Origin of the sequence: Anaerobiospirillum sp. NML120511, from assembly GCF_023050955.1 — a bacterium.
In the GTDB taxonomy this organism is placed as follows: Bacteria; Pseudomonadota; Gammaproteobacteria; order Enterobacterales; family Succinivibrionaceae; genus Anaerobiospirillum.
This window is the reverse complement of sequence record NZ_JALKIK010000017.1, coordinates 1-57,671: the sequence shown is the minus strand read 5'-3', so window position 1 is coordinate 57,671 and position 57,671 is coordinate 1. Positions and strand designations below refer to the sequence as shown.

At 50.1% G+C, this 57,671-nt stretch carries 24 protein-coding genes; 12 read left to right on the top strand and 12 right to left on the bottom strand.

What is annotated here, in order from left to right; translation table 11 throughout:
* Window positions 1-586: 586 nt before the first annotated feature.
* The gene (locus tag MXE39_RS06370; RefSeq protein ID WP_246977861.1) at window positions 587-1,573 is read right to left on the bottom strand and encodes a hypothetical protein; all 987 of its coding nucleotides are present in this window, start codon (window positions 1,571-1,573) and stop codon (window positions 587-589) included.
* Window positions 1,574-5,139: 3,566 nt separating this feature from the next.
* On the opposite strand from MXE39_RS06370, the gene MXE39_RS06365 reads away from it, so the two are divergent.
* Window positions 5,140-6,963 carry a toxin-antitoxin system YwqK family antitoxin gene (locus MXE39_RS06365; protein WP_246977862.1) on the top strand — a complete coding sequence of 608 codons (1,824 nt, stop codon included), beginning with the start codon at window positions 5,140-5,142 and terminating at the stop codon, window positions 6,961-6,963.
* Window positions 6,964-7,277: 314 nt separating this feature from the next.
* Here MXE39_RS06365 and MXE39_RS06360 read toward each other — a convergent pair whose 3' ends face one another.
* The 8 genes from MXE39_RS06360 to MXE39_RS06325 all read right to left on the bottom strand — a co-directional run bounded on the left by MXE39_RS06360 (window position 7,278) and on the right by MXE39_RS06325 (window position 22,664).
* Entirely contained in the window at window positions 7,278-7,913 is a 636-nt protein-coding gene (locus MXE39_RS06360) for a hypothetical protein (protein WP_246977863.1), read from the bottom strand.
* 1,719 nt (window positions 7,914-9,632) lie between these two features.
* Window positions 9,633-11,261, bottom strand: a complete 1,629-nt coding sequence (locus tag MXE39_RS06355) for an NAD(P)-binding protein (RefSeq protein ID WP_246977864.1) — start codon at window positions 11,259-11,261, stop codon at window positions 9,633-9,635.
* 14 nt (window positions 11,262-11,275) lie between these two features.
* Window positions 11,276-12,334 carry a thiamine pyrophosphate-dependent enzyme gene (locus tag MXE39_RS06350; RefSeq protein WP_246977865.1) on the bottom strand — a complete coding sequence of 353 codons (1,059 nt, stop codon included), beginning with the start codon at window positions 12,332-12,334 and terminating at the stop codon, window positions 11,276-11,278.
* Between the two features lie 14 nt (window positions 12,335-12,348).
* Window positions 12,349-13,605, bottom strand: coding sequence for a transketolase C-terminal domain-containing protein (locus tag MXE39_RS06345; RefSeq protein ID WP_246977866.1), 1,257 nt, complete (start codon window positions 13,603-13,605; stop codon window positions 12,349-12,351).
* A complete protein-coding gene (locus MXE39_RS06340; protein WP_246977867.1) occupies window positions 13,598-14,176 on the bottom strand; it encodes a 2-oxoacid:acceptor oxidoreductase family protein in 579 nt (192 codons plus the stop codon). Before MXE39_RS06340 ends, MXE39_RS06345 begins: the two co-directional genes overlap by 8 nt.
* 1,911 nt (window positions 14,177-16,087) lie before the next feature.
* Window positions 16,088-17,452: a GIY-YIG nuclease family protein gene (locus tag MXE39_RS06335; protein WP_246977868.1), complete on the bottom strand. Its 1,365-nt coding sequence runs from the start codon at window positions 17,450-17,452 to the stop codon at window positions 16,088-16,090.
* A gap of 29 nt (window positions 17,453-17,481) precedes the next feature.
* Entirely contained in the window at window positions 17,482-19,662 is a 2,181-nt protein-coding gene (locus MXE39_RS06330) for a DEAD/DEAH box helicase (protein WP_246977869.1), read from the bottom strand.
* Window positions 19,663-19,838: 176 nt separating this feature from the next.
* Window positions 19,839-22,664, bottom strand: a complete 2,826-nt coding sequence (locus tag MXE39_RS06325; protein ID WP_246977870.1) for a DNA methyltransferase — start codon at window positions 22,662-22,664, stop codon at window positions 19,839-19,841.
* 897 nt (window positions 22,665-23,561) lie between these two features.
* Here MXE39_RS06325 and MXE39_RS06320 point away from each other — a divergent pair.
* From MXE39_RS06320 to MXE39_RS06270, 11 genes are all read left to right on the top strand, one after another.
* Window positions 23,562-24,575, top strand: a complete 1,014-nt coding sequence (locus tag MXE39_RS06320; protein WP_246977871.1) for an ROK family protein — start codon at window positions 23,562-23,564, stop codon at window positions 24,573-24,575.
* A gap of 1,926 nt (window positions 24,576-26,501) precedes the next feature.
* Complete coding sequence (locus MXE39_RS06315; RefSeq protein ID WP_246977872.1) at window positions 26,502-27,518, top strand: WYL domain-containing protein; 1,017 nt, start codon at window positions 26,502-26,504, stop codon at window positions 27,516-27,518.
* Between the two features lie 610 nt (window positions 27,519-28,128).
* Window positions 28,129-28,731 carry a hypothetical protein gene (locus tag MXE39_RS06310; protein WP_246977873.1) on the top strand — a complete coding sequence of 201 codons (603 nt, stop codon included), beginning with the start codon at window positions 28,129-28,131 and terminating at the stop codon, window positions 28,729-28,731.
* Window positions 28,732-29,044: 313 nt separating this feature from the next.
* Window positions 29,045-30,634: a DUF4357 domain-containing protein gene (locus MXE39_RS06305; RefSeq protein ID WP_246977874.1), complete on the top strand. Its 1,590-nt coding sequence runs from the start codon at window positions 29,045-29,047 to the stop codon at window positions 30,632-30,634.
* A gap of 274 nt (window positions 30,635-30,908) precedes the next feature.
* Window positions 30,909-32,198 (top strand): hypothetical protein, encoded by a 1,290-nt coding sequence (locus tag MXE39_RS06300; protein ID WP_246977875.1) that lies wholly within the window; start codon window positions 30,909-30,911, stop codon window positions 32,196-32,198.
* Window positions 32,199-33,207: 1,009 nt separating this feature from the next.
* Window positions 33,208-34,719: a hypothetical protein gene (locus MXE39_RS06295; RefSeq protein WP_246977876.1), complete on the top strand. Its 1,512-nt coding sequence runs from the start codon at window positions 33,208-33,210 to the stop codon at window positions 34,717-34,719.
* A 326-nt stretch (window positions 34,720-35,045) separates the two neighbouring features.
* Entirely contained in the window at window positions 35,046-36,482 is a 1,437-nt protein-coding gene (locus MXE39_RS06290; RefSeq protein ID WP_246977877.1) for a hypothetical protein, read from the top strand.
* Window positions 36,483-37,356: 874 nt separating this feature from the next.
* A complete protein-coding gene (locus tag MXE39_RS06285; RefSeq protein ID WP_247073873.1) occupies window positions 37,357-37,602 on the top strand; it encodes a hypothetical protein in 246 nt (81 codons plus the stop codon).
* Window positions 37,603-37,927: 325 nt separating this feature from the next.
* Window positions 37,928-39,976: a hypothetical protein gene (locus MXE39_RS06280; RefSeq protein ID WP_246977879.1), complete on the top strand. Its 2,049-nt coding sequence runs from the start codon at window positions 37,928-37,930 to the stop codon at window positions 39,974-39,976.
* A gap of 379 nt (window positions 39,977-40,355) precedes the next feature.
* The gene (locus tag MXE39_RS06275) at window positions 40,356-41,537 is read left to right on the top strand and encodes a DUF4357 domain-containing protein (protein ID WP_246977880.1); all 1,182 of its coding nucleotides are present in this window, start codon (window positions 40,356-40,358) and stop codon (window positions 41,535-41,537) included.
* A gap of 1,497 nt (window positions 41,538-43,034) precedes the next feature.
* On the top strand, window positions 43,035-43,928 hold the full coding sequence (locus tag MXE39_RS06270; protein WP_246977881.1) for an aldose-1-epimerase: 894 nt from the start codon (window positions 43,035-43,037) through the stop codon (window positions 43,926-43,928).
* 546 nt (window positions 43,929-44,474) lie between these two features.
* Here the strand turns inward: MXE39_RS06270 and MXE39_RS06265 are convergent.
* The 3 genes from MXE39_RS06265 to MXE39_RS06255 all read right to left on the bottom strand — a co-directional run.
* The gene (locus tag MXE39_RS06265) at window positions 44,475-45,932 is read right to left on the bottom strand and encodes a glycoside hydrolase family 32 protein (protein WP_246977882.1); all 1,458 of its coding nucleotides are present in this window, start codon (window positions 45,930-45,932) and stop codon (window positions 44,475-44,477) included.
* A 913-nt stretch (window positions 45,933-46,845) separates the two neighbouring features.
* Window positions 46,846-48,114, bottom strand: coding sequence for an oligosaccharide MFS transporter (locus tag MXE39_RS06260; RefSeq protein ID WP_246977883.1), 1,269 nt, complete (start codon window positions 48,112-48,114; stop codon window positions 46,846-46,848).
* A 9,297-nt stretch (window positions 48,115-57,411) separates the two neighbouring features.
* The coding region (locus MXE39_RS06255; protein WP_246977884.1) for a hypothetical protein at window positions 57,412-57,671 on the bottom strand (260 nt) is incomplete at its 5' end.

Genomic DNA, 57,671 nt, shown 5'->3' with positions numbered 1-57,671 from the left:
ACAGATATTTACACCTGTGTGAGCACAAAGTTACAACATTCGGCTTTTTGCAGGTATCTTTCGCAAAAAAAAGCAGATCAGAGCACTCATCAGAATTTGCACCTGACTGCATGTTTTAGGAAGCATCCTGCATCATCACATTGACCAATTCGGGCATGCGATAGTTCCTTAAAGTCCTGCACTCTGAAAGTCATCTGCTGCACGGCTGACCCCATGGGATGAGCGTTCCGGCTATGACTTTGGCAGTCATCAGATGAGGAACTCAAGGCAACCGCCTGTTGCAGGCAGGACTGGGGGGTAACCGTAGCTGTAGCTGTAGACAGTAAGGAGCGGTCCTTGCGACCAGGGAGCAGCAGGAGTCAGGCAGACGGAGAATGAAGCTGCGACAGGCCTGGGGGGCAGCGGGAGACATGCCATAGACTGCCAGGTATGCAGGTGGATGTGAAAGCATCAGGCCCGCAGCAAACTGTTGCTTGCAGGCGGCCTGAGTCGAGTATTTGGGGCCTTATTGCCTGAGGGCAGGTGTCAGCTGGGCCTGGTTGCCTGAGGGCTGGTGTCAGCGGGGCCCGGTTGCCTGGGGACGCTGTCAGCGGGCGTCATTGGCTGGACGGGCGGCTGCCAGAGGTTCAATCAGAGGGCGGAGCACGTCAGGGGCATAGCACTCGGTGATAAAGTTCTGGTCGCGCAAGGCAATACGGCAGTAATTAATCATGGTGTTGAGGGTGAATTCAATTTCATGGCCGGAAATGTCGGCTGTCACTCCGCGAACAGCTGCATGGTGAGCAAGGGCATCAGCGGCGGCTGTATCCGTCCCTGTTGCTGAGGCCGTTCGCTTGCTGCAGATATGGTCCGGACAATCAAAGACCATGCGCAGGCACTGCGAGCGCTCAAGGAAAACCTGCAGCAAAGTGAGGCTGTGAGCAAGTTCGGTGCTCAGCTGAGCATCGGCACAGTCAGCAAAGAGAGTGGCTCCGATATGGTCACAGATAATATTGACAATGTCGTCGCTGTGATTGAGGAAGTGATTGGCTCGGGCCATGGTGTCTGAGTTGAGGCGGTCATCCTCACCGGCCCACAGATGAAGCTCAAAGCGGCGCTCATTTGCGGTAATCGTGGTCAGATAGCTGTGGTTGAGCGGATTGAGGTGCAAAGAGCCTGGGTTAAGACGGACACGAGGTATGCTGGCAGCGGCATTGTGCTCCTTCCGCAGGGCAGGTAAGTCAGGCATATGATCATATATTCCTGTCAGATACCACATGCCACCTTTCCAGTGCTCATAGTCACGGGCATAAAACGAGCGGTTGAGGCGTCGGGCCTTGCAGTAGATGTTCTGACCATGAACAAAGCGCTCCATGCCCATAGGGCCACTGGCTTCGTCTTTAGGCACACGCCAGCTCAGCTGACCAGGCTCAACCAGCAGCTCATCACTGCCGGCAATCAGAGTGGTACTGGTAGAGGCCTTAAGCTCGGTAAAGTGTTCAAACTCCTCACATGAGAGTATCTGATCGATTACCAGCACAAGGTCGAAATCCTCCGGCTCCAGAAGTCCGGGACTGAGTTTGGAGTACCTCATAAGCGCCTCACAGCATAATGAAAGACAGGATAAACATTGGACTTAAGCCATTTTCAGGACGCCTGATAAGCCCATCAGCTCCAGCTTTTACCGATGGCTGTCTGATGGCTTTGGGATGGCTGTGGGATGTTTTTCTGTTGACCAGTCTGTTGACCTTACAGCCTGGCATCAGGACAGCACACCATTGCAGCTGTTCCAGAGCATAAATCAGCAGCAGACCTGGGGGACACATCAGGTCTGTTCTGGTTCGCTGAGTGCCTCACTGAAGGGCACTGCACTCCACTGGACTGCACTGCATTACTTTGCTGAGTGCCTGAACAGGCTTACTGCGCGTCGGCACAGCTGTACAGTGCCCTTATTGCGTAAAGATTACATCCTGCCTGTGGGCATTTTGCCCTGCGTAGATAAATTGAATGCGCGGCCTCAAAACCGTGAAACTCAGGTCAATGCTCTGCTCTCAACAGCTTTTTGTGCTGGTACAGCGCACTTTGTCAAAAGGTATGCGCTGGACAGTATTTGCTGCAGTAACTTTCATGGCAGTAACCCTCTGGCTATGCTGTCTGATCCACTGAAACTGACAGAAGCAATTGTCAGGAGGTACTGCCTGTGCTCAGGAGTTTTTTCTCCCGATGGAGCAGGTATCAGTGCTTAGTTATTGCCTGCATCTGACCTTTTGGAATGTCTGTGCTTTAAGCCAGATTCCGGTCCGAAGAGCAGCCTGAGAAATATCAGGGATTCAGTGCCCGGGCCTGATTCATATCTGAAAGAAAACCTTCTGATGCCATGGTAATTGAGCATTACCTGTACCAGTGAAGCGAGTATCTGACAGCTCCGGGCGTTGTGCCCTCTGGCTGCAGGGATGAAATCAGCGTTACCTGGAGATAAGTCCGGGTAATAAACCGATCCAGTTGCAATACCTGGGGCTTACGAACACCTTTGCGCTCACGACCTTCTTGGCCTGTTATGGCCAGGTTTTAAGGTTATGGTACGAGAGTTTTGTAAGTGATAAAAGTGTATCAAGAAGATATTGTTAATAATCTGTGATCTCTGCACGAAAGGCTTTCTTTTGCTGTTATATCTAGTGTGTACACTCACGGCAATTTTGAAACAAAGGCAAAATTTTTACGGAGGCCATAGCAGCGCGATTTTCCGTTTCTACTATTTATATTTATAGATGTAAACGTTCTACTGAAAGCACATTTTGGCATGATTTTATGTAAGATTTCTGGATACAACGTTCTGCGCATGAGCAGCTGACAAAAGATAGGGCATAAAAGTGTGTCTGACTTAATATCAGGTGCAAAATCAAAGTTACGCCCAAAATTGTAAACTGACATCAGCCCCGCCATATGAGCTCAAGAGTCATAAACGCATTAGGACGGCCTGACAGTAAGCGGCAGGGAGGGCGAAGGCAGACATACCATGGGGAGTGCATAAGCAGGTTTCACCTTGAGGCAGAGTCCCATTCTTAACAGGCTGTCCTGACAGCCTCTGTCAGCCTGTTCATGTGCCGTTGCCATATCCAGTATGAGATGGCAGCATTCGCTGGAGGGGCTGAGCAATTAACAGCTGAACTGTAGCCGGCAGCCTGCGGCCCTCAGCCTGCATATGCATGGATCATGGTGCTATGGCATTGGGTTTTGCACACAGGGCTTTTGCGGGCTTCGGACGGCATCGGCTGCAAGTTGGTACTTAAATCCTGTGCAGTTTAGCCTGGGAGTAGCGTTGCCTGCTGTAGCCCTTGCATAAGCTGTTGGCCATAGCTGGTTGCAGATATGGGTTTGAGATTACAGCTTAAAGGGATGGCGCTAAAGTATGGCCTGAAGGGACAGTTTGAATGAATGGCCTGAGTTTATGGCTGTAGGGGAGAGCATCCATGCTGCGTAATGTCAGAGGACGGTCTTGAGGTCAGAGTGTTTCACGATTCATTGGGCAGTTCTGTTATGCCATGTTCCTGCTGACCGGGATGCTACTGGCCGTGTGGCTAATTGATTAGCAAGTGTCGGGAAGATCGAGCTGTTTGACATGATGCATTGTCGTTGACTGGTGCAGCGGGTACAGCTTGTGAGTATCCGGGATGTGAGGGCCGGAATGTACTTTCGAGCTGATTGCAGTTAAGGCAAGGGGCTGTGTGGTAACACCGTTGCAAGTGGTGTTTGACAAAAATTATGTAATACTTGCTTCATTTTATAGACGAATGCCAAAGTTTGATCTTGTTTTTTCTAATAGAATCTTCAGTAATCTGTGCCTGAAATCTGCGTCATGAAACAGCATGATTAACCTGCTTGTGTGGTCCCGATTCAGCCGGCACGGCTGGCTGCGCTTATCCTGTAAAGATACGCAGTCTGCCTGTCTTATGCGCCTGTGTCAGACAGACAGTTCCTGGAGGTCAGGCCAGGCTATGCATGGCATGCATGCATGGCATGAATGCCTTGCGGGCCATGAATGCCTTGTGGCCATCGGACCTGGGCTCATCCTCAGCTGTGGCTGAGATACTGGTCAATGAGTTGCTGCATGGTCGGCAGGGGACTTCACTCTGGCCGTTATCGCGCCCTTATGCTGTCATGCATTCGGGGGCATGGCCTGTCAAGGGCATGGCCTGTGACCTTTGGGTAACTGAGCTTACTTGAGTCAGGGCTGTATGCAGGATATCTGTCTGCCTGCGGTGCAACGGCTTGCTGTGCGCTTAAGAGGCTGCATGGATCAGATATGGAGCAGCTGGAAATGCATACGATGGTTCCCCTGCTGACCAGGTAAGCTGTGACGATACTGGCTGGTTCACATGACTGACTGGCTGATCGAAAAACTTTCTTAGTCTGTTCTGATTTGCAGGCTGGATTTCTGCCAGTGCTTAAATGACTGGCTGCCAGGCAAAATTATGTTGATTTTGATTTTTGAAAACCCTGCCGAAACTGCATATGACTTTGGGCTTTCTGCCTGGCCTGAAATATGCTGAAGTACGATTTATACACTGATTTACCGGTTTTCAAAATGTTGCGGCGGAGTATCTGCAACAGACTCATATGGTGCAGGTGCGCCTTTCATATACATTATTATCTGTTTACCCGGTGCGTGCTTTTGGTAAAATATGAGAGTTACCGACTCTGTGCATCGCAGCAAGCGCTGTAAAAGCCGGGTCAGGTACTGTCTGTAAACCAGGTCATACCGCCAGCAGCCGCATAAAATGGCTGTCAGCGTACACTACGCGTTAATCAGGCATAAGGAATGACCGCCCAGATGGGCACGGCTTCATGCCAGACCCACCAGGCAATGCTGCATACGCACTGCTGGAGTACATCAGCTATGCTCCACTATCAGTGCAGTAGCGCGACCGGCAGCTTAACCGGTCACCCCAGTACTACGGTTCCCCCTCCGGAATTACGCAACTAAACTGTAACGCTCGCACAGTCGGGCGCATGCAGTATTACCTGTTGCCTCAATTTCACCGGAGACGGCTGACTGCAGTCAGCTGCCGTTAAGGCTTTGAGCAGGTATGATTCTTAGGTGCTGCTTTGACATGATTCACACATTGACCAGCAGCAACAAAGGTATGGTAAGGAAACACTATGGCTAGAAAAGAGAAGGAAAATAAAGATGCCAAGCTGATGCTGGCAGCGGGACCAAAACTTACCCTTGTTCCGACTCAGGGCGAAGGCCAAAATAAGCCGGCCAAACGTCAGCACAGGCAGCCACAGATGAGCACCTGGCAGGCACTGGCCAGTGTTTTCATGCCTGACAATCCTCAACCGGCCCCACAGCAGGGCCAGCGCCGTCCTCAGCAAAGTCTGAACGCTGATATGGATCAGCTCGATCAGCCGATGCCTAAGAAGTACACCACCGAGCGTTCATACTTTGACAATGGTGCTATCCGTTCCGAAACTCCTTACGTCAATGGCATCCGCCACGGCAAGGAGCGTCTTTATTTCCCTGATGGCCGCCTTGAGGCCGAGGTACAGTGGATGGACGGTCACAAGGACGGACTTGAGAAGCACTTCTTTGAGAGCGGTGATGTAAAGTCAGAGACCAATTTCCGTCTGGACAAGCGTCAGGGCTCCAATACCGAATTCTACCCTGAAAACCGTGCTATCCGTCATGAGTCCTACTATCAGGATGACATCATTGACGGTACCGAGCGTGAGTTCTATGCCAATGGCATGATTAAGACTGTAACCCAGTGGGCTCACGGCCAGCGTCACGGTATTTCCTCATCTTTCACTTCCGATGGTCACATCGTTGCCGAAGTCCCATACAACAACAATGTTGTAGACGGAGTAGTACGTAACTACTTTGATAATCAGCAGCTCAATCATGAGACCCCTTACAAGAACGGCGTCAAGCACGGTGTAGAGCGCTGCTATTTCGACAATGGTAATCTCCAGCGTATCGCCACCTACAAGGAAGGCGAACTCAACGGTACCCGTATGATCTTCTTCCGCAGCGGTTACCTTGAAAGTGAGACCTCATACTCTGATGGCCGCAAGAACGGCTTTGATCGTGAGTATCACAATATCGATGTAGCTCTGGCCCCTGACAGTCCTGCTGCCCGTGCCACAGCCATTGCCCGTGCCAGCTCCGGTGCCTCTATTACCCGTGCAGCTGATGAAAACGGCCGTCGTGAGGTGATATTCCTGGCTGACGAGTACAAGCGTGGTCTGTTAAAGCATGAGGCTTTCTTCAGCCATGGTGTTGCTGAGGGTATTGAGCGTACCTTCTATGAAAATGGCAATATCGAACAGGAGTGGACCTTAAAGGATGGTTTCTGGCATGGCCGTGCCCGTAAGTACTATGAAAGCGGTGAGGTCTATTGCCAGTCAATGTATGTTAATGGCCATCGTGAAGGCGAAGAGAAGTACTATCACCTGACTGGTGGTCTGAAGTTCTCCATTGTTTATGATGAGATTTCCCGCCCGATATCAGGACGCTGCGTCTGCGGTCGTGACTTTACTGAAGAAGAGCTTGAGGCTTTCTACACACGTAATCAGGAGCCTGAGTGCGATCATAAGAATGCTGTGACCTCCAGGGCCCGTTTTGGTGAGAACATAAATGATGAGCCTGCCTCAGCAGACTCTGCTCAGCCAAGTGTTGCTCAGGCTGCCGCTCTGGCTGCTGCACGTCACTCCATGAGTGTTCAGAGCGAAATGCAAGGCCTTTCAGCTGAAAGCGAACGCGATGAAGTTGGTGCCCGCTCTAATGCTCACAGCAGTCTTACCCCTGAGCAGGTAAAGGCAGTTATAAAGTCCCTGCCAAGCAAGAACAATGCTTCCCCAGGCTTTGCTCCTGGCGCTCAGGTAGAGCCGGTTATTCCGTTCATCATTCAGAAGCCTCTGTCACCAAGTGCCCGTCAGGCCCGTGACCGCCGCATGAATCCTGACCAGGGATACGGCGAATAAGACAAAGCCCCGCAGTGCTCAGCACGCGGGGCATTTTTTCGCCCGCAGCCCCACAGCGGCTGCAGCGCATTCCGGCGCCCAGGCGGCCCGGCTGGCCTGTCGGCTCAGCAGGCCGCGCCGACGCAGCTGCAGCCGCAGGTGCGGTATGCCTTGCAATCTGGCCAGCCATGCATCAGTGCAGCGCGCGCTCTGAGCGCGCTGTCAGCGCGGTAAGCGTAGACTCTGCCCGGCGGCGCCGCCGCCGTGGTGCGGCCTGCTGCGCAGGTGTGCTCATGCTCAGTGCACGGCTGGTGCTCACGTCCCTTTGGCCGGCATCAGCCGTCCGTCAGGGCATGGCTCTGGACCGATGCAGCCTCAGATGGTGCGGCAGCAGCAGGCTGGCCTGATGTGCCTGAGGCTAAGGCCGGTTCTGGGGCCGTGGCATCTAATGGGATGGTGTCGTCTTTGATGAGGCCTTCGGCCTGCATCCTGATGATATAGAAGGCACGTACAAAGCTCAGTTCCTGCTCCATGGTGTCTTTAAGGGCCAGAAGGCGGCGCCTGCCAAGGCGGCGGTCGAGCAGAGCAAAAATGCGCACTATGGGATGGTCGCTGGCAAGGCTCAGCTCCAGACTCTGGTTGTCATAGATCCAAAAGGCCTCATAGAAAACCTCCTGGTCAAAAGTGCCTTCATCAAGAGCATGGGCATGAGCAAGGTTCAGAGCCTCTGTGGTCTGTTTGTGGTCTCGGTGACTTGTGGCTCTCAGGCTGTTATAGCGGGACCATACCTTTTCAAAGTAACACTGACAGCTGCTGCGCAGTATCTCCCGGCCATCGAGGCGTATGGCCGCACGCCCCACATGGTCAGCACTTTTGCTGTACGTGGTGGCAAAGTACTGAATCCGTCCCCTCAGTGCCGGACACAGGCACTCATTTTCAAGCTTGCTTCTGATACCGCTCCATGTGGCCATAGCTCTCTCTCCCAACTGCTCTGACAAATAACAGGCTCATTATGCATCAACTCCGGGCCCGTGTCCTGACCCCACAGCTCTGAACTCCAAAAATGCCTGTTTGCGCTGATGCCGCTGCACTAAGCCGGCACCCCGTCATGAGTACTTTCACAGACGCTGCTTCGCCTGAGCCTCAGTTTATGCAGTTGAGGGCAGAGAGTCCGCCATATCCTCTCAAACAGAATCACCTTAAAAGTGGCACCGCCTCTCAGCAGCATCGCTCTCTTGCTGGTCATTGAGGGGCTGCATGAATGAGCAGCCAGACCAGCATTCAGGTCTATTCAGCCCCGGCATCGGCCAGCGGGTGGCTGCAGCTGCAACTTCTTGCTGTGGCCACAAGACCATATGTCTGGTAACAGAGAATGCGATGTCTTGCCTCATGGCCAGTCCGTCTCCTTTGAGGCAGGTTCTATACAGTCTTACTCTGCGCTGCTCGTCTTTGTGGCGCCTGGCTACGGTACTTCTTGTTAAGCCGGCCAGTCAAGAGCTGACCTTTCGGTGTTGCTGGCAGATATGAGCTCAACTGGTTGAGCAGGATGATCCGTATGAACGGGTGGGCATGGTGAGCATAGCAAGTATGGGCGAGCATGGATAGCAGTGCAGACTGGCGCGCTCTATGAGTCGAGGTGAAATAATCCGAAATGCTCAGAACCATCATCAAATAACAGATCTTATCCCATCCCCCAATCAGGAAGACGAAGCTGACATGTTTTAACAGTCCATCCAGCAGCGCATGGATGATCCTGATACAAGGCACTGCAGTGCAGTGCAGTGCGCAGTACAGCAAAGCAGAGCCGGGCAATTAACAGATCATACAGACGCATACCTGCTCATACCGATACCATGATGAATCAGGCTGCAGCAGCTGGCATGGCAAACGTTTGCAGCTGCCTGAATGCTCAAAATGTGCCCGTTTGAGCATCATTTCAACGAATTTGTGACCTGAAACAGCTCAAGTAAGCTTTTGGGAGACCCTGTTACACCGTGGATGATGACAAACGATTGCAATGGCTTATAAACGGCATAGGTGAGCAGGGCAGGTGATTTTGGGGTTGGGGTTGTGGCTGATTAGGGCTGGTGCGCTGCAGGTGCGTCAGCGGCTGCGATGGTTGCCGGTGCCGGGGCATCTGCATTGGCAGAAACAATTGGCTCTGCTGCGGCATTGTTTGCCGATGGAGCTGCATATGCTCAGATGCTCTTCAGGCATTGGCATAGGCATAGGCATAGGCATGGGTATGCAGCCGTGCTTTGCAGGACGTGCTCTGGTGAGCAGGAAATGCTTTAAGGGCTGAGACGGGATATATGTTGAAGCCTGGAGCCAGGCTGGAACCATGAGCGGCGGAACTGGTTACGGGGTACAGTTCAGGAAAGGAGGGCTCTGAAGTCCGGATGGCCTGATGGGCCTGGCTTTGCTTTAGAGGGCTGAGAAAGGTCGGAATTGCAGATTTGCATGTATCGATGCGCAGGTTGAGTGGAGGGGAGAGCCGAGGATGGGATTTTGGGAATGAAAAAAGCGGGCGCAGGCCCGCTTGTGTGGAAGGGCTTGAAGCCCTCGCTCTCAGATTAGAATCTGGTATGGTTCCGCTGCAGCCGGGCCTTAAGGCCCGGCTGAGGCAGCGGCAACAGCCGGGGCTGCTGCCGCGCTGCCTGAATCAGGCAGCTGCCATGGCGGAAAGAAGATTAGATCTTCTCTGGGACCATGTCGATGTGACCGCAAGGGCACTCCTGAGCACAGACACCGCAACCCTTGCAGTAGTCGTAGTTGAACTCATAGTGCTTGCCTGGGCCCAGCTTGATGATAGCGTTGTCTGGGCATACGCCGTAGCAGTTGTCACACTCCATGCAGTTACCGCAGGACAGGCAACGACGTGCTTCGAATACGGCGTTCTCCTCGGTAAGACCGTGCTGAACTTCGTCGAAGGTGGAGGTACGACGGGCCAGCTCGAGCTGAGGACGAACCTTCTTAGGAGCGTCGGTGTAGTAGTATGGGTGCATGTCCTCGAAGCGGGCGTCAGCATGCTTCTCAGGACGGGTGTAGGCGCGGCCGTTTAACCAGCCGTTGATGCCACGGGCAGCGTGCTTGCCCATACCGATAGCGGCAGTTACGGTACGATCACCTGGAACCATATCGCCGGCGGCGAACAGACCCTCGTAGGTGGTCATGAAGGTGTTGTTATCAACGGTAACAGCGTCCTTCTGTAACTCGAGGCCTGGTACATTCTTGAGGATGGAGAGGTCAACGTTCTGACCGATAGCCAGAACTACGGAATCGGCAGCCAGTTCCTCGTACTCGCCGGATGGCTGTGGGTAGCCATTCTCGTCGAGCTTCATCTTCTCGATCTTCAGACCTTCCTTGGAGGCGGAATCAATGGTGGATAACCACTTAACATTAATACCTTCCTCGATAGCGCCATCCATTTCTTCCTCGTTGGCTGGCATCTTGTCACGGTTACGACGGTAAACGATGATTGGCTCAGCACCTAAACGACGGAGGGAACGGGCTACGTCAACAGCGGTGTTACCACCACCGTATACGGCTACCTTACGGCCGATCTGGATGTCACCCTCGCTGGAAACCTTCTCCAGAACGTCCAGAGCGGTCATGATGTGGGTGGTGTCACCAGATGGGATGTCTACGTTGGTGGACAGGGAAGCACCCATGCCCATTACAACTGCATCGTACTTGCCGTTGGCCTTCTCAGCCAGAACGTCGGTAACCTTCTTCTCGTACTCGATGGTTACGCCCATGTCGAGAATACGCTGTACTTCAGCGTCGAGAATGTCACGTGGCAGACGGTATACAGGGATACCGTAGCGCATCATACCACCGGCCTTCTTGGCCATTTCCATGATGTGAACGGTGTGGCCGAAGCGACGGAGGTGGTAAGCGGCGGACAGGCCGGCTGGGCCGGAACCGATAACCAGAACACGCTTGCCGGTCTCACGGGCTGGCTTCTTGAAAGCCAGGTTGTGGGACAGAGCGTAGTCGCCCAGGAAGCGCTCAACAGAGTTGATACCTACGGTCTCGTCGAGGAAGCCACGGTTACACTTGCCTTCACAGGTGTGGTAACAGACACGGCCCATACATGCTGGAAGAGGATTGTCCTCAACCAGAACGCGCCATGCGTGCTCGTAGTCACCCTCAGATGCGTAGTAGAGCCACTGCTGGATGTTCTCACCGGCTGGGCACTGCTTGTTGCAAGGTGGCAGCTTGAATACGTTAACTGGACGCAGGGTACGCCAGGAACCGGTCTCGTTGCTTAAGGAAGAGGCTGGATCAAGGGTAGTAGCGAAAGGTTTCTTCATCATTTCTCAAAAACTCCTTATAACAGCTCTTTACGCTCGTAAGCCTGGATGGCAGTTGGTACGGTCTCTGGGATAGAGTCGCCGAGCATGTCGTACTGACGGATGTTCTCTTCGCACAACATCTCGAGACGCTCGAGGATCTTAGGATCGGCCTTCTTGCCGCTTAAGTGAGCGTAACGGCGCTGGAGCTTCAGGAAGTTGATGATTGGCTGCTTCTCCTTGATCTTGTGTACGGAGGTAACCTTGCCGTACTCAGCTTCGAATACAGGGTAGAAGCCAGTCTCAACAGCCAGACGGGCAACGGTAACGGTGCTTGAGGAAGCAGAACCCCAGCCAAGTGGGCATGGAACGAAGATCTGCAGGTAACGGGCACCGTGGTAGCTCATGGCCTTCTCAACCTTGTACTCAAGGTCGCGCAGGTCGGCAACAGTAGCAGTAGCTACGTAAGGAATACCGTGAGCCATGGCAATTAATGGAACGTTCTTACCAGTACCCCAGTCGGAACCTGGCTCGGCACCAACCAGCTGAGTGGTGGCGGTACGGGCAGATGGAGGGGTAGCGGAGGAACGCTGTACACCGGTGTTCATGTAGGCCTGGTTGTCGTAGCAGATGTACAGAACGTCATCGTTACGCTCAAACATACCGGATAATGGACCAAAGCCGATATCGGTGGTACCACCGTCACCGCCCTGGGCGATAACGCGTACTTCCTTACCGCCGTACTTCTTGGCACGGACCTTGGCAGCAGCGGCCAGACCGGTACCTACAGCAGCGGCATTACCGAACAGGGAGTGGATCCATGGCAGACGCCAGGCTGACTCCGGATATGGAGTGGAGAATACTTCCAGACAGCCGGTAGCATTACATACCATCAGCTGGCCATTGGTTACGCGCATGGCGGCGTCAATGGCGGTACGGGCACCCAGAGCTTCACCACAGCCCTGGCAGGCACGGTGACCGGAGGTCAGGGAGTTTGGACGATCCATGGCAGCCTGAGTGGCACGCATGGAAGGGTTTAAGAGACGGTTACCTACAGTGTTGGAACCAGTCTGATAAAAGTGAATCTTGTCAATCATTGCGATCTCCCAAACTATGCCTTTTCGGCCTTGACGGAGCTGATAATGTCGCTGTCGGAAATTGGCTTGCCATCAGCGAAGGATACACCCTCAACATCCTTTAAGTAGTTGTTGAGAACCTTAGGCTCTACGTCAACCCAGGTAACTTCATCCTTGAGCTCGTGAGCCAGAGCGAGGTCAGCGATGCGCTTGACGGTTGAGCCTAATACGGCACGGCCGCCCAGACCGCAGATTACGGAGTGAACCTCTGCACCGGTACCCTTTACGGAACGCTCAACCTCAGGGCCGATAATGCCACGGGCACCGAAGGAGAAGGCACGCTCGACAACTACAACGTTCTTGCAGTCACCGATAGCCTCACGCATTGCATCGTAAGGGAATGGACGGTAGGCCTTTAAGGAGATGATGCCAACCTTGTAGCCCTGCTCCTTGAGACGATCGATCTCGTCCTTGGCGGTACCTACGGAGGAACCGGCCATAACGATCTTTACGTCAGCGCCTTCGCAGTTGTAGCACTCAACCAGACCACCGGAGTTGCGGCCGGTCAGAGCGCGGTATTCCTTGGTTACACGCTCGATAACTGGCAGAGCCTTGTACATCTTGCGCTGCTGGAGGAGACGAACCTCAGTGAAGGCCTCTGGGCCTACCATGGCGCCCATGGAGATAGGCTCCTTAGGATCGAGGTACTCGGTAGGCTGGTACTCAGGCAGGAAGGAGTCAATCTGCTCCTGAGTAGGCATGTCCAGACGCTCGAAAGCGTGGGTTAATACGTAACCGTCCATTAATACCATTACTGGCAGGCCAACTTCTTCAGCAATCTTGAATGCCATGATGTGGGTATCAACGGCGTCCTGGTTGGACTCGCAGAATAACTGCAGCCAGCCGGAGTCACGCTGGGACAGGGAGTCGGAGTGGTCGTTCCAGATGTTAATTGGGGCACCGATAGCACGGGATGCTACGGTCATAACGATTGGCAGACCCAGACCGGAGGCATTGTAAACACCTTCAGCCATGAACAGCAGACCCTGGGAAGCGGTAGCAGTGTAGGTACGGACACCACCGGCAGAAGCACCGATGGAGATGGACATGGCGGAGAACTCGGATTCACAGTTGATGAACTCACAGTCCTGCAGCTTGCCTTCCTTAACCAGCTTACCTACGTTCTCTACGATGTGGGTCTGTGGGGAAATTGGGTAGGCACATACGGCGCCTGGACGGCACAGAGCAACGGCCTCAGCGATACCAAGGGAACCTTCGATTTGCTTAAGCATTTGTGCCTCCGTTCTTTACATTCATAATAAATTCGTAAGCTAAAGCTGCAGTCTCGGCGTTGGCATCACCAACCTTGCCAGGATAGCGGGTCTGGAAAGACTTCTGTACAGACTCTAACTTGAAGATGCCAGTTACAGCAGCCAGGGCAGCAAGAATAGGGGCACCTGGTAATGGCTTGCCGATCTTCTGCATGGCGAAGTCGGTAGCTGGAACAGTGTAAACGTGACCGGCTGGCAGACGCTTTACGAGCTCTGGAACGATGTCCTCAGGAGCTTCCTTGGTGTTGATGATGGCGTAGCCATCGTCATCAAGGCCGGCGAATACGTCTAAGGCGGTTAATAAAGTACGGTCCTGAACCAGAACGGCATTTGGGCACAGAATTGGCTCGTGGGTTCTGATTTCCTTGTCGTCGATACGGGCATAGGCAACAACCGGAGCGCCGGTTCTCTCAGAACCGAAGCTTGGGAATGCCTGAGCGTGAGCGCCCTCAAAGAATGCAGACAGAGACAGCATTTCAGCTGCGGTGACTACGCCCTGACCGCCACGGCCATGTAATCTAATCTGAAGCAAAGTAGGCTCCTTTAAAAATGCATCAAATCTTATTTTTCTTAGCCTTAGCTAACTGTTTATGACTCGTGCATAAGAAAAGACCTTTTCCGAACCATCTGATGCATTGGGGCTCCGGTGACGCCGTGTGGCAGACAGCCGGGCTGTAATGGCCGGTGCAGATGACCACTCCTGACAGTAAACAGGCCCTGCAGGGCCCTGTACTGCTGCAGCCGGCCTTTCAGGCCCCTTCCCTGAGACCTGCTGCTGACCTGTGGTCAGCTGCCGTAACTGCAGTATGTGATATCAGTTGCGATGACAGTGTGACAAAGACTGTCGGGTCTTCTCCCAAAACTTAAGGACATGCCAGCTTGACAGACAATCCTAACGTTCAAGTTAACTAATGGGAAAGATCCAAAAGAAATCCCGTTTTCAGTCCTGATCTGAGTTGCTGCTGTGCAGCAGGTCAGGTTAAGAGAGCGGGCAGCATGGTGATGGCGGGGCAGGTCAGTACAAAAGCCTCCGGCTCGACACGGTCCGGGGCGCAGTGAATGGTCATCATCTCTGTTATGAGGATGCATTCAATTGCACGTTGATCTGCAGCCAGCAGCCTGTGCTGCGGCCTCAAGTACTCCATTACTGCAGTCAAGGGAAAGACAGGCAACGTATGTCCATAATCAGATTGCTGTGTATTAAGACATCGTTTTATTTGCCCGTTGCGTTCACTGAACAGTAAAACTCAAGGCGTGTTTCTTTGTGGATTCATAGTAGACAAAGAACTTGTAAAAAGCCATGAATCGGAAAGTGAAAATGGCGTAGCAGTCGTTCATAAAGTGTGATGCAGGTCACAAATCTACCAGGGATTTGATATCTAGAATCCGAAAAATCGTTCCTGAAAATGCGGCTAATATTTCTACAGGTACAAAATATATCACTGCAAAAGGGCATTTATCAGCGATGTATGTGAGTTAGTTGGGGCTAACTAATAGCCTTAGCTAACACGAAAAGCGTGCCCAGATCACATTTCGATTAAGACGGTATTAATATTAAATACTATTATTAAAACAATTTTATAAAATGCTAAAACCGCATTTAAATGCGAAAATCCCCTTTATATCAAAACTTAATCCCATCTTTATTACTGTAATGTGATGTGACCTGCAAATTACTATTAGTTTTTCTTATGCTTTCTTTTATCAGCAGTACGCATATTCATGGACAACAATGTACGCTCAAAATGTTGCAACAAGCCCGCAAATACGGCAAACATAAACACAAATCTCCGTAAAAAGCCCTCTTCTTTGGCAGAAAAAATTTTTTCATGCTCAGCTGCAAAACATGGAATAAATAACCAGATTTGCCCTCAAAGTCATAATTGTGAATCCATGGCACCGTTTACACAGGCCAGGCGCACCATATAAGTGAAAAATCAGCCACACTTTTAAAAGCTCATCAACCACTGCCCCCAAATGATGCCAGTGCACCACCGCAGCTATCACAACAGCTGCCAGCTGCTACGCCCCGCAAGACCAGCAACCACGCCTCGTACCAGCCCACCGCAAGCTCACCGCCAGCACATCATTGCACAAAAGCGATTCAATCCAGCGCCAATCCCGTGAGTACATTCCGACTGACGGTCTTGGGATTAAACCGCTCACCATTACATCCCAACAAGCTCAATGAGCTGCAGCTACTATTTAATGAGGTAGGCCAGCCGTGTTCCTGTGCTCAGCCCAGTTCTGTCAAACAGCCGCTTTCCAGAGCTTCAAAGACAGAAAGGCCGCTGTCGAGAGGACAGCGGCCTTTCATAATGGGCAGATGCAGGACTGACATACAGTCAGATAAAAGCATTACCTCGGGTCTGGACGTGCTCCAGTATGCGCACAGAAGCAATAGTTTCACTGAGCACGCGTGGGTACAGGGATAAGCTGTGACCTATTTTTTGAGCTTGAGCTTGCCCTGCAGCCTGTCTATGTAGAACTTGTGAAGGTCATTTGCCATGATGTGTTCAACCACCTTGCAGGCAGTGTCCACACTGACGGTAAACCACTCTTTTGGACGGTAGGTTTTACCTTTACTGTCCTTGAGGGTTATATCCGGTCTCATGGGGGCCAGCACTGTATGCAGGGCCTGCTCAAGGGCATGGGCATCAAAGTTCTTACAGGCAATGGTGCACATCACCTTTACAGGTGCATACAGGTAGGTGCTTTCATTTTCTGCGTTGGCGATACGATCCTCAACTGTCGTGCTGGTGTAGCCAATTTTGATCAGATGACTGTGAGTCTTGAAATTCACAATGACAGGGTCAGTGCTCAGGGTATCAAGAATGTAGACATAGCCATCCGGCTTATTACTGTTCTCAAGCTCATTGAACAGAGGGTCAACTTCGTTAACCAGCCTCTGTAAAAACTCACGTCCGACATCATCAGTCGGGACCAGTCTCAGGCTCGGTGTGAGTCCAGTATAGAAAGAGGTCTTGATAGAGGTGCTGAAAGGGCGGCTTTCCATACCATTATCGAAGATCTGTCTTACGCGGTACCTCCTCTTGTTTGAGGAGTTGTCTGTGGACTTCATGCCATCGGGACTGCCCTCTACAATCAGGCTCATGATGCCATCGATGATAAAGAACTCGCCCGGTTCAATGTTGATGTCATTACCGCCGCCAACAATTTTTCTGCCCTGGTAGTGTCCCTCTTTGAGCAGACGCTTGACCTCATCGAAGTAAGGAGCAAAGCGCTGGAACTCTGAACACTGTGTAGCACGGGCTGCTTCTTCCTTGATGTTGAGCTTTCTTGCCTTGTAATGCTCAGTATCACGCCAGTACTCGTGCTCAACAACGTATGTATCATCAGCACCATCGTCATTGAGCAGTCCCAGCGGATCTGCATCTGCAAGAGAGCTAATATCATTAAAGAGCCGCGAGTGAAGTTGCTCGACCTCCTTTTTAATGAGTTCGTCTCTGGTAAGGGTGCTTCTTGTCTGCCACTCCTTTCTAACCGAGCGCAGCTCTTCAGGAAGAAGCGCTTCGCACTCATCCTGAGCTGCGGCGTATACGGAAATCAAACTCATGTAGCTTGAATAGAGGAGCTGCTCATCAAAATCATCGCTGTTCTCATCTGGAAGACGCTGTTTTTCAATGATGAACTGCTTGATTTTTTCCAGCTCAGCAGAGAGCTTCTCACCCACTGTCATGGAGATTTTGGCCTTTCCTGCATCTTCAAGCAGGCCGTTAGGATCATTGCTGAAAAGCTCCTGGAGCGATGCAGGCCTTTTGACTGGTAGCTTGTTTCTCAGCTTCATACAGGGAAATATCCTTTCAGTATCAGAGCCTATTGGCCGACTGTATCTGCATTACTGCGTGAGGCAGCTTTTGCGTTTTCCTGACGTTTTTTCTTCAGGATATAGTCCAAAGCCACAGCAAGGCGACGCTCAAAATCGTTGCTTGATTTAATATCAGGCTTACGTTTGTGCTTTACGTAAAAATCATTGATATGAGGCCATAGTTGACAAGCAACCTCTTCAGTCATCTTTTCTCTCATGCTCAGCACTTCTGATTGCATGGCTTTCAGAAGTTTAGGGTCAAGAGACTTGGAGATGAACATATAAGCACCCTGAAAAGGATTGATAGCTCCAATCATGTTGAAGTCAAGATCATCAAGGTCGATCATCTTGTCTTTAATCTTTACAAAAGCCATATTGTCATCCTTTTTGATGATTATCTGCGGTTTGTTACCAGGGCCTGGATCTTTACCTGGATCCGGCTCAGGATCAGGGCATGGGCCAGGCTCTGGTGCCTGATTGTCAGGCACGTTCTTAATAAATATAGGAAGTGTCTTAAGGATCATCTCAGAAACTATTGCTTCAGACATGGCATAAATGTCTTCATCACAAAAGTCAAGATAGCTGTCACGAATGACCTTTGACACGTCTTCTACCGCAATTGATTTACTCAGACCTTCCCCGCCATTTATTATGGCCTTTTTCACCACAGGTGATGAGGTTATTACCTTTGCGACAATATCGCTGTACTCTTCATTTACCACTTTGAGGGCATCATCAGACATAGTGTCGTCATCAATGACAATTTCAATGCCGCTGCTACGTATCTTATCTTTGATCCGCTGTTCCTTACGCTGCTTCTTTTCTTCAGGGGTAACAGGATCAACCGTTCCTCGTTTCTTGAAATGAATGTTTGGAGCTAACACCTGCTCCATAAGCAATGACAGCGTAATTGCCTTGATAAGGCTGTTAACTGCATCTGTTACGTCGTCAAGAGCTGCAGACGGCATGGCTACCAGGTTGGTGAACTGAGCATGCTCCTTGCCCGGGAAATCACGTGTGGCACGGCCAATAATCTGTACGACCTCGGTTAGAGAAGAGCGGTAGCCAACGGTCAGAGCATACTCACACTGTGGCCAGTCAAAACCCTCTTTTGCCATTCCAAGGGCAATGATGATATCAATGGTGTTAAGAACCTCAGGATTACGAAGAGCTGCCAGGGTGACTCCCTGCATGCCTGCTACTGTATCAGACACCAGATCAGCAATACGAAGTGTTTTTCCGTCCTGTGTAAGTACGGTGATGATGCCGGTTTCAGGATCTGTGGATTGACGCTCACCGCAGAAGTCGATCAGTCTGCCAACTTCATTGAGCTTATTACCACTGGACTCTTTGGAGTTCACACTTGGAATATGGATGATGGTTTTCCTGTTGAAGTCGATAAGCTTCTCGATAGCATCAAGCCAGCTGCCTTCATAAAAGGCATAGTCAATACCCAGTGACTTGAGGTAGGTATAGCCATTGAGCTGCTCGTAGTAAGTGTAGACAACCTTGTCGAACTTCTGCTCATCTTCGACGGATAGCACAGGAATGCTGTCACCTCGGAAGTATGAGCCTGTCATGGCAACAATGTGTGCCTGGCTCTTCGTCATCAGACTGTGGATAACACTGCCCAGTCTGTTGTCTGCCTCTTCTGAGACATGGTGGAACTCGTCTATAGAGACAAGGGTATTATCAAACAGAGACTTGTCTTCAATCTTCTGGTAGAAGTACACCAGAGTTGCATGTGAGCACAGGAGGAATCTGGCATCCTTATCCTCCATGAATTTCTGAGCTGCAGCTACCTTGCTGTCCTCCCCGCCAGGTGCGCACAGATTGTATTTTGAGTCGATATGCCAGTCAGCAAAGAATCCGTTTCTGGTCAGTTCGGTGTCGTTGAAGCTTGAGCCGATAGCAATCTGAGGCACTGATATAATTACTTTGGAAAGCCCCTGGTTAGTAACTTTATCCAGAGCGAGGAACATCAGAGCACGTGACTTGCCGCATGCAGGAGGGGCCTGAATGAGCAGATACTGAGCGTCACGCTTCTCATAGGCACGGGCCTGCATTTCACGCATGCCCATGTCATTTGACTGGGAACTTTCACCTGTGCGCTCAAACTTGTATGTTCCAACATTGTGTACCTGCAGACGGCCCACAACCACTTCGTTGCTGTTGTTCTGCTCACTCATTAGCAATCCTCATATGTTTGAGTTAAGGCAGCTCAGCTACATCTAAGCTGCTTCATCACCTGGTAACACCGGCCACATACCATGGGCTGTATGGATAGCCTCACAAGCACTGAGTGCATCAGCCGGTGACCTTTATCGGGACCGGCTTAGCTTCAGCTAAGTTCAGTGCTGTCTACTCAGCTCTTTGCTGCTTTCTTTCTCCTTGATGGTGTATTTTTAGCAGCTTTCTGCTCTGCAGCAATTGCATTGGAGTACAGGTTGATTAGAAAGACAAGACGCTCATCATCATCACGGAAAGGCTCATCTCGATAAGCCCTCTCAACAGCAGCATCCAGGGCCTCATGCGCCTCTCTCAGCTCTTCAGGCATGGTTTTGATGTTGTACATGTCACCGAGGTTCATTCTGTACTTGTAATTAACCTTGGTAAGTCGGACTTTCTTAGCCATTTGGTCAATATCAGCACGTTGCTCCTCATTAGCATCAGGCCAGATAAAGGTGTTGTACGTCAGATCTTTTGAGTATCTTAGATCTGACTTTAAGCTACCTGCAGTGAACTTGTTCCATACCATATGCATTCGAGATGATAAGACACCAAAGTCATAATTGCTTGCATCCGGAATGAAGAAAGCAAGATTGCTTACGATATAATCCGAGCTGAAGAAGTCCATTGGCCTGTAATTACGGTTTTCTGATGATATTACAGGAATGACAAGCATCTTATCAGAGAATGGAGGTGTAGAGCGCTCAGTAAAGCTCCATGGTCTAGCTGCAGCCTTAATAGTTACACTCCTTGTTGACGATAACCTGAAAGTTTTAACCTTATCAATCCTTTCGTTAACGATTGCGAGATCCAAAGCAAGATAATCTGCTTCATTTTCGAACCATAAACAATATCTGAACTCGTTGGTCATAAGCTCGGCACTGCCGACATACTTCTTAAGAAACGGCTTGACTTCTGGATGCTTCGAAAGTAGCTCCTGGCCTTCATGGAAACTGAAAATCAGATTGCCTCCGTCAGTTGACTGATTCCCTCTGGTTAAATTTAAAGATGCAGATAAGGCTGTACTTCTGCGTTGAACAATGACTGGCTCCTTGCAATCCTTCAGGTAAGGGGATATCTGATTGCACTCCTGACGGAGAACAGAACCATCTTTGGTTTGTGTGAAGAACAGAGCAGGACTGCTCAGTTTCTCGTATGAGAACCCAACGATGATGCATGTAACCGCAGCCTTTTCAGCAGCGTCATTAGTCCACAGGAAAGGCTTGTACGCAAAGTTGATATGAATGCCTTTATCTAGCAGTAAGCCCCATAAAGTATTAACCTGCTCACCCTGACAGATGGAGTTGGTAGATACCAGTGCAGCCCGTATATTCTTGTTCTGCATCATGTAGTCAGACGCTTTGACAAACCATGCAGTGACCAGGTCTGCATTACCCAGCGTGTGTTCTGGTGGATAAACAGACTTTAGCCATTGCTTCTGTTCTGCGCTAAGGTTTTTGCCCCCTAAAAATGGCGGGTTGCCCAGGATGTAAGAGCACTCTGAGGCTGGAATGATGTCGTTCCAGTCGGTGGTAAGGGCGTTGGCTCTGACTATGGTGGCCGATGACTTCAGGGGGATGGAGGACATGTTGGAGCCCAGGGTAGCGTTGGCCTGCTGGTTCATCAGGTGCTGCATCAGCCACATGGAAACGTGTGCAATCTCCACCGGCCAGTCTTCGATTTCAATGCCATAGAACTGGTTGATGTCGATAAAGGACTCGGTCAGGGAGCCCGCCTTGATGTACTCAAGCACCTGGTTCTCAAGGGTGCGCAGCTCCTTGTAGGTAACCAGCAGGAAGTTGCCGCAGCCGCAGGCAGGATCAAGGAACTTGAGTTTGCTCATACGCTCAAGAAATTCGTAGCACTTCTTTTTGACCGTATTCATCTTGAGGTCTGATGCTTCGGCCTTTCTCCTGATCTCATGGAACTCCTCATAGAGTGCATCCAGGAACAGTGGCTTGATGAGCTTGAGGATGTTTTCTTCAGAGGTGTAGTGAGCGCCCATATTGCGGCGCTCGGCCTTATTCATTGCGCCCTGGAACATGGAGCCGAAGACTGCAGGAGAAATGTCACTCCAGCGCAGGTTTCCGCAGTCAGTGAACTGATTGCGGGTTGCAATGTCAAACTCAGGGATAAAGCCGGTTTGCGCAAACAGGCCTCCGTTCACGTAAGGGAATTGAAGCAGCTCGTTGGCCACCTTGTTTTCGAGGTTCTTCCTGTCTGTTTCAGGCGTGTTAAGTACTGTAAACAGGTCTTCAAAAAACTTTCTGGCGTTGGTGCCGTGCATGTCGACCAGTTTGTTGAAGGCATTGGAGAAGACATTGTCGTCTCCCTGGGGGAACACCCCTGTGTCCTCGGCAAAGAAGCAGAACAGTATGCGTACCATGAAACTGTTGAGTTGCTCCATGGAGTCACTGCTGATGTTGTTGTGGTCAGCAAGGGTGTCAAGCAGTCTTGTGAGTTTCAGGCAGGCCTTTCTGTCAGCCTCCTGGCTGGAGACAATACGGGCTCTGCGTCCTTCAAGCAGAGGCAGCATAAAGCTGTAGTAGCCAGGCAGATCCTCGTAGCCAATCACAAGGTTGTCATGCTCGATGGTATCGAACATATGAATGGTGTTAGGTGCAGCGCAGATCAGGTACTGGAACTTGTGTTTTGTTCCGGTTACTTCTTTGAGAGCTCGTACTGACTGCATAGCCGCAGCTGCATCAGCATCGTCTTTGACGAATCTGAAGTAGGCTGACCTGGAAATGGCAATATCCGGGCGTGCCATGGTCTCGTCTACTTCTTTGGAGGCGACATTAAAGCCAGGGGCATCCTGAAGAGCCATCTTAATGGAGTCATTGGCAATTCCGTACATTCTCAGAAGTTCTGCAAAGAATGTCTCTGGCTCCCATTTGGCGATCATGCTGTCGCACAGTTCTTTGATTTGAACGGAAAGGTCTTTTGAAGATTTCCTGGCCATGGCGGTTAAATCTCAATAAAAACGGGTGGGTAGGCAGTTGGGCAGAAGATCCCTCCGTATGGAAATGTACTGGCTGTTACATTAAGTCTGGATCTGGCTGCACCGTCGGACTATAAGATATCATTGTATGGTGTGTTTGCAATCTGCGGCATCGCGTTTTTTCCGGGCTCTCACATAATTAGCCCTTTACGACAGAGTGCCCCGCAAATAGACTCTGTCAATTATGTTTAGGCCGGTCAAAAGAGGGTCAGATGCTGCCAATTCTGTTGAGGCAATCGTGCAGGTAAGACAATTTTGCAGCTGCCAGTTTGACCTCTGAGTCGTGGCATCAGACAGAATTGAGCATGATTGCGGTGCAGCAGCTGTTGTGCAGGCAGTTGTGAGGGCTCTGAGGGCTACAAGAGTGCAGCTGCGCTTAAGCACTTTGGAGCTGTTTAAGGACACTGTTATCAGGCGGTGATAACTTGTTGCAAAACTATTGCGGCAATTAATTAATCTTGCTTTAATAATTGCGCCCAGCCGGGATACAGGCCTTTTGCGCGCCGTTACTGAGACGTTTTGCCAATAGGGGCAGAGTCCTGTGATTGAATATTCATGGTGTGAGCCAATCTCTTAGTTAGAAAAGAAAACACCATGGCACAGACTACCTCTGCGTCAGCTTTATACTCACACAGGCAGCTTCAGTGAAAGTAATTGCTGATGGCTGTGCTTCCAGTAGCTCCGTTCCCTGATCTGCTTACTAATTCCCGCTGCTGTGGCAGAACGGGAATGCTGTGCATTAGTGAACCTGTTATCTGGATGGATCTGGCCTGTCCTTATAAGCTTCAGACAGACATGATGCTGATCAGTCGGTGCATGTAAGTGCCTGACTGTAATGTTGTTTAACCGGGGTGTAACTTGAAAGATCTCAATCAACTGCTGATGAGCCACGACATTCGTGAGAAGAACCTTGAGATGGTGCTCAGGACCCTGCACAAGGAGCAGGTATCTACTGCCACCAAGCTCAACAAGCTCACTGGTCTGTCCGTGGTGACCGTAAACAAGCTTTTAAGTCAGCTGGTCCAGTCCGGTCAGGTTCGTCTGGGCGCTCACACCAAGAATCTTAAGGGTCGCCCTGCTACTACCTACCACTTCAACGCTGCCTACAAGCTGGTATTGATCATTTCCTGTTACAAGCGTGGCGGTCATGACTACGCCGGTTACTCCATACATGACCTGTTTGGAGAGTGTATTGAACGCCGCGAGGAGCTGCTTCAGGCCGTTCATACTGACGAGTTCCGCGTAGCAATTGAAAACTACATTGAGCGCTTCCCTAAGATTTCCATGATTGGCATTTCTATGCCATCAGATACCATCGGTGGTCGTATGGCTTCGGCTCTGCGCCGTGACCCTATGTCACGCCGTCTGGCCCAGCATCTCAAGAACCGTTTCCGTCTGCCTGTTTTCTTTGAAACAGATATCAATGCAGCAACTCTCGGTGCTTTCAAGCGCCACTCAGGCTACGAGTTCGTCTGCGGTCTTGCTCTGGTTCCAGGTCGCTCCCCTGTATGTTCTTTCTGCTACAACGGATCTCTTATCAGAGGTCGTGACGGCCTTGCAGGTGAGGTTAAGCACTTCCCTATGTATAACAACATAGGCATTCTGCCGCTTGAGCCTGAGGCCGCTGATGATTTGGCTGTACGCACACTGCAGGCTGTTACCTGCGTGCTCAACCCGGCTCTGATTGTTGTGTTTACTGAGAGCCTCAAGTCAGGCCCTGCTCTTGCTGATCGTCTGAAGCGCCGTCTGACCAACGAGGCTGAAATCGTTCTCATGCCTAAGATTGAGGTGACTGACAAGATTCGTGAAGACATTGTGTCAGGCATGATTACCCTGTGTCTGCAGCAGGTTAACAATCCAAGTCAGCCTTAGTAAGCACAGCTGCGCTGCAATCTGAACAGATCTTAAAGAAGCACCACTATTCGTTTTGTAAAGTGGTGCTTTTTTGTTTTGTGCAAATATAAGCGAATGTGACAGTAAGCTCTTGCAGGTAACTACGATGTGTTCTTCTGATTCAGGCTGGACATAACTGCCTTATGCGTTGTGGTCGTCTGCGTCAGGCTTAGCATAACGCCTGATGCTATTTGGCGCCCTTGAGGGCTCAGGCATCCGTTGCGCCCTTTATAAGTGCACTGCTGTGAGCTCAGGAACAGAATATTTTTTTTTCATCATTTCTTTTGTGCTCAAGCACCTGGTATTGCTGTTATTCGTATGGACAAAATGTTCGCACACTCTTAACACTGCAGTCAGATGGCTCCTTGTACAGTGCATACCTCTGGCTGTTTGTACTTTCTGCAGCTGTGTCTGGTTAATGAAATGCCGTGCAGGTCGGATTCGTCATGCGTTGTTTGTCTATACGGAACAGGCATGTAAACGATATAAAAAATATTTACCCTAAAAATTATTGGTGTTATACTGAACTGGCCATTTCATGGGGTTACCCGTGAGTGTGGACCTGCCCAGGCGCACTCAGAAAGTAAGTTTATTTTCTGAGTACACAGGGTAAGACAGATTTTTAAACTGTCCTGTCCTGAGCCAAAGGGCTTGAGGCTGAGATTCTGGTTGAGCATGACAGGCTGCATTATTCGGTTGCAGTGTGATGGTGCTTTACCGAACTGTTTCAGCTCTGCTGATGGTGATTACAGGCCTCTGTATTGCCGGCTATGAAACACCCTTGCTGACCACAGGTCTATGACCATGGTTGCGCGGGAGCGGTCGGCCAGAGGAAAGATTGCTGCAGCAGGGCTTCAGCATTGGCTGATATGATTAGCAACTTTGGTTGTGATTGTGGCAGGTGCCACCGCCTCCTCAAAATTCATAGAGGTGTTGTCATGTCAGAGTTTCAGCCTGATTAACCCTGCCGGAACAAGATTATCCGACCTGTGGCAAATGGCGGATGTCCGGCCGGGATGACTTTTGAGTCGTCTTTAATAACGACTCTGTACTTTGTGTAAAAAGGATCCACGTGCAAGGGATCCTGTATCAGACCGCTCCGGTTTTTCCGGTCAGGTCGATTCCGCTTTGTCTGCCCGGGCTGGTGTTCTGGCAGACAAAGCACCCCTGCCAATACCGCTCTTTGCGGCTCTGATAACACTACGGTTAAAAAATTTCACGGTATGGACATGACATTCTGATTCATAAAATGTTTTATGAATGCATCCTCAATATGCGGGTAATGGCGCACACAGCCACTGCAAATGATGCCGGTGCCATACCATGGCAGATGCCTTCAGGCCTGCCGCACCTTCCTGTTCTTTCCCTGTTTAGTGAACTTCTTATACCTGTCCCAGCACTTCATGTTCTGTCTGGATATGGGGCTGGTATGAGCGTGTATTAACAGCTCACTGGCGTCAGCTGTACAAAGGATGCTGTTATGGAGCCGCTCCGGGGCGTCTCACGCGGGGCTGACAGAAAGGTGCATTACTTTCTAACTTTGTTTGATTTCTGACAGCAGTTCTGGTCCTTTATCTGCCCGGCCAGAGCAAATCACTCTGCAGCTTCGCTGCATCATACTGTAGCGTCGCTGTATCATATTGCAGCTTCGCTGCAACTGCTGACAGGAATGCCATAGGCCCGGCATGATCTGATTAAGTAAGTGACCGGATAGCGGTGCTTATTGCCCTGAGGTTTTGTGATACTTATCAGGGGGCATCAAAAGAGTCCGCCTGCAGTGCAGTGTCAGGCAGGTATATTTCAGTGTGTAAGTGGACAGTGCCCACGCGGCACGGCAAAGAGTCATAGAGCTTCGACCTTGAGTATGACTTTCTGCACAGATCCTGTGCATACAAGGAAGACAACATGAGAAAAGCTAACGCTTCATCAACATCCAGTGCTGCTTCAGGCTTTGAAAAGAATAACGAGCAGGTGACCACTACTTCAGCTAACTGGGGTCAGCAGCGTCGTCTGGAGTTTATTGACTTTCGTCTGAGCTGCGATGGCCGCCTTAATCGTCGTGACCTGGTGGAGTTTTTTAATATCTCTGTACCACAGGCCTCACTTGATCTGTCCCGATACAATGCTCTGGTTCAGGAGGCATTTCCTCCTCGTAATAACCTTTCCTACGATCGTCATCTGAAGTACTACATCAGAACTGACGACTTCAAGCCACTGTTCCCTGAGCTGAGTTCTCCAAGGGTATATCTCAATGATTTGCTTGGCCTGAACATGGGTACTATTCCAGCCAGCCGTAATATCTTCGGCTATATCCCTGGAATGGCTGTTTCCATGGTTCCTCAGCCACTGAACAACATCGACTCAACCATGCTGTTCAACCTCATTGAGTCTATACGTGAGCGTATGGCTGTTCATATCACCTATATGAACATGGCCTCAGAGAATGATACCGAGCATCTGATAGCTCCGCATGCTTTTGCTTTCGATGGCCGCCGCTGGTATGTACGCGCCTACTGCTACTACCGTCATGGCTTCCGTGATTTTGTGCTTTCCCGTATTGTGCGCTGCGACAGCCCTGATATTCCTGCCCCTAACGATCGCTATGCTGACCCAATGGGTAACGGATTCCGTGAAATGGGTACCGGCCCTGAGGATGATCGCGACTGGAACGAGTTTATTGACCTTGTTCTGCGTGCTAACCCTAGACTGCCGCGCCGTCGTCGCCGCGCTATTGAAATGGATTACGGCATGGAAGAGAACGGCACTCTTACTTTCACCACCCGTCGCTCTCTGGTCTATTACGCACTGGATTACTTCAATCTGGCAGACATGAGCCCTGAAGGCCGTGTTATGCGCGAAAATAACGAATTTATCCTCGACAACGAAATGGAAATTGTCCGTCGCCTTTCTGGCGGCCGCTAAACCATAACTCTGCAGCAGCCTTTTGCTGCCGAGGCCTGTTTACGGCTCTTTGTCTGAGAAATATCTGTTACGATGCGGCTACGGCCGCATTTTTCGTTTCTGGCCGCCTGACAGCAGGTCTCATCGCGTTCAAAGTCTGACTGCCTGGGATCCTGAGGGTATGAAATTATGTCTGGATCCCAGGTTCATTACGAAAGCGTTTTCCTGCCTGAGCACAATACTGTATGTTCCAGGTCACGATATCGGTATTTATGCGGGATTTTGGCTTGCCTGGTATGGTCAATTAAACGATAATGGACCTGGTGATACTGGCATTGGTTTCTGTAACTATGCCATAACCTGCACAGCCTGATTATGGGCTGCGAAAGAATACTGTTCACAAATGCCGTTTTCAGCTCTGCCTCCCTGAGATGAAGAGTTGACATCTGTCATCTGACATTCCTGTCTTTAGCCTGAATGTTTATCGCTATGATCAGGCCTGATTTCATATTTTCACTGCTGTTTTCGCTGCTGTAAGCAGCCTCATCTCAGCTAATGACAGAACAAGAATCCTGATACCGGAACCGCTCATTTAAGATGGACTCGCATCAGGACATTAAGGAGACACCACATGCTTAAATCTGCCATAACAGCTCTGCTGAGCTTTTGTGTGCTGGGCTTAAGTAACGTATCCTCTGCTGCCGAGGACACCCAGATTTCCCTTGAAGATTTTGCATCTCATTTCAAGGATCAGCGCTCCTGCATGCTGGGCGCAGCAGTTGTTCACGAATACCTTTACGTGCTTAAGAATCTCCCTGACGAGGGCTGGCAGTCTCTTATCGAAGAGGCTGATGTACGTGTTGATCTGCCTGTTAAGGCTGAGCTGATTAAAAAGCTCTCCACAGATGTACTGCTTGATGAAATAGGCATGGCTCGTTCGGAAATCCTTGTTGTCGGAAGCCTTATTGAGCAGAAGGACGATTACGATCGCATCAACGCCAGCGACTACGACAAAAATTACTGGAACAAGCATTTTGAGCATCTCTATGACAAGTGCGAGCTTAAGTTCCAGGAGTTTGAGTACACCGCTGAAGATCTTGAGAAAATCCAGAAAGAAGTATCCAATGGCGCTGCCATGAACAAGCAGAGCAGCTGGGATGACTTCACCGAGCTCTACATTGACTTTGACTGGACTTTGGATGCCCAGGGCAACAAAGTACCTAAGAAACAGTAAGCCACCAGGGGACAATAAGGCACCTGGGGACGATAAGGCACCTCGGAAACAGTAAGCTCCCTGTTGATCAATAAGGGCCACGATGAGCATTAAGGCAAAGTCATGAGTGGGCCAGAGCCGTCATTAAGGCTCTGAAATTATGTTCTGAATCCTGATACTTTTAGCGCTCTGCCAGCCACCCGGCCATGCTGCCTGTCACGACCGGGTGGGCTCATGAAAGGCTTATTCTTCACATACTAAGGATAATCTTTTATCCACAGATGTTGATGGCTGCTCTGCCCAGCACGTATTACCAAGCGAAATCCTGATTTATATGAGTGAAAGACATTTTAACCTGCAGCTGCATGACGGCTCTGTCAGCGGTCGTATCACTGTTACTGGCGGTCTGGACAGCAGTGTTGTTGTTATGAAAGTTCCCCGCAGACTTATAGGCAGCTCCGACAGCATCAGATACATTCACAATGCCGGAGCTTACGTGCTGATCGGACCTTCATCAGCTGAGGGTAAAAAGTACTGTGCCTGGGCCGGGTATACCGATGACCTCATCAAGAGGCTCAGACAGCATATAACCATGGCGGACAGGGATTTTTTCACTCATGTTGTCTTCATTACCCATGAAAACAACAGGATGAACCGTGAAGTTATCGCCTGTATGGCAGACAGCCTCAAAGAGCTGATTAAGGCATCAGATCTGTACGAACTGTACAATGCAAGAGAACCTGACAGGGAAGTCATAACCGGCTTCAGCAGGGACTCTGTACAGGACTTCCTGGAAACAGGACTGATCATGGCCTCTCTGGTGGGCTTTAATCTTATCGACCCGGAAAGTGAACCTGCCGCATCTAAATCAGCTTTTAACCATGCGGCTGATCAGGCAACTACTGACCAGACAACCACTGACCAGACAACCTGCAGGGCTGACAATACCGGAGCCAGCCAGAATGGTGCTGACATCAGCAAAACAGATAGAGCTGACACCGTCAATACAGACGGTGCAGATACCTGCGAGAAGAAGAGTTCCTGCGGCAATGTGTCTGCACAGCAGTCAGGTGGAGGTGCTGAGCACAGGCAACAGGACCTGCTGGTTAATAAGACTGGCAGGGACTGCACCAGGCAATCTGGAGCGGCCAGTGGAAAGGAGCAGTCTGAAACTGTCAAACGGGCTGAAGAAAGGATTGTTATCACTGATCCCGTCGATGTAATTTCCGGTCATAAGACAGGACGACAGTCCTTTGTAAATGTTGGTCCGGCAAGAAATCTTTCCTTTATTCATCAGGAAGTTCATGGCTGCGACAGCCCTGTTGAGGCATGGGTTGAGAAAACTGACGACGGCTATACCGTGCTTAAAGGCAGTACCATTGTGGTTAATGATGACCCGTTTGTGAACTCATATGATGTCATGTTCAAAAAGCAGATGCTCTGCGATGGTCAGCTCAGTGCTGTGAGCAGAGGATCAGTACTTTATAAACTGGAAAGGAATGTAGATCTTAATTCTGAAGCAGACGTGGGGTGTTTCCTTACCGGAGGCGCTGCCCGTGCCGGTGAACTGGCGCGTACGTGCGTCAGATCCTTTGCCATTACTGGGACTACGAAAAGCAACAGGCGCCTGACCTCCAGAATCTATGCAACCCGGGTATCGAAAAATTACAGTATTGTACTGATCAGAGGATCAGAGATTTTTGTCAGCCTCGCGTCATACATGAAGCCTGTTGTTGTTGATATGAGGAGCAGGTTGCTTAAAAGTGGTGGTCTTAATGACCATGGTGATTACCTTGAGCTGATGGAGGATGTGCTTTTCACATCAGCCTCAACAGCGGCCGAATTTGTCAGGGGCTATTCTGTAAATGGCAGGGAAGCCTGGAAAAATGATAATGGTCAGACCTTCAAAGAGGTCTTTCCCTGATTTGATGCCCGCTCGTCATTTTGCTGATCAATGATGGAGCGGGAAGCAGCCTCTGAGCGCAAGCTCAGGGGCTTTGCTGTATATTGGGCTGTATAATGTCAATGCAGGCTTATTTTGATGCCTGCATGGCCCCTGCAGGCAGTCTGTTCATGGCATGTCTGCAGCACGGCAGGCGTTACGGCTGCTACTGCAGCAGGGGCAGCTGTAAACGTTGCGGCAGCTACTGCTGCAGCGCATGCAGCTGCGGCGGCTGCGCAGGCAGGCACAAGTGGCCATGGTTTCTTTGGCGTCTGAGTTAATTGAGCTGTTCTTTGGAGTTGTTATGACAGGATTTGGCAATATTGACCCTCAGCAAAGCGAGGGTGTTCTCACAGTTTTTTCCTGTCCTGATGGACCTGAGGGTGTGCGCACTTTGTGCAGTAACGGTACTCTCAGTATGACAGTGTTTACTGCAACCATGGACAGTACTGCTGCAAGCGAACAGACAGCTGTCTCCATGGAGCAGCCTGGAATTTACCTCGTATATGCTAACAGTGAGCTGCATGTGGGCTGCACCGACAGCCTCAATGCTGTTCTCACCGCTTTAAAGGACGGTCAAAAGAGCAAAGGCAAAGCACATGTTAAGCTGCGTGCACCCGATGGGGCCTGGTGCTTTATGGGCATAGCCGCTGCCGGACTTGCCGGTGGACGTGCGACGCTGAGCTGCCTGCTGACTATGATTGTGGATCGTGTTGAGAGCGGGGTGCTGAGTGCATGTGTGCTCAAAAGACATGGAAACTGTTCTTTTGCTCTGGGAGAAGTTCAGTTCAATGCAGCGTATGAGGCCTGTGATACAGCTGTGAGCATGCTCAGCGACCAGCGTCTTTGTGACAGTGATGCTCCATGGCTTACATTTACTTCAGGTACAGACTATTACCCACGCCTTACTGTATTTAACAGCAAAGTTGCCGGTCATGACATTGTGGCCAGTGGTGAGGTGCTTTACGAGCTTGAGGGCAGCAGCACTGTTGCATTACGAAGGGGATCGCATATATGCAGAGCAGGAGGTCGCGCTTCACCTTTCCAGAGTCTTGATAAGGACTTAAAGGCACGTGAATCTCTGGTTGCCGTTAATGACGAGCCTGGTGTTTATCTGCTAAGAGAGGATGTAGTCCTGAGCTCTTATGAGCTGGCCGCATCATTTATCACCGGAATTGCGGCAGACTCACGTATCGGCTGGGGTGCTGCACCAGCCCTTTTAAGTTTATACAGCTGCAAGTCTGTAGGTCATGACGTAAGGGGGCGTCTGGCAATTCATGAGTCTGAAGGCTGTGAGACTGTTCAGGTCCTCAGAGGCAGTGTTGTCATGGGCCCTGATTTCCCTGGCACCTCCTCACATATTGCAATATTAAAGGAAAAGCTCATTGCTCAGGGCAGCCTTACCTTAAAGGGTGACTATTGCGTTATGGAGGACGATCTTATCTTTAAGAGCCGTACCCAGGCAGGCACTTTTATCACAGGAACAAGAGACCTCAGTCGCGATCTCTGGGACAATGGCGTGGCATCGAGCCAGTCTGTGCAGTAGCCCCCCATTTTCAGCCGCATAAATTTTGTGAGCTCGATCCATAATGCTCAGCAATAACTTATTGAGTAATGCTCCTGTCATCAGGTATGCTGTCCCTGAATATGACAGCAAGTACTGTGCTTTGTAAAAGAGCTCGAAAAACGCTTTCTAAAACCTGATATCAATCAATCAACAAACAAACATACAGAAAGTGTTCAATATTTGAGCCTGTAATCATTAAAAGCGGTATCTGAGTTCATAGCAGTAATCACAGTCGCAAGCGAAGCAGCACAGCAGTGCTCAAATCCAAGTACAGTCTCGTACCGAAATGGATGCCATGAGGAGGCATCAACGCCCAGAATAAGACACAGTCTGCAGCACCCTGCATCACCCGTGCTGCAGCAGCTGACTCCGCCTGAGGCAGTATCATCGCACGGGATAAGACACAGTCTGCTGCACCCTGCAGCCCCGTGCTGCAGCAGCTGACGCCCCTGAGGCAGTATCATCGCACTGAGTAAGAAACAGTCTGCTGCACCCTGCAGCACCCGTGCTGCAGCAGCTGACGCCGCCTGAGGCACAGCCATATAACCAGTACGCCAGCAGCTCTGCGCTGCAGCAAGGGCTGGCAACAGGCATGGACAGTTCTGCCCTGTCCATAAGCTCATCTAAAGAAGCCCAATTCCTGCATCAGGCCCTCTAAGGCCGCGCATTTGCCCGCATCGCCATGGTAAGACTGTTGCTGCTGCATATCAGCCATGATGAGCCGGTCAGCACGTATCTCTGCATGTCAGCAATGATGAACCGGCCAGAGCTAATCTCTGAATGTCGGCACGCTCTCAGGTACAGATGCATGCAGATATCCGGGGCCTGTGGACTGTTGACTGATCGTGGCAGTATTGTGCTTATGCCAATGTCAGTCAGCATGTCCTGTAAGGCAGATAACAGGTAAAACAGTATGAACGGACCTTGAGGTTCGTTGCTTTTAAGAACAGGGCTGCAGCAGGCCCGGCATACAATGGGAGCAGGTAGCATGAGGTTATTTGAGTGGGATTCTGATTACAATAATTTCTTTGACAATCCATGTTTTTCTGACCCGCAGAGATTAAACAGCAGCCTGATCTTTGCTCATTTGCCAAGGGAGCCTGTGCTTCATGCTTTCAGGTACCGCCCGGCAGGTGCTGATGCGGCTCCTGTAGAAGATGCAAGGTTAAAGCAGCCTGGTATTTACTTTATAAACCGCAAAGGTGATGTAACTCTTGGGTATTGCGAGAGTCTTCAGGACATGGTGAGCAGCTTTGCGTCCCAGCCCGATCTGGACCGTTTTACCGAGCTGTATGGACTGGCAATTCCTGAGGACAGAGCTCATGAAGATGGCATTAACTGGCTGTGCAATGTGTTTCAGGCTACTTTGAAGCGTACCAGCAGCAAAGACAATCCCTCCTCCTTTCATTTTTGTAGCAGGGTATTCCGCAAGGGGGCAAAGCTTTTTGCTCTTACCGACTCTGAGCACTTTGCAATGGACGAAGTGTTTGTCAGAGGTCGTAACCTTCTGTTCATGCTCAGTTCCACCCTTTTTAACCTGTGTGATACAGGCTTCCCAGTCAGTAAAGCCTTCGTGGAGGAGGAGGAAGATGATGATGACGACAAAGGATGGGACTGGGATGAAGAAGATGATGATGATGATGAATATTATGATGAAGATTATGAATCAGAGTCTGAAGATCGCAGCCAGGACAGTTACGACACAGATTATTATGATTATGTAGATGGCTCAGACTTCTGTTACTGCCCTGCTGAAAGGGCCAGAGAAGAGCCTGACTCATACCACCCCTTCGACGGCCCTCTTAAGCTGGAGCCTAACAGAATACTGTTCAGACGCAAGGTTGGAGGACATGAGATTATAGCCGGTGGCAGTGAGCTGCACGAGCATAACTGCACCCATGTTACCGTCACCAGAGGCTCGTATGTCTGCAGAGAGAAGAATGAGCTCAAAGGCAGGCTTGCACGTCTTAACAGCAGACTGATAAATAGTCATGCCCTGAAAGAGCATGACTCGGGCAGCAGCATTTTTATCCTTCAGGAGGATGTCATTTTTGAAAATCATGCTGATGCTGCAACCTTTATTACAGGTATCAAAAGTTCAGGCGATGGCGGCTGGAGCAAGCCTGTCGGGATCAGAACTCTTACCCTTATGCACGGGGCTCGTCAGGCACGCGTCGAGGTGGCTCTTCACAGGACAGAGCAGAGCCATACCCTTGAGGTTTTGCCTGGCTCTCAAATACTGGGACCGGAATATGTCATACACAGCCCTGAAATGGCCCGTCTCAGAGATCAGCTCATCAAAGACAAGTATATAGGCATGACTGACCACTGGACAGGAAAGCTTAAATTCAGCATCTTCTTTACCAGCCCTTCTGACGCAACTGTGTTTCTTTGCTGCAAACGGGAGGCGGCTCATAAAATGCTGGAAGGATTTGAAAAATACCCTTATTACGAAGATGTGATAATTATTGAGTCTCTACGGGTTCAGGCTGAAATCTGAAGAAAACACTTAAGAACGTACCATCTGAGGCTCCTGATACTTACTGAGCCGTACCATTTTGCCCGCTTCTCTTGTAAGGGAGTCTTCGATAAGTCCGGATTGAGTGATAACGCCATTGGCATTACCTGTCGAAGCAACAGCGACTTTTGGTCAATCGTTCGTCAGGCAGTGGGCCGGGCATTTTACTGAAGGCGGAAGTGGACCGGGCATTTTACTGAAGGGCGGGGCGTTTTATTGATGTGTTCCTGTGAGTTTTGTAAAGAAACTTTCCGATTATGTAAATTTGAGCAGAACATTGAAAGACAGCCGCCACAAGGAGAAAGATAATGAAGCCATCTGTTAGCAAAATCTTTGGAGATAAATTTAATCCTGAGGTCAGATGTGCAGTCGGAGATGACGATTCATTTCAGATATGTGCCTATGGTAAGTGCACTGAATTAATGGCATTTAAGATTGATACAAAAAGTAAATCTTTTGTAAAGCATAAGAAGTTGCTGGATCGTCCGGGACTGATATTTCACATCACAAAAACATACGATTATGTCGTCGCCTCTCCTGATGAAGGCAGTGTCACAGCAGATAACTCAGTCATACAGGAGCTTTCCACCATTATTGACGGATCATCTCCTGATAAAGACTATCCCACAGTAGGCTGCTCAATAAGAGAGATTGTTTCCACCATTGGGACAAGCTCGAGTCTTTATGAGGATCTTGAACGTTATTATTCTGATACCAGCAGCAAAGTTCTGTGCCTTGCTGTGGATGAAAGTCTCCTTGACAGCAGGGGACTTGCCTGTCTGGCTGTGACTTTCTGTATAGTGTTAAATGGCGGAGCAGAAACAGTGAGATCCAGGGACTTGATCTGTAGAGAAGCCAGCATATTGTCCGGAGACACTTGTTTTTATCTGAGAAATTCTGAGTTTGAGCATGCAGACGAGGTCTATGAATATGCTTTCCAAATGCTTAAGAAATATGACAGTACTGCTTTCGAAGAGCCTTCATTCATGATATGCCCTTCACCTGACATTTTTTTCATATGCAGATTATTAAGGGTAAGATATTTTGGAAAGGAGATTCTTGCCTCTGTAGAAAATTATATAAAGCATACAGCACCCTATGTTCGTATTCGTAAGGGATCGCTTATTCTGGTCCTTGATAAGGAGCAGCCTGCTCAGGTCGATAAAAGGCTCATCTGGGTCCCGCAGCAGATGAACTATCTTATCAGTGATCTTAAGGACAGGAAGATGCTTGTTCCTGTTGACGACAGTCAGCTGCGCAGTTTTGTCTCATATGTTTCAGAGAAAATTCCTGAGGTATCAGATATCAGATATAAGATTTACAGACTGTGTGAGGACGTTGTCTGTAACAGTGAAAACAGAGCTGGGGTGTTCATAAATGGCGGTTTAAATCTCCCGTTTGAGCAGTGCTGGACATACAAGGATACTCACTTCAATTACTCAACCGGAAAGGAGGCTGACAGATCATCAGGCGATGTCTTTTTCTATCAGCTCTGGGACCAGCAGATTGTCCAGTTGTGTTATGGCTCCAGGATTGACGGTCTAATCGGCCGTAGTGCCGAGCAAAAACAGTATCTAAAAGAGCTTACAGGACAGAAGCGCCTTAAAAAGATTCACGGCGGCTACATGCTGATGGAGGACATGTTCTTTAGCAGTTGCGCTCAGGCTGCATCGTTCATATGTGCAAACGCCACAGACAAAAAGGATCTGTTCGTAAAAAATACCCGCAGATTAGGTTATCTGTAGTCAGCTGCCTGTAACTGGTACATGGCAATTGCCGTTTTCCTACATGTTCAAATTGAGCGTCAGGTACCTAATCAGGCACAAGGGGCACGCTGCCCGGGGCTCCGGATCCCCATAGTCCCGATCCCCGGATCCCAGGCTCCCCATAGTCCCGATCCCCGGAGCCCAGGCTCCCCATAGTCCCTATGCCCGGGGCTCATGCTCCCCATAGTCCCGATGCCCGGGGCTCATGCTCCCCGTAGTCCCGATCCCCGGAGATCATGCTGCTCATAGTCCCGATCCCCGGGGAGCATACTCTCCGGAGCTACCGATGCCCGTAGTCAAAATTGTCGGTCGGTCTGCGCACGTACCACTGATACCTTGAAGCTCACTGTGATCTGACGCCAGGCGTCCACATACCCAGATGGCCGCAGGTCCCAAATCCTGAAGGATGATTGAGATTTAATGGACAGGGCTGCCTTCTGTCATGTGGCCAGTTAATCTCAGCTTTCAATTGCACTTTGCCATTTTGCTTCCATAAGGTTTTATAAATACATCTCATTGAGCATTCGTGCTGACCTGGGCAGGCAAATGCCTGCACCATGGCTGCAGACACTGTTATTTAGCCACCTGAACTGACACTGTGACTGTCTATCCGTTCCTGCAATCCAGATAGAGCCCTTCGTAATCAACACGCCTTCTTCCAGCCTCTCTGTCATATCATCCCATGGCATCATGCCGCTCTAAAGCGCAACACTGGCTGACCACAATTTACAGGCAGGCTCAGGAGCGGTCTGCAGCAGAGCTGGACGGGGGCAGGGAATCTGGTCTTGCACCATTGTCTTTCACTATCTGACAGCAGGCCAGCAGGCAGCATAGCGGTTTGCTGTCAGAGCATGTGGAAAACAATCATCTGCACCGAATTGGCTTTGGTTACGCCATTGCGCTGTCATTATGTGGATCATGCCAGCACAGCACGGTATCTGCACTGCTGTGCGGCATGCCGCGCATCGTCAGTGCAGCTGTCGAGCCATGCAGTGTGGTGACAGACGCCATGTTGTGCTTACATGCAGTGATGCTGATGCTTGATAATTGGCCGGAGCTGGAGCCGGAGGCGGGGTTGGGCATGGTCAGGGTGGCATAATAAGTATGGATTGTGGTCGGGATCGTCTCCCCTTTAAAGGGAAAGTATATGATACTGTTAAGCTAATCATGTTTGCTCAGCCATATTGCTGTAAGATAGAACAGGTTGCGGAGCTGTCTTTTCTGTCAGGTCATTTTGGCGTCAGATCTGTCACAGCTGTCACTTTATGGCAAAGTGTCTGTAAAACGCTGACGCCGCCATGGGATAATGATTTTTCAGTCAAACAGTCACCATACGGTTTACCACAACAGGGCCTGCGTGGGCTTTAGCGTGTTTTGTCTTCGAGGCTTACAGCTGTAAGTAACGTTCAGGTCAGGGGTATTTTATGAGTAATGATAGTAATAACTCCATTCGTGAAGTTTTTCTGCACATGTACAATAACATCTCCCCTGATGCTGTCATGGAGACACATCGTGGAGAGAGCCTGATTTCAGGTAACTTTGCTGATGATGAATTTGGCTTTGCCGGTACCGATGCCGACATCGAGGTGCCCGGCGAGATGTTTGACGGCCAGCCTGAAAGCCGTGATATCGAGACAGCTGATGACAATGATTTGCTCCTGCCTGAATCTCAGGTAAGAGGAAGCAAAGATGACTCTGTCAGCTCAGATGAGTCTGAAGAGCTAAGTCTTGATGATCTTGATGCCAGCCTGATGGATGCTGCCGCAGATCGCATTATTGATATTCTTGAGAACAACAGGCCTGACTTTTCCGCTGAAGAGGGCACTTTCGACTGTGATGGTTCCAGCTCTGGAGCCGCCGGTGGCGCCAGCCAGTGCACTGGTGAGACCAGAGGTGATTCCCTCAGCGGGGAAAGCGACATAATGAGTGATTTGCCTGATGTCAGCGATTTGGGAATTGATTCAGGAATGCTTCGCAACATTGAAGATCCTGATGAGGTAATTTCCCGGCTGCAGAGCATGCGCGCCGGCAAATCATATGATGACGACCAGGAGTTCCGTCTCAATCTGGTTATCCAGCGTATCGAAGAGCTCAAAGCATGGCGTAATAACAGTGTCTCATGGGGCAAGGACATTGACGGTAACAGTTCTGCATATGTTGAGGACTGCAGCTGCAATGCAGGAAGTCAGATGTGCAGCCGCTCAGGTACCTGCATGCCTCAGTGCCCTGACTGTGACCATACTGTAATTGGTACCTCAACTGAACGTGCTGCCGAGACTCTGACTTTCAAGCGCATAAGAGATGAAAAGGAGTATGCAAGTCAGACCCTGATCGGCTCACCGCTTGACTGTGCATTTGTGGCTCAGCAGTCTCCTGATGCTCTGGTAAGTGCAGTCCGTATCCCTTTCAGACATAACCTCGATCTGGACATGAGGGAGCTGCTTGATCATGGTGGTATGTTCTTTGTCACCGGTTCAGAGCCTGGTTTCTTCTCATTTACCTCCAATCTGTCAGCTCAGTTTGACAAGTACTGCAACCAGAACTACACCTATAACTGTGTCTTCAATGCTGTAGTGCTGCGTACTGACGTTATTGACCCTGTGGTCAGCAATTATGTTTGCAGAATGCTGACCTACATGTATCTTTTCTATCAGGGTCGCGAGCTGCACCAATACAGCTACCCTTCAAGCTTTGCCCTTACCGGAAACGAATTCCGTGAGGCATCCCGTCTTATTGAACAGGCCAGAGTGGTACTTAAGACCATCAGCCCTGATATCTTTAAAGGCCGTCAGCCATGGAATAAAGAGTTCTGTGCTTCAGGCCGTTCTGTCATCAGCTCCAGCCTCAATCTTCAATATGGTGACAGTGCCGTTAAATGCTGGCGTGAGGACTTTTTCAACCAGACCGGCCCGGCCGTACGTATCCACAAAGGCGCTCAAATCTGGGTGGGCAAGGGCCGTAGACTGCCTGACGAGGTTATTGATCTCTGGCAGCGTCTGCTCTACGAGGGCAACATGGTCAGGTCTAAGGGCCGGGGCCGCCAGTATTACACTCTGCTTGATGACATATATCTGGGCGGAGGCTGGCTGGCCAGCTATTTCCTGGCCGGCAGCCGCCATGATGATGTTGTGCCTGACGTATGGACCAGATGCCGCCGTTATCAGCTGCACAGCCGCCTTGATAAAGCACGCATTGACTGCACCTTTGCCCAGACCATCACCAGAGGGGTAAAAGAAGTCATGCTCTTTGCTGGCAGCAAAGTGGCATCACGTGATGCACCGGGTACTGACACTAAGGTTCAGGCACTCAAGGATGAGCTCATTGCCAGTGGCCGCATGAAAGACAATGGCATCTGCGCTCAGCTCACAGATGATGTGCTTTTTGCCCGCAGTGCCGAGGCTTCAGCTTTCATATCCGGCAACAAAAAGGACGCAGCCGCCCTGTGGAAGCTCAAAACTGTCCACTCACTCTGACATAACAGGGCCAGGCTTCAGGCCAGCGCCATGGCATCAGCAAGCCTGGGCCTGCAATGCCCTTGGCTAAACTGAGCTGACGCTGCGTACAGCGCAATGACTCAGGCCAGCTGCCCGCTCAGAACATGGTCAGCCTTGCGTATGCGGCAGGTCGTCATGGAAGCTGCTGTAATGGCGGGGCCATGGGCAAAAACCTCAACCTTTTGCAGGTAGCCCATGTGCGTAGTAGCACCTGTGCGCAGTAGCACATATGCGCAGGGCTTACGGGGCGCAGTCCCCCGGTCAGGGGGCAGACAGGTTTACCTTAAGGAATTGTTTTCCGGACAGGACAACAGACACATAAGCATGCTGCTCATAAAGGGCAGTCAGGAAGGTTAATATGACGAAAAAAGCTGCTACTTACGAGCCGTCAGTCCAGCTTCACATGATAGAGGGGCAGGAAAAGGGCCCTTTTGTGTCTGACTTCGGTCCTGACAGTCCTGTCATTTGCTGTGCATTGCCGCTTGATCAGGAAATTGATGAGTTTCTTGAGAGCGTTCTCAGTGAGGGCGGATTGTGGTTTGTCGACAGCAGCGAGCAGATTGAGCCGGCCTGGGTGCCTAATCTTCTGGACTGCTTTGTCGAGCTGGCTTCATCAGACAGATACAAGGGCAAGACCTTTATCTGCATTGCTGTAAGAACCATAGCCATTGACCCTCAGGTATATTACTACCTGCAGACTGTCTTAAAGCCGCTGGTATGGTTCCACCTTGGCTATCCAATGTATATGGATCAGGTGGAAAACAGCTACGCCCTTACCGGACCTGAGTTTCGTGAGGGGCAGAAGCTGATCAGATGGGTACAGGAGGAGCTCAATACCTTCTGGAAGAATTTTATGGGCGGTCTGCAGCCTGTACAGCTCTTTCAGTCTCATAAGAGCCTGTGCCGCCAGTATTCCTTTATCAATGAGGGAGGCATCAAGGCATGGTATGAAGAGTTCTTCAATCATGTATCCTATGCCACCCGCATTCAAAAGGGTTCCATCATCTGCCTTGATGATGCCAGGGTGGAGTGCAAAATAACCGCCGGTCTGCGTCAGCGTGTTATTGATAATGGTCTGGCCTCCCATATTGAGGGCGGATGCGGCAATCTGTACATGCTGCTTGATGATGTCTATCTGGCCTCCTACTCCATGGCCGCCCCTTTTATGGCCGGTGATGAAAAGGGTGAAACCCTGCTGTGGTCAAGTGAGCCATGTTCTACATGGTATCTGGCTCAGAGCGTGGGCAATGTCTGGCTGGACTGCGAGTTCTCTCTGACCAGGGGAACAGGCCTGAAAAAAGTAATGCTCCACAAGGGCAGCATGGTCACCTCTCCAGATGATCCGGCCTGCTCTGATAAGATAAGGGAGCTCAAGAAGACCATGGTCAAAGAAGGACGTCTTAGCGACCATGGAACAGGTGCCACCCTGACCGATGATGTAGCCTTCGAGCGCCAGTCTGATGCTGCCGCATTTATCGCAGGCAACCTGTCAGCAGGCCGCACTCTGTGGCGCAGAAAGTGGAAGGTAGCCCTGCGCTGATCTGATCCTCCAGCTCAAATACCCCGGCACCGTGCTGGAACATGCAGCAGCACGCAGCCAGCACTAATCACGTAGCCATTCATGCCCTCAGCCCCTGACCTTGTCAGGGGCTGAGCCATATCTGGCCTGCACAATCGTCCTCAGGCCGCTGCAGGCTGGACTGAGGCAGCGCATCTTTGGCCCTGCGCCTGCCAGTGTCATAACACACCGGTCCTGCACCCCTTCATTATGGCCGCCACAGTCAGGACATGAGGGAGCCATGGAGATCTGTATCAGGCACGACTTCGGTTCAGTCCCCTGGTTGCTCTCATGCATGGCGTCAATGGATTCATCGCCGACAGGTGACTGCCTGCAGATCATATTTGAGGCAATATTCTTATCTGGTAACTGGGATCTATGGCATAGATGTGCGAATTTGCTGCACATGCCCGATAATTAGCGCCCTGATGGTGATAACATGTTAAATGTTATCACCACAGGGGCCGACCGCAGGGCGGAGTCCTGTGTTTGTCCTGTCCGTTTGCCAGGTGCTTCAGTCACCATCAACATGGCAGACAGGGCCATACAAAGACAATGGTCTGATGCCCGAGCAGAAGGCATCAAAGCGCGCAGCGCCAGGTGCAGGCATCATGTATGCCACGCTGTCTGATGCTGTTTGAGCCAGCTTGCCTGTTTGCAATTTCGTCAGTTTGTCTGTCCGTAAGCAATCCTGAAAGGCTTTGTTGTGTGCAGGACCAGCATATACCGGGCAGCCAGTGACTTTACTGCTGTAAGTATGGGGATGGGACATAAGCACTGACCTGCGCAGGATCTGTCACAGGACGCACTGACTGATAAGTCATTGATGTCACCGTCTGTATTGTTTCTTCCTGCTGTTTTCTTTCTGGCTGCCCGCATGCTGCAGCGCTTTGTCAGGCGCTCATTAAAAAGCTGTACCGGCGGCTGTGCCCTTGACAGAACTCAAGCTGTCTGGGCCGACACATGCTTTCTAAGGCGGTTATGCCCTTTTAGGGGAGGGGCCGTCAGTTTTTTTAATCAGATAAACTTCCTGTCAACATAATTATCCACCTCTGCCATGAGCCAGTCCAAAACCTCATTGGTAAAAGGCTCAGGGCTCTGTTAATGTCCACATCTGGTCCCTGACCTGTGCATCCCATACAGCAAGGTGCTTTGCTGTAAGCCATATACTGCACCGCTGTAATTATGCCAGGAATTGTCGTGTCCGTGATCCGGCCAGTCTGACCGGGCGGGATCATGACGTTTGCGCCAGTGCGTCACAGCCGTGGCATTGCTGCGCCTGTATGCCCCGGCTGCACTGTAAGTACTGCAGCATCAGGCGGGAGCTGGCAGTCAGGATGGAAGGAGCAATTAACAGCTGACTGTGTTTCAGGCAGACAGGTCATCCCGCAACTTTAGGAGTGCGACAGGAGATAAGTTAATTTCCGGCCGGGACCGCAACAGTCCGGCTGACGATCCTGTACTACGTAAGGTGATTCTATGCAACTGAGCGGAAATTCCATCAATCTCGTCTGTGATGACTACAATGCCACCATTGTGACCATGGGTGGTGCTGTAGCCAGTCTCAGATACATGGGCCATCACATTATCATGCCATTCAAGCCTGATGTTATTCCTGCAGGCCATATGGGCAAGGTGCTGGCTCCATGGCCGGATCGCCTCGTCGATGGCCGTTATCTCTTTGAAAACAAGTACTATCAGGTACCTGTAGATGACATTGAGAATATGACAGCCAATCACGGTCTGGTTGCCTGGAAAGAGTGGCACATTTCATCAATTTCTCCTACCGCTCTGGTACTTAAGACCTATGTAAGCCCTATTTATGGCTATCCTTTCCTCATTGACCTGTCCGTAAACTATGAGGTAATCAACGGCATGGGCCTGAAAGTGGATATCACTGCCACCAACATTGGAAAGATAGACGCTCCTTACGGCGTAGGCATGCATCCATATCTGACCTGTGAGGGGGAGACTATTGATACCTGCCGTCTGACCATGCCATACAAGGAGGTATATACCCTCAACGAGCGCAAGATCGCTGACAGGCTGGTGCCTGTTGATGACCTGGGATTTAACTTCACATCCGAGCGCGTCATTGGCGATACCCAGATGGACCATACCTTCGCCTCTCCTGATGCTACTCATATGAACACAGTGTTGCTGGAGAACCGTGACCTCAAGGTCTACTGTAAGACCAATGCGCCTTACATGCAGATCTTTACTCCACCTTTCCTCAATCGCAAGTGTCTTGCAGTAGCACCAATGAGCTGTCCATCCAATGCCTTTAACAATGGCACCGGACTTATCGTGCTCAAGCCACGTCAGTACCACACCCTGACCTACATCATTGGCGCTCTCAAGCAGGTGGTATAACTGCAGCACCATGAGCCATCCCTTAAGGCTGCAGACCAGACTTTGCAGCTTCAGCTGCAGCCACAGCCGCAGCTGAAACTGCAGCCGAAACTGCAGCCACAGCCGCAGCTCAAACTGCGGCCTGAGTGTCAGCGGCCGCCGGGCGGATGATGCACCAGGCTCAGCTCTCAGATCGTGAGTTACCTGCAGTAATAAGTCAATTCAGCCAGCCTGTCGACTTATGGCTGTCTGCTGGCAGAAAAACAAAGCCCCGCAATCTTTGCAGATTACGGGGCTTTGTATTATTGAAAATCGCAGAATGAGCTGACCTTAAAGTACAGGACGGAAAAGACAGTCATTTGATGATGACGATGACCATTGATCTGCCGGATCTGCAGGCCTTATCTCAGCATACATAGCTGATATGTGTCAATCAACTTTATATTCAGTTTTGTAAAGAAAAATGAAGTCAGAATCCGTTCCTGTCTGCCAGGCTGACTGCAGCCTGCAGCCTGCAGCCTGCAGGCAGCAAGTTGCTGGTCCAGCAGGTCAGGCTACAGCCGTCATTTAGACTGTCAGAAAAGGACGGTCGAGCTCATAAACCTTTACGTCGCGAATGGCAGCAGTGCCATTGGTGGCATAGAGGGAAACATTATGATCAGCGCCGAAGAAATTGGTGGTCATGACGTCATGACCATGATCGACGAATACCTCAATTGATGAGCTGTCGATAAAGATATGCAGCTCGTGTTCTTTATCCCACTCAAGCGGCAGGGCACGATATGAAGTAGCATTCAGATCAGTGCGGAACATAGTCAGAGTACGGGTCTGACGATCAACAAAGAGGCGTATGGAATTGCCTATGGCCAGACCATACTGCTCGGCATCATTATCAGAAGGCTTGAATTTCATCAGGAGTTCGAGTGCTGAGCTGTTGTTAATATGCTTAACAGTGCTGGTAAGTCTGGTAGCAGTGTTATCAAAGCTGTACTCCTTAAGACGCAGACTCTTTGTTTCTTCTACTGGCTGCTGGTAAAGGTGACCATCCTTCCAGGTGATTACGCGTGGCAGAGTCAGAGCTCCACACCAGCGATCCGGTGCGGAAAGATATGGCAGACGCCACATGTTCATCCAGGCAATTACCACGCGGCGGCCATCAGGAGTGGCAGTGGACTGGGTGGCATAGAAGTCATGGCCACGGTCAACCTCATACAGCTTTGAATCTGGAACAAAGTTGAGGCCATCAAAGGAACCTGACTGCCATGAATTTACTGAAGTATTCTGGCGGGTATAGCCCTCAGGTGCCTGACCCATTGGTGAAGTAGCAAGCACCCATTTATTATCATTGACCTCAAAGAAGTCTGGGCACTCATACATGAAGGCCTGATCTTCCATCTCTTTGATGATGGAGATCTGCTTCCAGTTCTTGAGATCTTCAGAGACGTACTGTCTGATTTCACCGGCGCCCTGCAGATTGGTAACGCCAAAAACTACACGGAACTGGCCTTTGTCGTCTTTCCATACCTTTGGATCACGGAAATTAGTAATGCCATCTTCAGGCTCGATAACAGTACCCAGCTTGGTAAAGTTGATGCCGTCTTCAGATACGGCAAGTGCCTGAACCTCACGGACCTGAGAGTTGTCACCTTCAGCTCCGGTAACCACATGGCCTGTATACATAAGATAAAGCTTACCGTCATGCTCGATAGCAGAGCCTGAAAAGCATCCGTCCTTGTCAAAGTCCTCAGAAGGTGCAAGGGCAACTGGTACATGCTCCCAGTGAATCAGGTCGTCAGATACTGCATGGCCCCAGTGCATTGGTCCCCATTGAGCATCGTATGGGTAGAACTGATAGAAGATGTGATATTTGCCCAGAGCATAGCAAAAGCCATTAGGGTCATTAATCCATCCGGTGCGTGCTGCCAGGTGATAGCCAGGGTACAGACGACGATTTACCTCATTAGAGTGGGATTCGATGTACTCATTGGCTTTGTTTACGAGTTCCTGATGTCTCTTATGATCCATTTTCAAACCTCTGATCTAAGCTGTTTAATCTGTGCTTTACCGCCATTTGCCTTTTCAGGACATGCCTTTGTAACTTTGTAATGCAGTTGCTGTGTTATCAGGAGCAACCTGGCTCCAGGGGCACTCAGCCCACTGCCAGGTTCGGATCAGCCTGTCCAGGATCTGTCCTGCAGCGACAGGCAGGGAGCCCCTACAGTGCAGCCAGAGCGACGGCTCTGAGCTTATTCAGGCCCGACCTTGCCTGGTCTGCCCAGCCCAGCCCTGACTGGCAAGGCGCCAGCCATCTGTGCTCAGCTCTCTCCTGTTGTTCATATGAACAGGCATGGTTTCATCATCTGACTGATTTCAGTCATTCGTCAGTCAGTAAGTCAGTAATTAAGTCAGTTACTGGACTGACAGCTCTGACCTGACCTCTACAATGGCGTAAAGATATGAAATTAAATTCAAAACAGGAGCAGGTCGCAGGCAACGCTGGAGGCCCGCTGTCTGCCTGTTTTAAGAAATACTTTATAAAACGGCAAATGAACCGTACAAACCTGTGCCATAACTGTTTATTAATCATACAGCTGGATGTATGAGAGTGAAAGGTCAGACACAGTGATGAGTTAATTATACTCAGCAAGCGTCACCACTCTATTTGAAGCCCGGCCCGGCTACTGAGCAGCATGCAGCATCAGTTTCACTGGCTGCAGCATATGCTGCCACGGCAGCCGCATACGTTGCCACTGGCAGCCGCATACGTTGCCTGGTTTCTACATACGCTGCCACCGGCAACAGCATACGTTGTGCCGGCGGCTGGGGCAGATACAGCCTATGGGGGCAGCATCTGACTCATCACTGTCTGCAGCTTCAGCTGCAGACCATGGCAAGTCTCAGGGCTGACTCAGCCATATGTTTTTATACAGTTGCTGGTTTATTTGATGCTCTTCTCGCTGGTACCTTCCAGAGTCTTACTGGTCAGCAGGAAGATGGAAAGAACAGTGGTTACTGCCACCAGTGCCGACATCATAAGGTAGGTCTGAGAGAATCCAATGGTGTCATACAGATAGCCGGCAGCTGGTGCCAGTGCTGCACCGATAATCTGACCAATCATGACAAAGGCCACCAGGTATACAGTTGCTGAAAGGGCTGGATTGAAGCGGGTAGTGATGTATTTAAAGAATGATATAAGCACCATCGGAACTTCAGGAGCATGCAGAAGCTTTACTGCTGAGATGGCCCATGGGCTGTCGACCAGTCCTGAACCGCCAATACGGACAAACATAATGCAGCCGGCAACGATAAGGCCATTTTTAGCACCTATTTTGTTAACGACAAAAGGTGCTGCAAATGTGCATGCTGCCTCGAGAAACACCTGAGTAGAGTTAAGGAATCCATACATGCGAGTGCCTTCGGCAGCGTCTTCAAACTTGGATACAAAGTACACCATAAACTGCTGGTCGTAGACGCCGTATATGGATGCTCCCAGAACATAAACAATTACTGCCCAGAATGAGCCCATACGTGCAAGACGGCCAATTTCAGAGAAAGATGCCTTTGACTGAGCACTTTCCTGGTAGTTATCCAGCATCTTCTTTGAGTAGTCCTTAGCCGAATTGAGCATGAAGAGCAGTATGAGGAAGATGATGCCGGCGATTGATGAGATGATGAAGTTGTAGTGCGGGTTGATATTAATCAGGATGCCTGTAACAGCTACTGCAGAGGCCCAGCCCAGAGCACCAAAGGTTCTGGCAAAGCCAAACTCAAAGCCGGCAACACGACCAAAGCGCTCGGTATAAGATTCAAGGGCACCTACACCTGCATTGAAAGTAAAGCCCATGAAAATACCGATGGCTACACCGCCAAGAATTACACTTCTCTCAAGAGCCGGCTCAACTATGAATATGTAGTAAGGACCGGCCAGGGCCATAAGGATACCTACAAAGGCCAGCAGATTGCGGCGCAGAATCAGACGATCCTGAATCATGCCATATACAGGGGAGAGGCAAAGAGCGGTCACAGAGAATACAGCATAGGCAAATCCGATTTCTGAACCACTGAGCTTAAAGAACTCCTTGAGCCATACTGCCAGTAATGAGTAACAGCCAGCCCAGGAAATGAAGAAGAAATAGAGCATAAGGGAAAGAAGGTAGAATTCTTTACCCATACTGCGCATAGTGCTCAGAAAAGACTTATCGCTCATAGCATATTTTCCATTTTGCAGAGTACCTCCTGAAGTGTTGCCGCCGTGCGTAGTTGAGCTCGGCTTTGAATGAAGCACGCCAATGAATTGCAGCAATGTAATGCATCATTCATCAATCATGGAGGCAAGTTTGCAGACATACATGTTAAACATGGCTAAGTCCTGATTGCTCTGGCCGTTGGCTAACCTCAGTAGAGTGGCCGCCGTAAAGCATGGCTTCACCGCAAGGAACAACTGCTTAAGGCCTGAAAATGTAAGGACGAAACCGCAGGACTAATGGTTCAGGGGTAAAAGCAGGGGGCGTTTATGTCATCGTCTAAGCCGCATCCTGATTTCTGACCTGTGATTACTTTTGTGCATATCAATGCAACAAATGCAAAAAGTAATGCAACAATGAAAATATAATGCAAAATTTGCATAAAATCGCGCAATGCTTTTTCAATAAAATGTGAAGTGCATCAAATAATTTTCCAGAGAAAAACGCTGCCAAATACAGCTATAAGTGTATAAAAGTCTTTTATATAAGCCATTCTTGAACCATTTAGACATGACCTGGATCATGCGTAAGCAGTTATGTTTCAAGCAGCGATAAAATAATGCGAATAAAAACACTGCCTTAGGCAAAAATGCCTAATCTAGATAAGATAACGACCGGGTTCTTGTGGTTAGCGTGAGCTTACTTGAGATAACGTTACTGGTAAAATCTTGCTCTAAATAGTGATATATCAATGCAACAAATTTCAGTTGTATGCAACAAATCGGTCAATTCTGCAAATAATGCAAAATTTGCAGTAAACCGGTATGTTGAGCGGTCTTCAATATAATGACAGACTGGGCCAATGCCTGATTGTTAAGGCTGTTTCAGCTCAATGGCCTGCTTAGCTCCTGAGCAGATCTGCTGGCAGGTCAGGAAGTAGAAAGGCACAGCTTAAGGAAATGATGAGCATCCTTCAAAAAGAACGATCATCTTATGCTCACAGCCTTATTCAGGCGGGCAGCGATGTCCAGGCAAACTCAACATCAGAGCGTGACTTAAGAATTGTAATGGATATGAAGTACTAAAGCTGTGCGGGTATGCTCACTGTGCAAGTAAGCAGTAGCAGTTCAGCCGTATGACTTTATTGTAATGCACACAACAGATCAACACCTGCGTTTGCCTCCAGCCCCTGCCATGTTTCAGATCAGATGATGCTTTATGCCTGCTGACCATTATGGCATGTCAGACTTAATGCTGAAGAAGTCAGCACTGCACATCCATATCCCGTAGAGCCAGACCTGCACGGCCAGGTGCGGACCATCAGAACCACACTGCCTGATGCCGGACGGTAAGGCCTGCATTGGCCTTATACCAGGATGTGTAAAGTGCATGGACGGATGCCGGGAGTTCATAACCACTCTGACTGATGCCGGACGGCGTGGCCTGCATTGGCCTTATGCCAGGATATGTAAAGTGCACGGACGTATGCCGGGAGCTCATAACCGCGCGGCCTGATGGCCGACTGCCATGCCTGCATTGGCCTTATGCCAGGATGTGTAAAGTGCACGGACGGATGCCGGGAGTTCAGAACCGCACGGCCTGATGGCCGACTGCCATGCCTGCATTGGCCTTATGCCAGGATGTGTAAAGTGCACGGACGGATGCCGGGAGTTCAGAACCGCACGGCATGGAGCGAGACTATAGAACGGCCTCGACAAAAGTTGTAAGGTCAGGCCTGCATGGCCAGGTGCGTGGCATCTGCACAGTACGGTCTGATGCCGGAATGGCAGGACCTGAAGGGGCGAATACCGCAGGGACAGCACTGCATGGGGCGAATGGCGCAGGGACAGGACTGCGTTGGACGAATGCCGCAGGGACAGGTCTGCATGGGGCGAATGCCGCAGGGACAGGACTGAATGGGGCGAATGCCGCAGGGACAGGACTGAATGGGACGAATGCCGCAGGGACAGGACTGCATGGGACGAATGCCGCAGGGACAGGACTGCATGGGGCGAATGCCGCAGGGACAGGACCTCATGGGGTGAATACCGTGAGGCCTGTATTGCAGTGGAGGTATTACAGTAAGCAAGGATTGTAAGTACCGATGTCATGCCGCAGCTCTGCGTGGCAGTAGTCAGGCCAGGTGAGGGGATCTGATGGGGGTGAAGCTGGCGCAGGAGGGCGTTGACAGTCTGTGCAAGTTTAAGGAGTCTTAACAGCAGCTTTACACACAGTAGAACGTTTACATTCACAGGCGTGCCTGTACAAACAAATCATGCGTAATGTGATGCAGGTTAAAAAACAGGGGGTCAAAAAGTTCCCTGGTCATGCAAAATTTTTTTCAAAGTCAGTTGTTGTCTTTATTTTGTCCATGTCTGAGGCAGAGATGGCCTGAGATCGTTTAATGGCTGCAAATCCTTATGGAGCCTGGTTTTAAGGGCTTTTTATGACCTGAGTGCTTTCAGGCAATAATGTGATGCATCTCGTGAATCAGAGATCTTCTATGGAAGAAGTGGCGGTTGTCAGACAAGCTGGCGTTTAAAAATCGATAAACGGCTAAATATGGAAGTCCTGCAAAGCCCTTAAATAGCCCGTTGTCACTCAGAAAATTCAGGCTGTGAAAAATAATTGAATTTTCCATAGAAATTAAGAACCGTTTGTGAGAAAGTATATATACGATCTCGTGAGTATGGGAGTGCGACGACCGTCTGGTCACCTCATTACTAAGAGGGTTTTGAGGCCTGGACAGTTCTGAACACGTTTGCACTGTGCGATCGGGTCCAGGAGGGGAAGTTCGCTTTCTTTCCGATTTCTATAAAGCCTCTTCACTGGCCTTCCTTTATTGGGAGGCTAACAGGCCGTTTAGAGTGCAACGCGAGTCATGCTCAGGTATGTGCGTAAGCCTGGTATGATCAAGTGCTTCAAAGTCGGAGCTCTAGCGGTTTGGTCTTGGTCTGGAGATGAGCAGTGCCTTAGCCTCTATGGTGGAGGAAGTGGTGCTGTATAAAGGCAGAACATTCGTATCGACGAAGCCAAAAGGAAAGTACTAGCCTTGCGGGGGAAGCGATATGCCTGATGTATAGTCTTTTCATATACATGCCAGGACAGGAGGCTTTATCGAAGCAATTTGATAAAGCCTCAATTGTCTGCATGTCACATTCGACCTATAGCTTGTACTTTAACGATACTACGGTTTTACCAGGTACTCTTAGCAAAGATTTCTCTCTCATCCATCATGCATGAGCACATTTTGACTCAGCAGAAGAGCAAGACCAATCCCCCTGATTAAGCAGATCAAGGAGACAAACTTAATAAAAGGACATCAAACAGGATATCACACATAAAATCAGAGCTGCGGCTCTTTTTTTATGCCTGTAATATATACCTAGTCTCCCAGTTCCGGACCACATCCCCAACTCAATCCCTTCTTCACCCCTGCCTTGTCAGTCCATCCCCGACCTGCTTCACAGCCACACGGTTGACATCAGCAGGGCACCTGACCACCCCTTACCTCTCCAGACCTTGGCGGAAGCTTGAGCGGCAAGCTCAAACTGTTATGCCATTTTTTATCCGCATAAGTTTTGTCCAGACAAGTTAGACAGGGCAGATCCGGCTCCAGCCAGACCATGGCGTCTGTCCGCAGCCAGACCATGGCGTTCTGCCCACAGCCATAGCATGGCGTTATGTCCGGAGCCAGACCATGGCAGAGCGGCTCTCAACCAGACAATGGCAGAACGGCTTTCAGGCAGACCATGAACGTCATGGCCTAAGTCAGAGCATGACTGGGGCAGCTCCACTACCACTTTTCAGATGCCACGAAAGCAAGTCCAGATCAATAAGAGCACGACAACCACCTGCAGATCAAAGCACCGTATCCATGCTCGTCTAATACCGCCACTGACCTTTCTGTCATCACCATCACCTCAGCCCACGACTTAATTCTCACCAGTCACTAAGGTCATAACCATGTCTTGTTCTGGCTTGCTATTCAGACCAGCACGACAACCGTACTATGGGCAGCATGACCGGCGTTATCCCGTTACCAAGCCAGCTCCATTGGGCCAGTAAACGCCCTTGCTCAGCCAGCATCCCCATAAGCTGAGATACACCGGAGCAGAGCAGGTTCCGATGTTTCCGCGCATACAGGCATTGGATTTGCGCTCTTCTCCAGTCTAAAACGGTATGAAGGCGCATAGTGCAGGGTAGCATGGCAGGAGGGCTGCAGGACAGCAAGGTCCTGCATAACAGGACTGCAGATCAGAACTTGCAACTACAGCGAGGCCCGGCTGACTGTGTTGAATGGGACTCTTCGTTCTGAAGCAGACATCCATCCCAAAAAGTTCCTCACCTGGTGACTGAAACTGCTGGCTGTGAACACGCATACTCAATCTTGGTGGAGCTCAGAGAGTGCTCTTCAGTCTGTAGTCTGTCTTATGGCTGGAAGTGACAGAGCAGTATGGATGCACGCAGCATTATGGAGTGAGGTGGAGTGGTGTGGTGTACGGCAAGCCGTTTGCTTATTTGTACCATGGCCTCAGATAAAGCATGAGCACAACTCAACCAGTTCATTACAGTAATTAGACACTTTATAAACCAATTTGTATCGTTTCATATGATCAGGCCGGTTTGAGCTCGGAGTTGTGACGGCTAACATTTTTTCTGTCTGTGCTCATCAGCTTCACGAGCATGCCGCCAGCATAAAATCGTCTTGCTGCCATCACATGACATGAATCATCGGCCTTTGAGATGGTGTTGGTAAATATACTTTCCAAAGTAAATTGTAAAGACAATATATTCAGAAGAGCTGGTGCAGTCCTTACATGCCCATGAACTGTGACTGCCTGGCAACTGAGTTGAGTCATGATCCTCCTGCATTTATTGTCCTCTGTCTAACCTCTGGCATAAGCTTGAGCTGCCCATGCGTCTCCCGAGTATAATTGCATCAGCCAGATTACCCTTGAAGATGGCAGAATATTGGAGCACTGCTCAGCAACGGGCTGGGCGAATAATTAAGGCTTGCATGCAGTAAATCCTCGGTATTGAGCTGTATGGCCTTTCCAGACTTGAATCTGTATGGGCATAAAGTCGCAATGAAACCAGCCTAAGGTATTGATGGTGTGGCAGTCCAGGCGGCGGCCATAGCAGCAGCCTTTGATGCTGCCTGGGCTGCGGCGAGTGCTGCAGGATCTTACTGGGCTGGCTGTGGATGGCAGGAGATTGTTTCGGCTATATCTTAAAGGCTCAATTTGAAGGGGTACTGGTAGGCACATTTGTGGGCACTGTGTAGAGTGCGGCGCTGGAGATGCTTCAGCAAAACTTATTTGATATCCACTTATATCTTTATATTGGTCGATATGTCGGCAGATCAGAAGGACAAATTGCCTGTTTGAAAAAATCCGCCATATAGATAGATAAATATCAATATGTATGGACGAACGGAAAAGGTAATGGGGTACAGGATGTCTGGTTTGAAGATGTTGGGAGATGGATGGGATTGATGGGAGTGGTTTGGGGTGCCGTTGCGGCGGGGGGTGAAGTGAGATGGGGCTGGTTTGTGAGAGAAACCAGGAACTCCCGATACCTAACCTACAGAGTACCGGGAGACCATAGATGGGGCCCAGCCGAATCCGGACTTCCATCTTGTGGGCTGTACAGCTGGTGTGGTCTGCACAGCCCGGAAGGCGTAAATGCTCGTGTATTCGCCGATTGAGGTGTCGAGCGCCTCGAAAGTCTGATATTGACACTGTAATCAGCAGCCACCTGTGGGGCTGCCTCTTATTGAACGGCTCTGGGCGCGAAGCTTCAGGCCTGTATTAAATAAGAACTTTACCTTTCATAAACAGCAACAACCGGTCTCCTGAGATTACATAGAGGAGGAATGACACGGTTTTATGGGAGCGCATTGATCCGGTACGCTTCCAAACAACCTCTTTCTGGATATCGACGCTGCGCTATGCAGCTGTCTAAGGCAAGCAGGTTCAGAAAGCAGATTGCGGGCAAAGTTCATACAGTGTGTATCAGTGCTGAACATTGATTACAGAACCGGCCATTGAATGTCCTGTGTTAGTCGAATACCTTAACTGTTCCTCAGGCTGCCCGGTCAGCTCCTCAGGAACTCACCGGGAGGTGTACTGAGGGGCTGGCGGCCGGGGCCAGATACGAGGTGTAAGGCAACGGCTAATGCAGACGACAGACAACAAACTTTTTACCATCAGCCTGCAGTGCACCATGACCGGCCCTGTTTCAGGCTTGAGAGTCAGACTCTGCTCGAAATGAGGAGCAACGCCGGAGCATGATTAAATCCACGATGCTAACTGCCAGGCAGCTTGCCAGACCGTAGAGGTCAGGGACTTACTTTCAGCTGAGGTTCAAAGTTTAGTTCTTGTGCCCATCACAAAGCCTCAATAAGTGATGCCGCACGAATCAAAGTCAACGGGATAGAAATCCTAAAATAGCTTGCTCTGCATTTAGGATTTCCTGGCAGCACGGACTGCCAACAGCAGTTTAACGTACCAGTTCCGGGGACGGGCTGTGCAGAAACCTGCTGTCAGCTTCAACATCCTGAGTCTGTCGACATCTGCAGTGTCTGTGACAACTGGAGTCCGACTCCTTTTGGACATCTCTCCTGACAGTACAAGGTGTACTGTATCTGCCCCAACACATCATTATCATAGCTCTGCCCTACACCAGATACCGCTCTGCTTGAGATTACGGCGTCCCATAATGCCCCTTTGAACTTCATGCAGCTTTGCTGCACGAACAGGGCAAGTGGCATAGTTGATAATACTGCTGACAGGATAATCCGCTCTTTAGTAATTTGAGCAGATACCTCCCGGGCTGGCATGGAAGCTGTCTTTAACACAGCAGGTCAGGTAATGGCCCTGGCCAGAGCGCCGATAAAGACGGTCTTCCTGTGCGTTAGATTTGCCAATTGTGTATTTGGACGGGGGCATATAGCAAAAGTTCCAGCAAACGTAAAAAATTTTTTACACTTTGCAGATCATCATGTTTTTGCCCCATTTAAGCGCTTTTAGCAGGTTATCCCATGACTGCGGAAAACTGGCTGTTAGCTCAGCAGCTGCCGCATATTCATCAGGTTAATCATAAAGACATACCTGCGCACCTTGAGCTTGATGTTCCCATGAACGGTTCTGGACTTATCAAACTCTGGGATTAAGAAGCTGCAGCTCTGAAGCTGAGCTTTGAAGCCGCAGCTTTTAAGCACCGTGCCAGGCACCAGTATCAGGTACAGTAGCCGACCTGCGTTGGCGCAATAGCAGCGGCATGACCGTAAAAGCTGTGAGCACGTTGCAACAAATGTGCCCCGTTCCCCACAGCTAAGGGCTTTTACAAAAGGAAGGGCAAATAAAAGGCATTTGTGAAGTGCCATCCCGGAGCGTCATGAGCGCTTAGTGTCAGAATTGCGTACTCAGGTAAACTACGCCTCCCAAGCGACCTGACAGCGATAATTTTCAGCCTGCCATTGACCTCAAAGTGCAGCATGAAAAGGAGCATTGCTGCATGAAAAGGCGCAAGACTTTGCAAACAGCGTGCTGTTGGCCCTGCACCTGTCCAGACATAGAATTGAGCGTGTTCCTGTATTTACCGGGATTATGTGGGGCCGTAATGCCATGTACTGTACCGTCAGGCCCTGTACTGTCAGGCCCTGTTTAGGCACAGTTGCTGTACCGGTCGTAAACGGTTACGGTGATTTTCCTGAGGGCTGGAGACTTCAATACTGTACTGTCCAGCTTATGGCTCTACGCCGGGCTGTTGCATGGAGTTTTCAGCCTTACAGAGAGCACGGGAGCGCCGTGCGCTGAGTGCTTGTATGGACTGCCGGTATGGTGTCAGGCAGGGCCGACTGGACACAGGCAGGGCCGACTGGACACAGGCAGGGCAGACTGATGACAGGTAAAGCGGGCCTGGGACAGGCTATCCTGGATGGAGCTGATTACCGAAACGATAAGGTGGTAGCAAGGGCAGGGTACAAGGCTTGCTCATAGAATCATTTATGGTGCATTTAGCTGTTATGCAGAAAAATCCGGTCTGAATGACATCCATAAATAATTCAGTATGGGAGCCTAATTTCAAAAGTTGTGTAATGAAAACAAAAGCATGAGTGCGGTTACACAAACTGAATGGGGCACTTGGATATGAAAGCGTTTATGTGGTATTGTTAAAGCGCACTACTATGAAGATGCTTACTGCAATAAGGATGAGGGTATTTTTTCGCTTACGGCCCGTCTCCGGTAACCTGCAGTGAGGGGCTGTCCAGCCAGGCAGATTCAGGGCACAAGCCCTGGGGAACCTGGCAGAACGGGCGGTTTCTTAAGGGATATGCAGGATGCTGTAATGCTCTTCTTAGACAACCTTGAGAGTTCCTGAGCCTTAGTTCAGGACAGATAGGGATAGCTGTCCTGACCAGAGGGGGCTGATGAACTGCAGCTACGATTGAGCTGCAGGCGTCGCGAAGGTCCCCTTTGCAGACGGCAAGCAACTAATAATCCGGGGCCTGTCCGATCAGCCGGTTTTTGTCGGCGACCAGGCAGGGGCTGATGTAAAAAGCAGCAATCCCCGGTATCGTTTCGTGTGCTTGGGCATTCTCAAGGTTAGTGCCCCTCAATGATAAAGTGCAGTCTGGTCACATGTCTGAGTGATTGGCTTTTTATGCTCAGAAATGACTTTTGCTGTAACATCATACCGGGCCACAGACCCGTGCATCTCAGTCTGCGGAGATGCAGGGCAAGTCCCTGGTACTACGGCAGGGCAGGGCTTTCAGTACCTGTATCAGACTGACGGCTTTATTCTGGTTTATGAGCTGCTACACAGTGCAGTTTCATTCTCTCTTATTCGGTTTCAGGTCATGTTCTGTATTAACAGCAGAACCGCAACTCAATTACGATCCTGAACCAGCTCAGCAGAAGTCTGAATATCAGTTTTCTGCTGTCTGCTTGCATGACCCGATAACAGAGTTAAAAGCTAAGCTACCCCTTGATTAAAGATTCGGCATATTCCCTTGCTGGATTCACACAGGCCCTGCAGAGCCTGTCTGATATTTGATTGCGCTGTTTTCAAGAGGCGTGTTGTCAATATCACAAGCAATGACCAGGCTTTGACCTGGTTTTGTTTTTATGGGGCTATATATACGCTAATTTTGCGTAGATCCGTGAAGCCTATTCTTAAATGTGGTTAACTAAATAGGAATATTTTCCACGAAAAAATGACAATATCCTCAGACTGGAGGATGCATGCACAGGCACCTCTTATGAGGGCAGGTGCCACGTAACAACTAATGAGTTAGATTCGTACTTGACCTGTTAAGTAGAACGTAGTCTCTCAACATCGACGGTGTCATTACCAACAGCATTAGCCAAAACAGATGGACGTCCGCGAGGTCTTTTAGCCGCCTCCAGTGCAGCCCGCTCCTCAGGAGTCCTGTTACGACTGCCTGGTGGCCTTCCAGGACGTCTTTTCATGGCAGCAGCAAGAGCCTGCTCTCTTTCTATTGTGCTCTTGTTTCTGCTGCCTGCTGGACGTCCACGTCCACGCTTAACTGATTCCTTTGCAAGCTCAGCCT

Bases quoted from the DNA above. Each gene is read 5' to 3' on its own strand.
- MXE39_RS06370 (WP_246977861.1), bottom strand. From the start codon at position 1,573: ATGAGGTACTCCAAACTCAGTCCCGGACTTCTGGAGCCGGAGGATTTC.
- MXE39_RS06365 (WP_246977862.1), top strand. From the start codon at position 5,140: ATGGCTAGAAAAGAGAAGGAAAATAAAGATGCCAAGCTGATGCTGGCA.
- MXE39_RS06360 (WP_246977863.1), bottom strand. From the start codon at position 7,913: ATGGCCACATGGAGCGGTATCAGAAGCAAGCTTGAAAATGAGTGCCTG.
- MXE39_RS06355 (WP_246977864.1), bottom strand. From the start codon at position 11,261: ATGATGAAGAAACCTTTCGCTACTACCCTTGATCCAGCCTCTTCCTTA.
- MXE39_RS06350 (WP_246977865.1), bottom strand. From the start codon at position 12,334: ATGATTGACAAGATTCACTTTTATCAGACTGGTTCCAACACTGTAGGT.
- MXE39_RS06345 (WP_246977866.1), bottom strand. From the start codon at position 13,605: ATGCTTAAGCAAATCGAAGGTTCCCTTGGTATCGCTGAGGCCGTTGCT.
- MXE39_RS06335 (WP_246977868.1), bottom strand. From the start codon at position 17,452: ATGAAGCTGAGAAACAAGCTACCAGTCAAAAGGCCTGCATCGCTCCAG.
- MXE39_RS06330 (WP_246977869.1), bottom strand. From the start codon at position 19,662: ATGAGTGAGCAGAACAACAGCAACGAAGTGGTTGTGGGCCGTCTGCAG.
- MXE39_RS06325 (WP_246977870.1), bottom strand. From the start codon at position 22,664: ATGGCCAGGAAATCTTCAAAAGACCTTTCCGTTCAAATCAAAGAACTG.
- MXE39_RS06315 (WP_246977872.1), top strand. From the start codon at position 26,502: ATGAGAAAAGCTAACGCTTCATCAACATCCAGTGCTGCTTCAGGCTTT.
- MXE39_RS06310 (WP_246977873.1), top strand. From the start codon at position 28,129: ATGCTTAAATCTGCCATAACAGCTCTGCTGAGCTTTTGTGTGCTGGGC.
- MXE39_RS06305 (WP_246977874.1), top strand. From the start codon at position 29,045: ATGAGTGAAAGACATTTTAACCTGCAGCTGCATGACGGCTCTGTCAGC.
- MXE39_RS06300 (WP_246977875.1), top strand. From the start codon at position 30,909: ATGGTTTCTTTGGCGTCTGAGTTAATTGAGCTGTTCTTTGGAGTTGTT.
- MXE39_RS06295 (WP_246977876.1), top strand. From the start codon at position 33,208: ATGAGGTTATTTGAGTGGGATTCTGATTACAATAATTTCTTTGACAAT.
- MXE39_RS06290 (WP_246977877.1), top strand. From the start codon at position 35,046: ATGAAGCCATCTGTTAGCAAAATCTTTGGAGATAAATTTAATCCTGAG.
- MXE39_RS06280 (WP_246977879.1), top strand. From the start codon at position 37,928: ATGAGTAATGATAGTAATAACTCCATTCGTGAAGTTTTTCTGCACATG.
- MXE39_RS06275 (WP_246977880.1), top strand. From the start codon at position 40,356: ATGACGAAAAAAGCTGCTACTTACGAGCCGTCAGTCCAGCTTCACATG.
- MXE39_RS06270 (WP_246977881.1), top strand. From the start codon at position 43,035: ATGCAACTGAGCGGAAATTCCATCAATCTCGTCTGTGATGACTACAAT.
- MXE39_RS06265 (WP_246977882.1), bottom strand. From the start codon at position 45,932: ATGGATCATAAGAGACATCAGGAACTCGTAAACAAAGCCAATGAGTAC.
- MXE39_RS06260 (WP_246977883.1), bottom strand. From the start codon at position 48,114: ATGAGCGATAAGTCTTTTCTGAGCACTATGCGCAGTATGGGTAAAGAA.